At 41.1% G+C, this 57,671-nt stretch carries 49 protein-coding genes, 1 other RNA gene and 1 pseudogene (1 of these 51 running past the window's edge); 45 read left to right on the top strand and 6 right to left on the bottom strand.

What is annotated here, in order from left to right; all coding sequences use genetic code 11:
- The 11 genes and pseudogenes from infB to HMPREF2704_RS02325 all read left to right on the top strand — a co-directional run.
- Window positions 1-1,213, top strand: a pseudogene (gene infB, locus HMPREF2704_RS02375) (translation initiation factor IF-2); its annotated part reaches 1,283 nt to the left of the window's first position; the annotation flags it as partial.
- Window positions 1,214-1,286: 73 nt separating this feature from the next.
- Entirely contained in the window at window positions 1,287-1,637 is a 351-nt protein-coding gene (gene rbfA, locus HMPREF2704_RS02370; RefSeq protein ID WP_003003976.1) for a 30S ribosome-binding factor RbfA, read from the top strand.
- A gap of 449 nt (window positions 1,638-2,086) precedes the next feature.
- Entirely contained in the window at window positions 2,087-3,718 is a 1,632-nt protein-coding gene (locus tag HMPREF2704_RS02365) for a Na/Pi cotransporter family protein (protein WP_037608308.1), read from the top strand.
- A 153-nt stretch (window positions 3,719-3,871) separates the two neighbouring features.
- Complete coding sequence (nagA, locus tag HMPREF2704_RS02360) at window positions 3,872-5,029, top strand: N-acetylglucosamine-6-phosphate deacetylase (protein WP_042760248.1); 1,158 nt, start codon at window positions 3,872-3,874, stop codon at window positions 5,027-5,029.
- A 131-nt stretch (window positions 5,030-5,160) separates the two neighbouring features.
- Window positions 5,161-5,379: a hypothetical protein gene (locus HMPREF2704_RS02355; protein ID WP_003018530.1), complete on the top strand. Its 219-nt coding sequence runs from the start codon at window positions 5,161-5,163 to the stop codon at window positions 5,377-5,379.
- On the top strand, window positions 5,376-6,218 hold the full coding sequence (locus tag HMPREF2704_RS02350; protein WP_070464903.1) for an aldo/keto reductase: 843 nt from the start codon (window positions 5,376-5,378) through the stop codon (window positions 6,216-6,218). The genes HMPREF2704_RS02355 and HMPREF2704_RS02350 overlap by 4 nt, the downstream gene beginning before the upstream one ends.
- Window positions 6,219-6,487: 269 nt before the next feature.
- Window positions 6,488-10,906, top strand: coding sequence for a S8 family serine peptidase (locus HMPREF2704_RS02345; protein ID WP_070845545.1), 4,419 nt, complete (start codon window positions 6,488-6,490; stop codon window positions 10,904-10,906).
- Window positions 10,907-11,415: 509 nt separating this feature from the next.
- On the top strand, window positions 11,416-12,333 hold the full coding sequence (glyQ, locus tag HMPREF2704_RS02340; RefSeq protein WP_002886077.1) for a glycine--tRNA ligase subunit alpha: 918 nt from the start codon (window positions 11,416-11,418) through the stop codon (window positions 12,331-12,333).
- 282 nt (window positions 12,334-12,615) lie between these two features.
- A complete protein-coding gene (gene glyS, locus HMPREF2704_RS02335; protein WP_070845543.1) occupies window positions 12,616-14,652 on the top strand; it encodes a glycine--tRNA ligase subunit beta in 2,037 nt (678 codons plus the stop codon).
- Between the two features lie 33 nt (window positions 14,653-14,685).
- Entirely contained in the window at window positions 14,686-14,943 is a 258-nt protein-coding gene (locus HMPREF2704_RS02330) for a DUF896 family protein (protein WP_003010384.1), read from the top strand.
- 163 nt (window positions 14,944-15,106) lie between these two features.
- The gene (locus HMPREF2704_RS02325) at window positions 15,107-16,489 is read left to right on the top strand and encodes an amino acid permease (protein WP_070845540.1); all 1,383 of its coding nucleotides are present in this window, start codon (window positions 15,107-15,109) and stop codon (window positions 16,487-16,489) included.
- A 258-nt stretch (window positions 16,490-16,747) separates the two neighbouring features.
- Here HMPREF2704_RS02325 and HMPREF2704_RS02320 read toward each other — a convergent pair whose 3' ends face one another.
- Complete coding sequence (locus HMPREF2704_RS02320; protein WP_042759811.1) at window positions 16,748-16,927, bottom strand: hypothetical protein; 180 nt, start codon at window positions 16,925-16,927, stop codon at window positions 16,748-16,750.
- A 150-nt stretch (window positions 16,928-17,077) separates the two neighbouring features.
- Between HMPREF2704_RS02320 and rsmH the strand changes: the two genes are divergently transcribed.
- The 13 genes from rsmH (at window position 17,078) to pepC (ending at window position 30,726) form a co-directional block, all read left to right on the top strand.
- A complete protein-coding gene (gene rsmH, locus HMPREF2704_RS02315; RefSeq protein WP_024054758.1) occupies window positions 17,078-18,028 on the top strand; it encodes a 16S rRNA (cytosine(1402)-N(4))-methyltransferase RsmH in 951 nt (316 codons plus the stop codon).
- Window positions 18,029-18,039: 11 nt separating this feature from the next.
- On the top strand, window positions 18,040-18,375 hold the full coding sequence (gene ftsL, locus HMPREF2704_RS02310) for a cell division protein FtsL (protein WP_003003929.1): 336 nt from the start codon (window positions 18,040-18,042) through the stop codon (window positions 18,373-18,375).
- Window positions 18,368-20,650, top strand: coding sequence for a penicillin-binding protein PBP2X (gene pbp2X, locus HMPREF2704_RS02305; protein WP_070674543.1), 2,283 nt, complete (start codon window positions 18,368-18,370; stop codon window positions 20,648-20,650). Before ftsL ends, pbp2X begins: the two co-directional genes overlap by 8 nt.
- Before the next feature lies 1 nt (window position 20,651).
- Window positions 20,652-21,644 carry a phospho-N-acetylmuramoyl-pentapeptide-transferase gene (gene mraY, locus HMPREF2704_RS02300; protein WP_070674540.1) on the top strand — a complete coding sequence of 331 codons (993 nt, stop codon included), beginning with the start codon at window positions 20,652-20,654 and terminating at the stop codon, window positions 21,642-21,644.
- A gap of 134 nt (window positions 21,645-21,778) precedes the next feature.
- On the top strand, window positions 21,779-23,122 hold the full coding sequence (locus HMPREF2704_RS02295; protein WP_070674537.1) for a DEAD/DEAH box helicase: 1,344 nt from the start codon (window positions 21,779-21,781) through the stop codon (window positions 23,120-23,122).
- Between the two features lie 196 nt (window positions 23,123-23,318).
- Window positions 23,319-24,119, top strand: a complete 801-nt coding sequence (locus HMPREF2704_RS02290; RefSeq protein ID WP_024054761.1) for an amino acid ABC transporter permease — start codon at window positions 23,319-23,321, stop codon at window positions 24,117-24,119.
- Window positions 24,119-24,862 (top strand): amino acid ABC transporter ATP-binding protein, encoded by a 744-nt coding sequence (locus tag HMPREF2704_RS02285; RefSeq protein ID WP_003003991.1) that lies wholly within the window; start codon window positions 24,119-24,121, stop codon window positions 24,860-24,862. Before HMPREF2704_RS02290 ends, HMPREF2704_RS02285 begins: the two co-directional genes overlap by 1 nt.
- A gap of 81 nt (window positions 24,863-24,943) precedes the next feature.
- Complete coding sequence (locus tag HMPREF2704_RS02280; RefSeq protein WP_003003995.1) at window positions 24,944-25,171, top strand: DUF4059 family protein; 228 nt, start codon at window positions 24,944-24,946, stop codon at window positions 25,169-25,171.
- Window positions 25,172-25,230: 59 nt separating this feature from the next.
- Window positions 25,231-26,142, top strand: a complete 912-nt coding sequence (gene trxB / locus HMPREF2704_RS02275; protein WP_070845538.1) for a thioredoxin-disulfide reductase — start codon at window positions 25,231-25,233, stop codon at window positions 26,140-26,142.
- A gap of 139 nt (window positions 26,143-26,281) precedes the next feature.
- Window positions 26,282-27,742 carry a nicotinate phosphoribosyltransferase gene (locus tag HMPREF2704_RS02270; protein ID WP_070845536.1) on the top strand — a complete coding sequence of 487 codons (1,461 nt, stop codon included), beginning with the start codon at window positions 26,282-26,284 and terminating at the stop codon, window positions 27,740-27,742.
- On the top strand, window positions 27,739-28,563 hold the full coding sequence (gene nadE, locus HMPREF2704_RS02265) for an ammonia-dependent NAD(+) synthetase (protein WP_031575281.1): 825 nt from the start codon (window positions 27,739-27,741) through the stop codon (window positions 28,561-28,563). The genes HMPREF2704_RS02270 and nadE overlap by 4 nt, the downstream gene beginning before the upstream one ends.
- Window positions 28,564-28,772: 209 nt before the next feature.
- Window positions 28,773-29,324, top strand: a complete 552-nt coding sequence (locus HMPREF2704_RS02260; protein ID WP_031575284.1) for a GNAT family N-acetyltransferase — start codon at window positions 28,773-28,775, stop codon at window positions 29,322-29,324.
- A gap of 67 nt (window positions 29,325-29,391) precedes the next feature.
- Complete coding sequence (gene pepC, locus HMPREF2704_RS02255; RefSeq protein WP_009732326.1) at window positions 29,392-30,726, top strand: aminopeptidase C; 1,335 nt, start codon at window positions 29,392-29,394, stop codon at window positions 30,724-30,726.
- Between the two features lie 432 nt (window positions 30,727-31,158).
- Here pepC and pbp1a read toward each other — a convergent pair whose 3' ends face one another.
- Window positions 31,159-33,276, bottom strand: coding sequence for a penicillin-binding protein PBP1A (gene pbp1a, locus HMPREF2704_RS02250; RefSeq protein ID WP_070674522.1), 2,118 nt, complete (start codon window positions 33,274-33,276; stop codon window positions 31,159-31,161).
- Window positions 33,277-33,870, bottom strand: a complete 594-nt coding sequence (gene recU, locus HMPREF2704_RS02245) for a Holliday junction resolvase RecU (protein ID WP_070674519.1) — start codon at window positions 33,868-33,870, stop codon at window positions 33,277-33,279.
- 64 nt (window positions 33,871-33,934) lie between these two features.
- On the opposite strand from recU, the gene HMPREF2704_RS02240 reads away from it, so the two are divergent.
- The 5 genes from HMPREF2704_RS02240 to HMPREF2704_RS02220 all read left to right on the top strand — a co-directional run bounded on the left by HMPREF2704_RS02240 (window position 33,935) and on the right by HMPREF2704_RS02220 (window position 37,915).
- Window positions 33,935-34,462, top strand: a complete 528-nt coding sequence (locus HMPREF2704_RS02240; RefSeq protein WP_023920293.1) for an SLOG family protein — start codon at window positions 33,935-33,937, stop codon at window positions 34,460-34,462.
- Window positions 34,463-34,531: 69 nt separating this feature from the next.
- Window positions 34,532-34,873: a cell division regulator GpsB gene (gpsB, locus tag HMPREF2704_RS02235; RefSeq protein WP_003010351.1), complete on the top strand. Its 342-nt coding sequence runs from the start codon at window positions 34,532-34,534 to the stop codon at window positions 34,871-34,873.
- 16 nt (window positions 34,874-34,889) lie between these two features.
- Window positions 34,890-35,255: RNase P RNA component class B (rnpB, locus tag HMPREF2704_RS02230), an RNA gene on the top strand.
- 66 nt (window positions 35,256-35,321) lie between these two features.
- Window positions 35,322-36,479: a THUMP domain-containing class I SAM-dependent RNA methyltransferase gene (locus HMPREF2704_RS02225; protein WP_070674515.1), complete on the top strand. Its 1,158-nt coding sequence runs from the start codon at window positions 35,322-35,324 to the stop codon at window positions 36,477-36,479.
- Window positions 36,480-36,490: 11 nt separating this feature from the next.
- Entirely contained in the window at window positions 36,491-37,915 is a 1,425-nt protein-coding gene (locus tag HMPREF2704_RS02220; RefSeq protein ID WP_024055087.1) for a cell division site-positioning protein MapZ family protein, read from the top strand.
- A gap of 228 nt (window positions 37,916-38,143) precedes the next feature.
- Here the strand turns inward: HMPREF2704_RS02220 and HMPREF2704_RS02215 are convergent, their stop codons facing one another.
- Window positions 38,144-38,626, bottom strand: a complete 483-nt coding sequence (locus tag HMPREF2704_RS02215; RefSeq protein WP_024054576.1) for an S-ribosylhomocysteine lyase — start codon at window positions 38,624-38,626, stop codon at window positions 38,144-38,146.
- Between the two features lie 234 nt (window positions 38,627-38,860).
- Here HMPREF2704_RS02215 and HMPREF2704_RS02210 point away from each other — a divergent pair, with 234 nt between their 5' ends.
- The 13 genes from HMPREF2704_RS02210 to HMPREF2704_RS02150 all read left to right on the top strand — a co-directional run bounded on the left by HMPREF2704_RS02210 (window position 38,861) and on the right by HMPREF2704_RS02150 (window position 53,165).
- Window positions 38,861-40,468 (top strand): ribonuclease Y, encoded by a 1,608-nt coding sequence (locus HMPREF2704_RS02210; RefSeq protein WP_049492366.1) that lies wholly within the window; start codon window positions 38,861-38,863, stop codon window positions 40,466-40,468.
- 106 nt (window positions 40,469-40,574) lie between these two features.
- A complete protein-coding gene (gene gmk, locus HMPREF2704_RS02205; RefSeq protein WP_061591373.1) occupies window positions 40,575-41,207 on the top strand; it encodes a guanylate kinase in 633 nt (210 codons plus the stop codon).
- Window positions 41,208-41,232: 25 nt separating this feature from the next.
- Window positions 41,233-41,547 (top strand): DNA-directed RNA polymerase subunit omega, encoded by a 315-nt coding sequence (rpoZ, locus tag HMPREF2704_RS02200; RefSeq protein ID WP_003010339.1) that lies wholly within the window; start codon window positions 41,233-41,235, stop codon window positions 41,545-41,547.
- A gap of 63 nt (window positions 41,548-41,610) precedes the next feature.
- Complete coding sequence (locus tag HMPREF2704_RS02195) at window positions 41,611-44,019, top strand: primosomal protein N' (protein WP_070845534.1); 2,409 nt, start codon at window positions 41,611-41,613, stop codon at window positions 44,017-44,019.
- Between the two features lie 11 nt (window positions 44,020-44,030).
- Window positions 44,031-44,966: a methionyl-tRNA formyltransferase gene (gene fmt, locus HMPREF2704_RS02190; RefSeq protein ID WP_070845532.1), complete on the top strand. Its 936-nt coding sequence runs from the start codon at window positions 44,031-44,033 to the stop codon at window positions 44,964-44,966.
- Window positions 44,956-46,269, top strand: a complete 1,314-nt coding sequence (gene rsmB / locus HMPREF2704_RS02185; RefSeq protein ID WP_070845530.1) for a 16S rRNA (cytosine(967)-C(5))-methyltransferase RsmB — start codon at window positions 44,956-44,958, stop codon at window positions 46,267-46,269. Before fmt ends, rsmB begins: the two co-directional genes overlap by 11 nt.
- Window positions 46,270-46,290: 21 nt before the next feature.
- A complete protein-coding gene (locus HMPREF2704_RS02180) occupies window positions 46,291-47,031 on the top strand; it encodes a Stp1/IreP family PP2C-type Ser/Thr phosphatase (protein ID WP_049474471.1) in 741 nt (246 codons plus the stop codon).
- The gene (gene pknB, locus HMPREF2704_RS02175) at window positions 47,028-48,896 is read left to right on the top strand and encodes a Stk1 family PASTA domain-containing Ser/Thr kinase (protein ID WP_045760274.1); all 1,869 of its coding nucleotides are present in this window, start codon (window positions 47,028-47,030) and stop codon (window positions 48,894-48,896) included. Before HMPREF2704_RS02180 ends, pknB begins: the two co-directional genes overlap by 4 nt.
- Window positions 48,897-49,015: 119 nt before the next feature.
- Window positions 49,016-49,711, top strand: coding sequence for a cell wall-active antibiotics response protein LiaF (liaF, locus tag HMPREF2704_RS02170; protein ID WP_003003865.1), 696 nt, complete (start codon window positions 49,016-49,018; stop codon window positions 49,709-49,711).
- Window positions 49,708-50,724 carry an envelope stress sensor histidine kinase LiaS gene (locus HMPREF2704_RS02165; protein ID WP_024054571.1) on the top strand — a complete coding sequence of 339 codons (1,017 nt, stop codon included), beginning with the start codon at window positions 49,708-49,710 and terminating at the stop codon, window positions 50,722-50,724. Before liaF ends, HMPREF2704_RS02165 begins: the two co-directional genes overlap by 4 nt.
- Window positions 50,721-51,353, top strand: coding sequence for a response regulator transcription factor (locus HMPREF2704_RS02160; protein ID WP_049507122.1), 633 nt, complete (start codon window positions 50,721-50,723; stop codon window positions 51,351-51,353). Before HMPREF2704_RS02165 ends, HMPREF2704_RS02160 begins: the two co-directional genes overlap by 4 nt.
- Window positions 51,354-51,397: 44 nt before the next feature.
- Complete coding sequence (locus HMPREF2704_RS02155) at window positions 51,398-52,798, top strand: bifunctional Cof-type HAD-IIB family hydrolase/peptidylprolyl isomerase (protein ID WP_070664864.1); 1,401 nt, start codon at window positions 51,398-51,400, stop codon at window positions 52,796-52,798.
- Between the two features lies 1 nt (window position 52,799).
- Window positions 52,800-53,165 (top strand): S1 RNA-binding domain-containing protein, encoded by a 366-nt coding sequence (locus HMPREF2704_RS02150; protein ID WP_023920312.1) that lies wholly within the window; start codon window positions 52,800-52,802, stop codon window positions 53,163-53,165.
- Between the two features lie 50 nt (window positions 53,166-53,215).
- Here the strand turns inward: HMPREF2704_RS02150 and cysK are convergent, their stop codons facing one another.
- Window positions 53,216-54,139 carry a cysteine synthase A gene (gene cysK / locus HMPREF2704_RS02145; RefSeq protein WP_003004014.1) on the bottom strand — a complete coding sequence of 308 codons (924 nt, stop codon included), beginning with the start codon at window positions 54,137-54,139 and terminating at the stop codon, window positions 53,216-53,218.
- A gap of 122 nt (window positions 54,140-54,261) precedes the next feature.
- On the bottom strand, window positions 54,262-54,903 hold the full coding sequence (locus HMPREF2704_RS02140) for a YigZ family protein (protein WP_070845528.1): 642 nt from the start codon (window positions 54,901-54,903) through the stop codon (window positions 54,262-54,264).
- Window positions 54,904-54,958: 55 nt separating this feature from the next.
- On the opposite strand from HMPREF2704_RS02140, the gene HMPREF2704_RS02135 reads away from it, so the two are divergent.
- From HMPREF2704_RS02135 to hpf, 3 genes are all read left to right on the top strand, one after another.
- On the top strand, window positions 54,959-56,257 hold the full coding sequence (locus HMPREF2704_RS02135) for an ATP-dependent helicase ComFA (protein ID WP_024054566.1): 1,299 nt from the start codon (window positions 54,959-54,961) through the stop codon (window positions 56,255-56,257).
- The gene (locus HMPREF2704_RS02130) at window positions 56,254-56,919 is read left to right on the top strand and encodes a ComF family protein (RefSeq protein ID WP_024054565.1); all 666 of its coding nucleotides are present in this window, start codon (window positions 56,254-56,256) and stop codon (window positions 56,917-56,919) included. Before HMPREF2704_RS02135 ends, HMPREF2704_RS02130 begins: the two co-directional genes overlap by 4 nt.
- A gap of 81 nt (window positions 56,920-57,000) precedes the next feature.
- A complete protein-coding gene (gene hpf / locus HMPREF2704_RS02125) occupies window positions 57,001-57,543 on the top strand; it encodes a ribosome hibernation-promoting factor, HPF/YfiA family (protein ID WP_003010301.1) in 543 nt (180 codons plus the stop codon).
- Window positions 57,544-57,671 lie beyond the last annotated feature (128 nt).

The following is a 57,671-nucleotide window of genomic DNA, read 5'->3' as shown; positions in this document are numbered from 1 at the left end:
CCACTCAAAAGCGGCGAATGTCCCAATCATTGTGGCTATTAACAAGATTGATAAACCAGGTGCCAACCCAGAACGTGTCATCGGTGAATTGGCGGAACATGGGGTTATGTCAACTGCCTGGGGTGGCGATTCTGAGTTTGTAGAAATCTCAGCTAAGTTCAACCAAAATATCGATGAACTCTTGGAAACGGTCCTTCTTGTGGCTGAAATCCAAGAACTCAAGGCAGATCCAACTGTTCGTGCCATCGGTACCGTTATCGAAGCGCGTTTGGATAAAGGAAAAGGTGCAGTGGCAACCCTCCTTGTTCAACAAGGTACCTTGAATGTTCAAGACCCAATCGTTGTCGGAAATACCTTTGGACGTGTCCGTGCCATGACCAATGACCTTGGACGTCGTGTGAAGGTTGCAGGACCATCTACTCCGGTTTCTATCACTGGTTTGAACGAAGCGCCAATGGCGGGTGACCACTTTGCGGTTTATGAAGATGAAAAATCAGCGCGTGCAGCGGGTGAAGAACGTGCCAAACGTGCTCTGATGAAACAACGTCAAGCAACCAACCGCGTCAGCCTTGAAAATCTCTTTGATACCTTGAAGGCTGGGGAAGTGAAATCCGTTAATGTCATCATTAAAGCCGATGTACAAGGTTCGGTTGAAGCTCTTGCTGCTTCCCTTCAAAAGATTGAAGTAGAAGGTGTGAAAGTGACCATCGTTCACTCAGCAGTTGGTGCGATCAACGAATCAGACGTGACCCTTGCAGAAGCTTCAAATGCCTTCATCATCGGATTTAACGTCCGTCCTACTCCACAAGCACGTCAACAAGCTGAAGCTGACGAGGTGGAAATCCGTCTTCACTCAATCATCTACAAAGTGATTGAAGAAATGGAAGATGCCATGAAGGGTATGTTGGATCCTGAGTTCGAAGAGAAAGTGATCGGGGAAGCAGTTATTCGTGAAACCTTTAAAGTCTCAAAAGTGGGTACCATTGGTGGATTTATGGTCCTTAGTGGTAAGGTTACACGTGATTCCAAAGTCCGTGTCATTCGTGACGGTGTCGTGATCTATGACGGAGCTCTTGCAAGCTTGAAACACTTCAAAGATGATGTCAAAGAGATCACAAATGGTCGTGAAGGTGGATTGATGATTGAAGGCTACAATGATATCAAGACAGACGATACCATTGAAGCCTACATCATGGAAGAAATTAAAAAATAAGAGGCTGACTAGGAAAAAAGAGGAATTTTCTCTGATTTCCTAGTTTTTAAACACAAAGCAGAAAGGAGTTCCTATGGCAAGTCATTTTCGGACAGATCGAGTAGGGATGGAAATCAAGCGTGAAGTCAATGAGATTTTACAAAAGAAAGTCCGTGACCCGCGTGTTCAAGGCGTTACTATTACGGATGTTCAAATGCTAGGTGATTTGTCTATGGCCAAAGTGTATTATTCAATTATGAGTGATTTGGCTTCAGACAATCAAAAGGCTCAGACAGGCCTTGAAAAAGCAACAGGAACCATCAAGCGTGAATTAGGTCGGAATCTGAAATTGTACAAGATTCCAGATCTTACTTTTGTGAAAGACGAATCCATCGAATACGGGAATAAGATCGATGAGATGTTGCGCAATTTGAACAAAGACTAGAGAGGTTGGAAATTTTCCACGCCCAGATTGAAAGACAAAGTCTTCTTAGAAACTTTCCTTAGGTGAGTACGGACGTCAGCGAACTTCTTTGAAGTTCCATGACTAATTATTGAGCCTAAGGTCTCAATAATTCCGAGTACCTGAAACTATTAAGTTTCAGGTACTTTTCTCACGACGAAAAGTTTCAGTAGATGATTGAATCACTCTAACGAGTAACATTTCTTTTTATAGAATTTATTAGATTTATAAAAAAGAATAGTTTGTCTACAGTCTCGGGTTGGAAATTTTCCACCCTCTTTTTTTGGCTCTTAAAACGAGGAAAATAAAACAGAAGGAAAAACGGTTTCAAAAAATAATAGAAATTTACAGAAATCTCTTGTGTGATTGGAAATTATCCTTTACAATAGGAGAGGAGTTTTATTTCTGATCTCAAATTTGGAGGAATGAACATGTCGATTAACTGGCAGGAAATTGTATTTAACTTTTTGGGAGGCCTGGGGCTCTTTCTCTATAGTATTAAAACCATGGGAGAAGGCTTGCAACAGGCTGCAGGAGATCGACTTCGATACTATATTGATAAATATACGAGTAATCCCTTTCTAGGGGTTCTAGTAGGGATTGGGATGACTGCCTTGATTCAGTCGAGTTCAGGGGTTACAGTGATTACGGTCGGTCTGGTGAGTGCAGGACTTCTAACCCTCCGTCAAGCTATTGGTATTGTTATGGGGGCCAATATTGGAACGACTATTACCTCCTTTATCATTGGTTTTAAATTAGGAGACTACGCTCTTCCCATGCTCTTTATCGGAGCGGTTTGTCTCTTCTTTACCAAAAATCGTTTGGTTAATAATGTTGGACGAATCGTTTTTGGTGTCGGTGGTATCTTCTTTGCCCTCAACTTGATGAGTGGGGCTATGGAACCTCTTAAAGATTTGCAAGTCTTTCGTGACTATATGGTGCAGTTAAGTAAAAGTCCTATCTTGGGTGTCTTTGTTGGATCAGGCTTAACACTTTTGATTCAGGCCTCTTCTGCAACCATTGGTATCTTGCAAAATCTCTATGCTAGTCATTTGATTGACCTGAAAGGAGCCCTCCCAGTTCTCTTTGGTGATAATATCGGAACGACCATTACAGCTATCATTGCTTCCTTGGGAGCTAATATTGCGGCCAAACGTGTGGCAGGTGCCCATGTAGCCTTTAATGTTATCGGAACCATTATCTGTCTTGTCTTCCTTGTTCCGTTTACCTCTTTGATTCAATGGTTTGAAACGACTCTTCATTTATCCCCAGAAATGACCATAGCCTTTGCTCACGGAACCTTTAATATAACCAATACCATCATCCAGTTCCCATTCATTGGAGCTTTGGCATACTTTGTGACCAAGCTGATTCCTGGTGAGGATGAGGTTGTCAAATATGAACCGCTCTACTTGGATGAAAACTTGATCACCCAAGCGCCTTCGATTGCTCTTGGAAATGCGAAAAAAGAGTTGCTTCATTTAGGTGGATATGCAGACAAAGCTTTTAATCTTTCTTATGATTATATTGTTCATCAAAATGAGAAAACAGCTGAAAAGGGTCATAAGACAGAAGAAGCCATCAATACCATTGATGATGATTTGACTCGCTACCTGATTCGTTTGTCAAGTGAAGCCTTGAGTCCGAGAGAAAGTGAAGTTCTCACCAATATCTTGGATTCTTCACGGGATTTGGAGCGGATTGGAGATCACGCGGAAGCCTTGATCAATCTGACCGATTATTTAATTCGTAAGAAAGTGGTCTTTTCAGAAGCGGCCTTGGCTGAATTGGAAGATATTTACAACCAAACCCATCAATTTGTAGAGGATGCCTTAAAAGCTGTTGAGAACAATGATGTGAGTCTTGCAAACCAATTGGTAGCACGTCACGAGGCAATTGAAAAGTTGGAGAAAAGACTTCGGAAAACCCATATTCGTCGTTTGAACCAAGGCGAATGTACACCTCAAGCCGGAGTAAACTTTATTGATATCATTTCTCACTATACACGTGTTGCAGACCATGCCATGAATCTCGCTGAAAAAGTACAAATCGAGCAAATTTAAGGAACGTCAAACAGAGTAAGTAGGAAGCTTACTCTGTTTTTTGTTGGATTCTATTCAAAAATAGGTCTAGACCATTTACAAATGGAAGTGAAAGCGTTATAATATGTATGAATATAAATGGAACACAGTTCCTACAATGGAAAGGACGATTTTATGTCTACATATATTAAAGCAGATCAATTTTATTATCCACATGGGGTTCGCCGCGGAGGCTATTTGGAGCTTGTTGATGGCAAGTTTGGAAAACATGTGGAAAGCTTACCAGAAGGTGCGGATGTGCTGGATTATTCTGGTTACAGCATTGCGCCTGGCCTCGTAGATACCCATATTCACGGATTTGGTGGGGTAGATGTGATGGATAACAATATCGAAGGCACTCTCCATACCATGAGTGAAGGGCTCTTGAGTACAGGGGTTACGAGCTTTTTGCCTACGACCTTGACTTCCTCTTACGAACAACTTTTGGCAGTAACTGAAAATATCGGTGCACGATACAAAGAAGCAACAGGAGCTAAGATTCGCGGGATTTATTTTGAAGGCCCTTATTTTACAGAAAAATACAAGGGAGCTCAAAACCCATCTTATATGAAGGATCCAAGTATGGAAGAATTCCGGGCTTGGCAAAAAGCTGCCAATGGTCTGTTGAATAAGATTGCCCTTGCTCCCGAGCGTGAAGGGGTGGAAGAATTTGTTCGGACCATTACAGGAGAAGGAGTGACTGTCGCTCTGGGACACTCCAATGCTACTTTTGAAGAAGCTAAAAAAGCGGTTGATGCAGGTGCGAGTGTCTGGGTACATGCCTACAATGGTATGCGTGGTTTGACGCACCGTGAACTCGGTATGGTTGGTGCCATGTATGAGTTGCCTCATACTACAGCAGAGTTGATCTGTGATGGCCATCACGTGGATCCACTAGCGTGTGATATCCTGATGAAACAAAAAGGCAAAGAAAATGTTGCCTTGATTACGGACTGTATGACAGCTGGGGGCTTAGAAGACGGGGACTACATGCTTGGGGAATTCCCAGTCGTGGTTGCTGAAGGGACTGCTCGCTTGAAATCAACTGGTAATCTAGCTGGCTCAATCTTGAAATTGAAAGATGGATTAAAAAATGTTGTAGAGTGGGGGATTGCTAACCCTCACGAAGCAGTGATGATGGCCAGCCTCAATCCGGCAAAATCAGTCCATATTGATGATGTTTGTGGTCAAATTCGAGAAGGATATGACGCGGACTTCATCGTGCTTGATCAAAATTTGGATCTGGTTGCGACCTATCTCGATGGGGTCAAACGTTACCAAGCTACCAATTAGATTCAAGAATCGAAGATAGAATACTTCCTCTCTAAGTCATACCTAGAGAGGTTTTTGTTTACCGATGGTAGTGCAATTTTGTGAATGCTGTCTTTTCATGCTATAATGGGAATTGAAATGTGAGGTAGCTTATGAAGGCAATTGATATACGTTTTTTATTGATGGGAATTTTTTTCTTGCTCTATGGGATTGTAAGAAAAAATATCTTTATTGTGATTGTTGGTGGGGCATTTTTACTCTATAGTTTTTATAGCAAGAAGATGGAGCCAACCAAGAAAAATATTTTTAAGCCAGAGCTCAAGCTTCGAGGGCCTAAGAAACCGAAATCGAAGAAAGGAAAGAAAAAATGAATCATTATCGTTTAAATAATGGGGTGGAGATTCCTGTATTGGGATTTGGAACTTGGAAAGCAGCGGATGGAGAAGAAGCCTATCAAGCTGTGTTAGCTGCTTTAAAAGCAGGTTATCGCCATATCGATACAGCTGCGATTTATCAAAATGAAGAGAGTGTGGGTCGTGCGATCAAGGATAGTGGTCTTAAGCGCGAAGACTTGTTTATTACTACCAAACTTTGGAATACGAATCATACTTATGAAGAGGCCCAAGCTGCTTTGGAAGTGTCTCTTGAAAAACTGGGCTTAGATTATGTCGATCTATATTTGATTCATTGGCCAAATCCAAAGCCCCTTCGAGAAAATGATGCTTGGAAAAAACGAAATGCTGAGGTTTGGCGAGCCATGGAAGATATGCTAGCTGTTGGTAAGGTTCGGGCTATTGGCATTAGCAATTTTCTTCCTCATCATTTGGAAGCGCTCCTTGAAACAGCTCGGGTCATCCCGTCTGTGAACCAAATTCGTCTAGCACCTGGGGTTTACCAAAGCGAAGCCATCGCAGCGAGTCGCAAGCATGGCATTTTACTAGAGGCTTGGGGACCTTTTGGCCAAGGAGAATTGTTCCAAAATGAACAAGTAAAAGAAATGGCTACTAAATATGGAAAGACCGTCGCCCAACTAGCCCTGGCTTGGAGTTTACAAGAAGGTTTCCTTCCATTGCCCAAATCGGTTACGCCTGAGCGGATTGCGAGTAATTTAAATTGCTTTGATTTTGAATTGACGGCAGATGATATGGAACTCCTTCGCCATCTTCCGGTTGAAGCAGGTGCACCAGATCCGGACACCAAAGATTTTTAAGAGAGAATTTCTATTTATTAATGAAAACCGAGGACAGTTTCGTTCTCGGTTTTTAAGATCCTTTCAATGATTAAATAATTTTAAAAATCCAATAAAAACAGATGTTCTATAATACTTTCCCATACTAATTTACATTTTTCCGAACGAAAATAAATTAATAGTTAGTAATATTCGTAAATGTTACATTTGTGTTACATTTTGTTTTTTGAATGAATTTTCAGATAATTTTGCGTTATAATAGTTACTATTAAAATAAAAGGGGAGTTTCTATGAATAGACAAGAACGTTTTTCATTAAGAAAATACAAATTTGGTGTAGCCTCAGTTTTATTAGGGGCTGTTTTGGTATTTGGATCTGCACAAGCGAGTGCTGAAGAACAAGCGGCCAGCCAAACGAGTGCTGGAACACAGCTTGTAGCCACTACTCAACAGGCACCTGCTGAAGAAGAGCATTCACAAGCAACAGAAGCAAGTAAAGCAGTTGCTAGTGAGAAAGTAGAAGTTGCAAAAGAAGCAACAGTTGCTGATAAGACAACGAATACAACAGAAGCAGCTCTTGTTGAAAAAACAGAAGCTCCTAAAGAGGCAGCTACTGTTCCAGAAACAAAACCGGAAGTAGCGGAAAAACCTGTAGAAAAAGCAACAGCAGTGGCTACTGCGACAAGTTCGGAAACAACGAATCGTCATGAGGCAGCTGAAAAACCTCAAAGCATCGAAAGTGACGAAATTATTACTGTTCCCCAAACCTGGAAGCAAGGCTATAAAGGGGAAGGGATGGTTGTCGCCGTCATCGACTCTGGCTTGGATGTGAACCATGAGGTTCTTCGGATTACCGATCCTTCAAAAGCTAAGTTTAAAAACCAAGAAGAAATCGAAGCTGCTAAGAAAGCGGCAGGAATCGATTATGGTAAATGGTACAACGACAAGGTTGTCTACGCTTATGACTACTTTGATGGGACCGACAATATCAAAGAGGCTGAAAGAGATTCCCATGGGATGCACGTTACAGGGATTGCAACAGGGAATCCTGATAAAGCAGCAGGAAACGGAGAAAAGATCTATGGTGTAGCACCAGAAGCGCAAGTTATGTTTATGCGTGTCTTCTCAGATCGCCAAAAAACAACGGGATCTGCTCTTTATGTAAAAGCAATTGATGATGCTGTAGCTCTTGGTGCAGATACTATCAACATGAGTCTTGGTTCTACGACTGGTTCTACGGTCAATGCGGATTCAGATATTGTGGATGCCATTAAACGGGCGCGCGCTAAAGGCGTATCTGTCTTAATTTCTGCAGGAAATAGCAATAGCTTTGGAAATGGTTACTCAAGACCTTCTGCTGAAAATCCAGATTATGGTTTGGTCGGAAATCCTTCAACAGTAGAGGACTCCATCTCTGTTGCTTCTATCAATAATAATGTTATTACGACAGAAGTGTTTGAAGTCAAAGGCCTTGAAGGCAATGCGGAAGCGGATAACGGTAAGTTTGATTACAGTAAATCTGCTGCAGACGCTGATTTTGAAAAAGGCAAAGAGTACGAATATGTGTCAGTTGGTCTTGGAAAAGAAGATGATTTCAAAGATCTGGATCTTACCGGTAAATTAGCCTTAATCCAACGCGGGGAAATTCCATTCTCAGAAAAGATTGCGAATGCCTTCCATCATGGTGCAGCAGGAGCTTTGGTCTACAATAATGTGGAAGGATCGAACCTTGGAATGGCAATTGAAGGAGATGCGAAAAAGATCCCATCTGTCTTTATTTCAAAACGTTATGGGGAAGCTCTTAAGGCAGGTTCCTACAAAATTGTCTTTAACAATACTATGGCCAACCGTCCATCTCCAGAAGCAGACCAATTGTCTGATTTCTCAAGCTGGGGAGTGACAACCGATGGTCAGTTGAAACCAGATGTCACAGCACCTGGTGGGAATATCTTCTCTTCTTTAAATGACAATACCTACGGGGATATGAGTGGTACTAGTATGGCTTCACCTCACGTGGCAGGTGTCGCCGCCTTGGTCAAAGAATACCTTGTGAAGAACCATCCAGAATTGACTCCTGAACAAGTTTCTGCAACTGTGAAAGCCTTGATTATGTCTACGGCTAAACCACATGTTAACAAAGAAACCGGTGTCTATACGTCTCCACGCCAACAAGGAGCAGGGGTTGTAGACACAGCCGCAGCCGTTTCAACAGACTTGTATGTGACTGGTGAAAACAACTATCCAAGCGTTACTCTTGGTAATGTTGGAGATAGCTTTACCTTTGATGTCACAGTCCACAATATTTCAGATACCGATCGTACCTTGAAAATGTTGGTGAATACTGACACAGATGAAGTGAAGGATGGTAAATTTACCCTACGTCCACGTAAATTAACAGAAACTGCTTGGCCTGAAGTAACCGTGAAAGCACATAGTTCTGAAACAGTTACAGTGAAAGTCGACACAAGTAAATTCACAGAAGAATTAAGCAAAGAAATGCCAAATGGCTATTTCCTTGAAGGATTTGTTCGTTTTGTCGATCCAGCAGATGATGGGGATGTAGTTAGCTTGCCGTTTATGGGATTCAAGGGAGAATTCCAAAACCTTCCAGCTGTTGAAAAACCAATCTATGATTTGGTTCGCGAAGGAAAAGATGGCTTCTACTATCATGTTCCAAAAGATTTGAATATCTCCTCTAGTGCCAATGTTTCTGCGCTTGTTACCCTGCAAAATGACCTTCTCCTCACACAAGGAAAACGAGATGGTCGTCGGATTACAGTTCTTGGTATTGAAGAAAATGCGGAAGGTACACATTCTCTTCAATTAGATGAGAATGGGAATGTTCGCATTGCCATTTCGCCAAATGAAGATGGAAATAAAGACCTCGTTGAATACAAGACAGTCGCTCTTCGAAATATTGAAAACCTTCGTGCAACTGTTTATGCAGCAAGTGATACGGAACATAAAAATCCATTGTGGGAAGGAACTCCATCTGACCATCGTAAGAACTTCTTCAACGGTGACCAAAAGAACCCACGCAGCTACACATTAGCTAATACTACTTGGAATGGTATTGATGCGAATGGGAATGCAGTAGCAGATGGTCTATATGATTATGTCATTCGTTACACACCGATGGTTCCTGGTGCTGAAGAGCAATCAACGACCTTTAAGGTTCAAGTTGATACTCAAAAACCAGTGATCACATCTGGATATATTCGCTTTAAAGATGGGGCACAACAGTTTGTAGCTCGTAAAGCCAAAGATGTTGGAGACGGCGGAATCTTATCTGAAAAACTCGTTTACGTCACACCATTTGATGATAAGGGAACAATGGTCCAAACTAGTGATGATAAGAATGGTACTCGTGCGCTTGAAAATTATCATGTGATCAAGGCCAATGCAGATGGTAGCTTCGATCTTCCTGAAAACATCGATAAGAAGAATATCTACTACTATGTAGAAGACTTTGCGGGGAACGTAGACTATGTTTCACTAGCTGATTTAGTTCGGGATCAAAATAGTGGTCGTATTCAAATTGCAGTGCGTGATGCTAAGACAAACAAAGATATAGATACCATGTATGTGTATCGTATCAAGGACAGCAATGGTCAATATGTAACGGTTGATAAAACAAAAGATATTAACTTCTTGAACTTTGGTCATTATACTGCAGAAATCTTTACGTATGATCGTACAGAAGTGAAATTTGTCAGCAGCTTGACCCAAGAATTTGATTTGACAGAGGATAATAGTTTCCAAACGATTGCTTTTCTTGCCAATACTTTAGAATATGCACCAGTTAGCATCAGCTTTGATCAACCGGTTTCAAAAGCAGCTACGATCGTATTAAAAGGGGCAGATGGTGAAAACTTTGTCTTGCCTGCTGAAAAATATGGTAAAAATGGCTTTGGTAAATCTGTAGCAACTGGTCAATATACCTTGGTTGCAACTCTTCCTACAGGCTATGAACTAGCTGAGGAAGCACCAGTGATTTCAGTTGTCGCAGGGCGCAACAACAATTACCGTATTGGAGTGATCTCAAAAGTGGATCTCTTAGCTGCTTTGAACAACCAAGCAGATGTTACAAAGACAGCGCAATACTTCAATGCCAGTGCGGATAAGAAGGAAGCCTATGATCAAGCCTTGCAAGCGGCCCAAGCAGCCTTGACCAACAAGGTTAGTCAAGAGCAAGTCAACCAAGCTCTAGCTAGTCTTGAAGCTGCCAGCCAAGCTTTGGATGGGAAAGATTCAAACGTTGCGGCCTTGAAAGAAGCGATGCAGGCTTACGATGCTACGACAAAAACTGGTCGTTATGCCAATGCCAAAGAAAAAGTACGTCGCGACTACGATCGTGCTTTCCAAACAGTAGCCTTGCTTGCAGTTGATCCAACTGTGAAACAAGAACAAATCAATCAAGCACTTGCTGAGCTTAGCCGTGCAGAAGGAAAATTAAACGGGAAAGCAACTGATTTTTCAAGTCTTGAAAAATACATCAAGGAAGAATTGAAGTTCCAAGAAAAGAATGCGAAATTCATCTATGCTGGAAATGAAGAAAAAGAAGCTTACCTAGTAGCCTTCAAGGATGCACAAACCATCCTTTCAAATCCAGGAGCAAGCCAACAAGATGTGAAAGATGCTTTGACAGCCTTGAAGAATGCCAAGAAAAAACTTCATGGTAAAAAACCAAAAGCTGCAAGACGTCCATAAGAAAAACAACATTGTTTGTTAGCCTAAAATCCGTATGAAACGATTGTTTCATGCGGATTTTAATTTACAAGTCACTAAAAATCTGCTATAATACTAGTCAAGAAAGAAGGGCTTACGGCGTTTTTCTAGCGAGCTTGGGATAGTGAGAGCCAAGTAGAGCAAGGTAAGCAAGTGGCGCTTTCTCTCAGTAAAAAGCTGAGTAAAGTAAAATAAAATGAAGTAATAAATTAGGGTGGAACCGCGTTTCTAACGCCCCTAGGTCATAGACTTAGGAGCAGAGACACGGTTCTTTTTGTATCCTAAGTCACAAGAAACTTTATGAATAAGGAGTATTCAATGTCAAAAAAACTAACCTTTCACTGCGTTAGTGGCAGATACCTCCTTACAGTCGGACTGCCCAACGCTCAGCATTAAGGTGCCTGAGCTAGACGCAGTACTAACTCGTCTTGCCTCGTATGATCAACGAGACAGACTCGTGTCGCAAGAAATTATAGAAAAAGGAGTAAATAATGTCTAAAAAATTGACTTTCCAGGAAATCATCCTTACTTTGCAACAATACTGGAATGACCAGGGTTGTATGCTCATGCAGGCTTATGATAATGAAAAAGGTGCGGGAACCATGAGTCCTTACACTTTCCTTCGTGCCATTGGTCCTGAGCCATGGAATGCGGCTTATGTAGAGCCATCTCGTCGTCCAGCGGACGGTCGTTACGGGGAAAACCCAAACCGTCTTTACCAACACCACCAATTCCAAGTGGTGATGAAACCATCACCATCAAACATCCAAGAGCTCTACCTTGAGTCATTGGAAAAATTGGGGATCAATCCTTTGGAGCACGATATCCGTTTCGTTGAAGATAACTGGGAAAATCCATCAACTGGTTCAGCTGGTCTTGGTTGGGAAGTTTGGTTGGACGGTATGGAAATCACTCAGTTCACCTACTTCCAACAAGTTGGTGGTTTGGCAACTGGCCCAGTAACTTCTGAGGTCACTTACGGATTGGAACGTTTGGCTTCTTACATCCAAGAAGTAGACTCAGTTTATGATATTGAGTGGGCTCCAGGCGTTAAATACGGAGAAATCTTCCTTCAACCAGAATATGAACACTCAAAATATAGCTTTGAAGTTTCTGACCAAGATATGCTTCTTGAAAACTTCGAAAAATTTGAAAAAGAAGCAGGGCGTGCTTTGGAATTAGGCCTTGTTCACCCTGCCTATGACTACGTTTTGAAATGTTCACACACCTTCAACTTGCTTGATGCACGTGGAGCAGTATCCGTTACAGAACGTGCCGGTTACATTGCCCGCATCCGTAACTTGGCCCGTGTCGTAGCCAAGACCTTCGTTGCAGAACGTAAGAAACTCGGTTACCCACTTCTTGACGAAGCCACACGCGCCAAACTCCTAGCAGAAGAGGAAGAATAAAGAGAGTTACAAGAATGGAAAATGGGCAAACAAAGTGAGCCCGTACGGCTACCCAGAGGCAAGTCGGAGACTTGCTAAAGGGATAGGCACCGCCGTACTGCTTGATGGGGATTTTTGAAACGTTAGGTTCAAAAATCAGTTGGCTAAATCCACTTTGATGAGACTGTTGGAAATCGATGTCAAAGAGACAGAAGATTTCCCTACAGCCTCACAAAGTTAGTTAGCGACGTCCCCGGTACCTAAGGTGCCTATCAAAAAGAAGAATTTTGTAAAGGAAAAAACATGACAAAAAACTTATTAGTAGAACTTGGACTTGAAGAGTTGCCAGCCTACGTTGTCACACCAAGTGAAAAACAACTCGGTGAGAAAATGGCAGCCTTCTTGGATGACAACCGACTTTCATACGAAAGCATTCAAACCTTCTCAACACCACGCCGTTTGGCTGTCCGTGTCATTGGTTTGGCGGATCAACAAACAGATTTGACCGAAGTTTTTAAAGGACCTTCTAAGAAAATCGCCTTGGATGCAGATGGAAACTTCTCAAAAGCGGCCCAAGGATTCGTCCGTGGGAAAGGTTTGACGGTTGACGATATTGAATTCCGCGAAGTCAAAGGGGAAGAGTACGTTTATGTTACAAAACATGAAGCTGGAAAACCAGCTAAAGAAGTTTTGGCTGGCGTTCCAGAAGTGCTTGCTTCATTGATCTTCCCTGTCAGCATGCACTGGGCTAACAACACCTTTGAATACATTCGCCCAGTTCACACCTTGATCGTTCTTTTGGGCGACGAAGCGCTTGACCTTGATTTCTTGGATATCCAATCAGGTCGTGTCAGTCGTGGACACCGTTTCCTTGGACATGAAGTGGAAATTACCAATGCGGATTCTTATGAAGAAGACCTTCGCACGGTTTACGTGATTGCGGATAGCAAAGAACGTGAAACCATGATTCGTGAGCAAATCAAGGCTATCGAGGCAGATCAAGGTGTTCAAGTTCAAATCGAAGAAGGCCTTTTGAATGAAGTCTTGAACTTGGTCGAATACCCAACTGCCTTTATGGGAAGTTTTGATACTAAGTATTTGGATGTTCCAGAAGAAGTTTTGGTGACCTCAATGGAAACGCACCAACGGTACTTTGTTGTACGTGACCTTGATGGTCAGCTCAAACCAAACTTCATCTCCGTCCGTAATGGTAACGCTGAGCACTTGGAAAATGTTATCCGAGGAAATGAAAAAGTCTTGGTGGCACGTCTTGAAGACGGTGAATTCTTCTGGCGTGAAGACCAAAAACTTAAGATTGAAGACCTCGTTGCTAAATTGGCGAACGTGACCTTCCATGAAAAAATTGGTTCTCTTTCAGAACACATGGCGCGTGCGGGTGTTATTGCAGCGTCACTAGCTGAGCAAGCTGGTTTGACTGCTAAAGAAACGACAGCCGTTGCTCGTGCAGCTGAAATCTACAAATTTGACCTCTTGACGGGTATGGTCGGAGAGTTCGATGAATTGCAAGGAATCATGGGTGAAAAATACGCCCTCCTCGCTGGTGAAGATGCTGCGGTTGCGACAGCTATCCGTGAGCACTACCTTCCTGATTCAGCAGACGGAGCTCTTCCAGAGACTAAGGTTGGTGCCATTCTTGCGCTTGCAGATAAATTGGATACCCTCCTTTCCTTCTTCTCAGTTGGCTTGATTCCATCAGGTTCCAATGACCCTTATGCGCTTCGTCGTGCAACACAAGGGATTGTTCGAATTTTGGATGCCTTTGGTTGGCATATCCCTATGGATGAGTTGATTGATAGCCTTTACGGACTTTCATTTGATAGCCTTTCCTATGACAATCAAGCAGAAGTGCTCAACTTCATCAAGGCGCGTGTGGACAAGATGATGGGACGCACACCAAAAGATATCAAAGACGCTGTTCTTGCTGGTTCAAACTTTGTCGTGGCTGATATGCTGGAAGCAGCTGAAGCTCTTTCAGAAGCTGCGAAGACGGATGGTTACAAGGCGGCTGTTGAGTCCCTCTCTCGTGCTTTCAACTTGGCAGAAAAAGCAGATGCTTCAGTAGAAGTCGACGCTAGTCTCTTTGAAAATGATCAAGAAAAAGCCCTTTCTAAAGCGATTGAAGAGCTTGAATTGACTGGTTCAGCAAGTGACAAATTGGCTCAACTCTTTGCTCTTAGCCCAGTCATTGATGCTTTCTTTGACAATACTATGGTAATGGCAGAAGATGAGGCTGTTAAAAACAACCGTTTGGCCCTTCTTGCAGGTCTTGTGTCTAAAGCCAATGCTGTTGCAGCCTTTAACCAATTGAACACAAAATAAGTACCTGATGGCAGGTAGAAAGTAGGTCTTATTATGACACCTGAAAAAATTGCTCGGATCAATGAGCTTGCTAAAAAGAAAAAAACAGAAGGTTTGACGCCAGAAGAAACAGTGGAGCAAGCAAAACTTCGTGAAGAATATATTGAAGGTTATCGTCGTTCGGTTCGTCACCACATTGAAGGGATCAAAATTGTGGATGAAGAAGGTAACGATGTAACACCTGAGAAACTACGCCAAGTGCAACGGGAAAAAGGTTTGCATGGCCGTAGCCTCGATGACCCTAATTCATAAGCAAAAGAGTGCTGGAAGAGACTCCAGCACTCTTTTTAATCTATAAAATTCAGAATATTCTGGACTAGATTGACCAATTTTTAAAAACATGGTATAGTAGATTGTGTGAAAATTTAAAGTATACTTTTCTGAAAATGTACAGAAAAAGAATTGGAGTAATCATATGTCAAAAAAACATCATCCTGGTGAAGAAACCGAAAATGGGATGGTTCGTGGTCTGCAAAATCGGCATGTTCAGCTGATCGCTATTGCAGGAACCATCGGGACAGGGCTCTTTCTTGGAGCTGGTCGTTCCCTTTCTTTGACAGGTCCCTCTATTATTTTAGTCTATATGCTGACTGGCGCCTTCATGTACTTGATGATGCGGGCGATCGGAGAAATGCTCTATATGGACCCTGATCAACACACCTTTATCAACTTTATCACCAAGTATCTAGGAAAAGGTTGGGGTTATTTTTCAGGATGGTCCTATTGGGTCTCCTTGGTATTTTTGGGAATGGCAGAGATCACCGCTGTTTCCAACTATGTCCAGCTTTGGTTTCCAAATTGGCCAGCCTGGCAGATTCAAATCATCTTTTTAGCACTTTTAAGTTGTGTAAACTTGATCGCTGTGAAGGTTTTTGGAGAGGTTGAATTCTGGTTTGGAATGATCAAGATTGTCACGATTTTAGCCCTGATCGCAACAGGGATCTTTATGGTGACGACGAACTTTGAAACACCAGCTGGACACGCTAGTTTAACCAATATTACTAGTGGTTTTCAAATGTTTCCAAATGGTTGGGTCAAGTTCGTCATGGCCTTCCAAATGGTCTTCTTTGCTTACCAAGCGATCGAGTTTGTTGGAATTACTACTTCTGAAACCGCTAATCCCCGCCAAGTATTGCCAAAAGCCATTAAAGAAATTCCAATCCGAATTGTAATTTTTTATGTAGGGGCTTTGTTAGCGATTATGGCTATTTTCCCTTGGCAACAGCTTCCTGTCAATAAGTCACCGTTTGTAACGGTCTTTCAGATGGTAGGCATCAAGTGGGCAGCAGGATTGATTAATTTTGTTGTACTGACAGCTGCTGCATCTTCCTTGAATTCCACCCTCTATTCAACAGGGCGTCACTTGTACCAGATTGCAAAAGAAACACCAAACAGTAAAGTGATGAATCGTTTGAAACTGAATAGCTTATCTCGTATGGGGATTCCAAGTCGCGCGATTATTTTTTCTGCGATTGTGGTTGCTGTTTCAGCCTTTATCAATGTGTTGCCAGGTGTCTCAGATGCCTTTGCCTTGATTACGGCATCTTCTTCTGGTGTCTACATTGCTATCTACATTTTGACCATGCTCGCCCATCTTAAGTACCGTAAATCGAAAGAATTTATGCCAGATGGTTTTGTCATGCCAGCCTATAAAGTGTTGAATCCATTGACCATTGTTTTCTTCCTCTTTGTATTTGTTTGTCTCTTCTTGCAAGAATCAACATACATTGGAGCGATTGGAGCAACCATCTGGATCATTCTTTTTGGGATTTACAGCAATTGGAAACATAATCAATAAACCGCAAGAGAGTGGGACAAAAATCCTAGCCTCTCAATTTTCTTTGGATTGTCGAGCAAGACGCAGTGGTTGAGTGGGCTCTACTACGCTGATTTCATCAGCTTTTACAGCCCTACTCAACTGTGCGGAGGTGGGACGACGAAATCGAATTCTAACGAATTACCGATTTCTGTCCCACTCTCTTTATGATTTCAGAGCTAGTTTGCTTTTTTAAGAAATTTCTTGGAGTGATTAAAAGAAAAACAGAGATGGAAGAAATTATTTTTCTTCCATCTCTGTTTTTTGTCCTTGAATGGCTTTTTTGAACCACCAAAGTGAGCCGACTAGGATCAGGGCAGCAAGCCAAAAAATCCAAGCCTCAATAGTGGTTAGAAAAAAGTAGAGAGCGATAGCATCGACCAATAAAAGTGGGATGAGAATCTGTTTTCTTATTTTCATAAGAATATTGTATCATAAATCCTAGAGGAAACAAGTGAAATCAAGCCTTTCTAGGTATTTTGTAGGATCCGAAAAGGGCAGATAGGATTAGTTAGTGAATTTTCTTTCAGGAGTGCATCTTGGTTCCATTTGTGGTAAAATAGTAAAGATATGAGTAAAGAATTTCATCATGTAACGGTTTTGCTTCATGAAACGATCGATATGCTGGATGTTAAGCCAGATGGGATCTATGTAGACGCCACATTGGGTGGGGCAGGCCACAGCGAATATTTGTTAACAAAATTAAATGAATCGGGCCATCTTTATGCCTTTGACCAAGATCAGCATGCGATTGAGAATGCTAAGATTCGTTTGGCACCTTTCATCGAGAAAGGCATGGTGACCTTCATTAAGGATAACTTTCGTCATTTGAAGGAACGTCTAAACGAATTGGGTGTGACTGAAATTGATGGAATCTGTTATGACCTAGGTGTGTCTAGTCCTCAGTTAGATGAACGGGAACGCGGATTTTCTTACAAGAAAGATGCGCCACTGGACATGCGGATGAATCAAGAAGCTTCCTTGACAGCCTATGAGGTCGTAAATAGCTACGATTACCATGATCTAGTCCGTATTTTTTTCAAATATGGAGAGGACAAATTTTCCAAGCAAATTGCGCGGAAAATTGAGCAAGCACGAGCAATTAAACCGATTGAAACGACGACTGAATTAGCAGAGATTATTAAATCTGCTAAACCAGCTAAGGAGCTCAAGAAAAAGGGCCATCCTGCTAAACAGATTTTCCAAGCCATTCGTATCGAAGTCAATGATGAACTGGGAGCTGCAGATGAATCAATTCAGCAAGCCATGGATTTGTTGGCCCTCGATGGTCGTATTTCTGTGATTACCTTTCATTCGTTAGAGGATCGATTGACCAAACAATTGTTTAAAGAAGCTTCGACAGTTGAGGTTCCAAAGGGGCTTCCCTTTATTCCAGATGATTTGAAACCAAAGATGGAGTTAGTCAACCGGAAACCTATTTTGCCAAGTGATGAAGAGCTTGAGGATAATAATCGATCCCATTCAGCAAAACTACGGGTTGCTCGAAAAATACACAAGTAAGAGGAATTGATATGGCAGCAAGAGATGAGAGAACAAGAACACAGGTACTGCAAGATCGCTTTCGCCGTTTCTCTAGAGTAGAAAAGGCTTTTTATGGGTCGATTGTCCTAACAGCTGTGATTTTAGCCATTAGTATCGTCTTTATGCAGACACGAATTTTACAAGTACAGAGTGAGTTGACTGATTTGAATACGGAACTAGAAGCCAAAAAGACGGAATTGGCAGATGTTCGTCAAGAGGTCAATGAATTAACACGTTATGACCGCTTATCACAGTTGGCTAGCTCCCAAGGAATGAAGCTGCAAAAAGAAAATCGAAAAACAGTGAGTGCAAGTAGTGATGAATAAATTTAAAAAATTTTTAATCAGGTATTCGATAAAGAAACGTCGCTTGCCGGATCAGAATCGAAAACAAGTTGGGAAAAATCTCAGTGTACTGGCGATTTTCCTCTTTTTTCTCTTTCTGATTAATTTTGCAATGATTATTGGGACTGACAAAAAATTCGGTGTGACCTTATCGGATCAAGCAAAAAAAGTCCATGAGGAGACGGTTATTGTTCCTGCAAAACGTGGAACGATCTATGACCGAAATGGAGCAGTAATTGCTGAAGATGCGACGACCTATAACGTTTATGCTGTTATTGATAAAAAGTACAAATCAGCAACCGGAAAAATCCTCTATGTAGAAGAGAGCCAATTTAAAAAAGTAGCAGAAATCTTTAAGCAGTACTTAGGGATGGATGAGGATTACGTCATTCAACAGTTGTCGCAAAAGAAATTGAAACAAGTTTCTTTTGGATCGAACGGAAACGGCATTACTTATAGTAATATGACAGCTATCCGTGAGGCCATGGAAGCAGCGAAGATTGAAGGGGTTGCCTTTACAACTAGTCCAAATCGAAGCTATAAAAATGGAGTTTTTGCCTCTCAATTTATAGGGCAGGCCTCTCTTCAAGAAGATAAAGAGGGGAATAAAACCTTGAAGGGGCAATCAGGAATGGAGAAATCCCTCGATCGTATTCTCGCTGGTCAAAATGGGGTTATCACCTATGACAAAGACCGAAACGGGAATATCGTTCCTGGTTCAGATAAGGTTTCTGTCAAAACAGAAGATGGGAAGGATGTATACACAACCCTTTCTGCGGAACTTCAAACCTATCTCGAAACCCGAATGGATGTTTTCCAAGAAAAAGTAAAAGGAAAGTATGTTAGTGCGACTCTTGTGAGTGCAAAAACTGGAGAAATCCTGGCGACAACGCAACGTCCATCCTATAATGCGGATACCAAACAAGGGTTGGATCTGAAAAACTTGAAAACCTGGAATACCATCCTTTATCAAGGTCAATATGAACCGGGTTCAACGATGAAGGTCATGTTATTAGCTTCGGCGATTGATCATGGAACCTTCCCAGCCTATAATGAAGTATACTACAGTAACGAACTACAAGTAAAAGATGCGACGATTCGTGACTGGGATGTCAATATGGGCTTGATGGATGGACGCTATATGAACATTGCTCAGGGCTTTGCCTATTCTAGTAATATTGGGATGACCAAGCTAGAGCAGAAGATGGGAAATAACGTCTGGATGAATTACCTCCACCGCTTCAAATTTGGTCTCTCTACCCGTTTTGGCATGGGCGATGAGAGTTTTGGAAGCCTTCCGGGTGATAACTATGTTACTCAAGCTATGTCTGCCTTTGGACAAGGGATATCTGTCACCCAAACGCAGATGTTGCGGGCCTTTAGTGCCATCGCTAATGATGGGCAAATGTTGGAGCCGAAGTTTATTAGTGCTATTTACGATAAAAAATCAGACACAGCCCGCAAATCAAAAAAAGAAGTTGTTGGAAAACCAGTTTCAGGATCAGCTGCGCAACAGACACGGAACTATATGATCACCGTCGGAACAGATCCAGAGTATGGAACCTTGTACAGCGATGGACCCATCATTCAGGTACCCGGTCAAAACGTTGCGGTGAAATCAGGGACTGCCCAAATGGCGACAGATCAAGGATACTTACAAGGAGAAAATGATTATATCAACTCGGTTGTAGCCATGACACCTGCAGAAGATCCTGAATTCATCATGTATGTGACGGTCCAACAACCAGAAGTGAAATTCTCAGCGACCAGCTGGGAAGAGCTGGTCAATCCTATTTTGGAAGATGCAGTTGCTTTAAAAGACGAATTGCATCTAACATCAGAAGCACCAACGTTGGATGGTGTGACCAAAGAAACGACCTACAAAATCCCTTCAGTAGAAACTCTCTCTAAGGAGTTGAATCTGAAACAAAATTTGAGCCCAGGTGCTTATTCAGAAGAATTGCGTCGCAATTTGGTGCAACCAATTGTCCTAGGAACCGGGAAAAATATCCGCAAAATGTCTGTGGATGTAGGCTCTAAAGTCAAAGCCAATCAGCAAGTATTGTTATTGACAGAAGACTTTGATGCGGTTCCAGATATGTATGGTTGGACTAAGAAAAATGCGGACATCTTTGGAGAATGGACTGGAATTGAGATTACCTATAAAGGTAGTGGAAAGAAAGTAACTAAACAAAGTGTCAAAATGAACACCTCACTCAATAAAACTAAAAAGATTACGTTAACATTAGGAGACTAAGATGTATATTGCTACGATCCTTGTATCGTTTCTATTAACAGTGGCTGCTATTCCAGCCTTTATTCGATTTTACCATCGTGCTCATATTTCTGGGCAACAAATGCACGAAGATGTGAAACAACACAAAGCGAAAGCTGGCACTCCGACAATGGGTGGAGTTGTATTTCTCATTACAGCCGTTCTAGTTAGTTTTGTCGTTACCGTATTGACTGGAAATTTCACGCGCCCTGTTCAACTGATTCTATTTATCTTGATTCTTTATGGAATTGTTGGATTTTTGGATGACTTTTTAAAAGTTTTTCGTAAGATTAATGAAGGTCTTAACCCAAAACAAAAATTGGCCCTTCAACTTGTTGGTGGAATCATCTTCTATATTTTTTCTGAACGCCACGGTGCAGGAAGCCTTTTGAATGTTTTCGGATATGAACTTTACTTGGGCCATTTCTACATTCTCTTTGCTTTATTTTGGTTGGTTGGTTTCTCAAATGCTGTCAATTTGACAGATGGGATCGATGGATTAGCCAGCATCTCCGTTGCTATTAGCCTGAGTGCCTATTCCTTTATTGCCTATATGCAAGGAAAATGGGACATTCTCTTTGTAACCTTGAGTATGATTGGGGCTTTGCTCGGATTCTTTGTCTTCAACCACAAGCCGGCTAAAATCTTTATGGGAGATGTCGGTAGTCTAGCTCTTGGAGGGATGCTTGCAGCCTTGTCAATGGCTTTGCATGTGGAGTGGACGCTGCTCTTAATTGGTCTGGTCTATGTTATTGAAACAGGTTCAGTGATGCTACAAGTGACCTATTTCAAATGGAGCAAGAAACGGTACGGGGAAGGACGTCGGATTTTCCGAATGACTCCTTTCCACCATCATTTAGAATTGGGTGGCCTTTCTGGCAATGGCCGAAACTGGTCAGAATGGAAAGTGGATGCCTTTATGTGGAGCATTGCCTTGGTGACAAGTGTCGTGACTCTAGTTCTTCTCTACCTATAAAACGACGGTGGGCTTGCCCATCGTTTTTTTACTGACTCAGAGAGAATTCGCTGGTTAGGAAAAATGACTCATAAGAGAGGCAAGAAGACAGCTTTTCTGATATAATAATAGAGATCATGAAAGGAACTGAGAAAATGAAATTTACAGAGTTTAATTTTAAGCCTTATATTCAAGAGGCACTGAAAGAAATCAATTTTAGAGAAGCAACCGAAGTACAGGAAAAACTAATTCCGATTGTCCTAGCTGGAAATGATTTGGTAGGAGAGTCAAAGACAGGTTCTGGGAAAACCCATACTTTCCTCTTGCCGATTTTTCAAACCTTAAATGAAGACAGCCAACAAGTAGAAGCGGTCATCACGGCTCCTAGTCGGGAGTTGGCGACGCAAATTTACCAAGCTGCTCGTCAAATCGCTAGTCATTCTGAAAAAGAGATTCGGATTGTAAATTATGTTGGAGGAACGGATAAAAGCCGTCAGATTGAAAAACTGCAGGTCAAACAACCACATATCGTGATTGGAACTCCAGGCCGGATTTATGATCTGGTTGCATCGGGTGATCTGGCTATTCATAAGGCCCATACTTTTGTGGTAGATGAGGCAGATATGACACTGGACATGGGATTCTTGTCTACTGTGGATAAGATTGCTTCAAGGCTTCCGCAACAACTGCAATTTTTAGTTTTTTCAGCCACCATTCCGCAAAAATTGCAGCCTTTCTTGAAAAAATATCTCTCAAACCCAGTCATGGAGCAAATTAAGACTAAGACGGTGATTTCAGATACCATCGATAATTGGCTGGTTTCCACCAAGGGTCGGGATAAAAATGAGCAAATTTACCAATTGACCAAGACCTTGCAACCTTATTTGGCCATGATTTTCGTTAATACCAAAACGAGAGCAGATGATCTCCTTGCCTATTTGGTGGCTCAGGGATTGAAAGTGGCAAAGATTCACGGAGATATCCCACCACGTGAACGGAAACGGATCATGAATCAGGTTAAAAATCTTGATTTTGAGTATATTGTGGCCACCGATTTGGCGGCTCGTGGAATTGATATCGAAGGGGTGAGTCATGTCATCAACGATGCTATTCCACAAGATCTTTCCTTCTTTGTTCACCGTGTTGGCCGGACAGGGCGCAATGGTCTACCAGGTGTCGCTATTACTCTTTATCAACCGAGTGATGATTCAGATATCCGTGAACTAGAAAAAATGGGAATTCGTTTCGTACCGAAAGTGTTGAAAAATGGGGTTATTGAAGATACTTATGATCGGGACAGACGAGCGAATCGTGAGAAAAAGCAAGAGAAACTCGACATTGAAATGATTGGTCTGGTGAAGAAGAAAAAGAAAAAAATCAAACCAGGCTACAAGAAAAAAATCAAATGGGCAGTTGATGAAAAGCGGAGAAAAGCTAAGCGAGCTGAAAACCGTGCGCGTGGCCGGGCGGAACGAAAGGCCAAACGCCAAACTTTCTAACCCCTTCTTTCAAATGTTCAGAAGAAAACATAGATTTTCTTTATGAACTCCATAAAGAAAAACTATTAGGAACTTGTCTAAAATTATGATAGACTAAATTTGAGTAGTCTATCATTTTTCTATTTCTGTAGCAATTTTTGGAATTCCGATAGTGAATGTGATAGAATGTTTATGTTCGAGAAAGGAAGTAACAAAAATGTTTACAACTAATCTTTTAGCTGCCAACTGGTATGCTGACTTTTTAAAACACGTTCCAGATAGCAAGCTGTTTAGTTTGAGAGCCGTATTGGATGCATTTCCGGCAGTCATTGGGAAATTGCCTGTGACGATTTTATTAGCCCTAGGAGGCGCATTTTTTGGGATTATTTTTGCCATGATTTTTGCTCTGGTCAAAATTAATCGTGTACGAATTCTTTACCCGATTCAAGCTGTTTTTGTCAGTTTTTTGCGGGGGACTCCTTTGTTGGTTCAGTTGATGTTGACCTATTATGGGATTCCTCTTATTTTAAAAGCGATCAATCAGTCTTATGGAACAGCTTTTAATATTAATGCCATTCCAGCTGAGTTATTTGCAATTGTGGCTCTTGCCTTTAATGAGGCGGCTTATGCGAGTGAGACCATCCGGGCAGCCATTTTATCAGTGGATCCTGGTGAAATTGAGGCAGCGCGTAGTCTTGGAATGACCAACCGTCAAGTTTATCGCCGGATTATTATTCCCAATGCAGCAGTCGTTGCAACTCCTACTTTAATCAACTCTCTCATTGGCTTGACCAAGGGGACCTCGCTAGCCTTTAGTGCCAGTGTAGTTGAAATTTTTGCCCAAGCACGGATTATTGGGGGGAGCGATTTGAAGTACTTTGAACGCTTTATCACGGTATCGATTGTTTACTGGATTGTGAACATTCTCATTGAAATACTAGGCCGTCACATTGAACGTCGACTGGATATTGAGACTCCCGTAGCAATTGATTTACCAGATCAGGAGGTCCGGATCTAATGATTTATATTTCAGAATTATCAAAGACATTTTCAGGTCAAAAGGTTTTAAATAATCTAAGTTTGGAAATTCAAAAAGGGGAAGTCGTGGCCTTAATCGGGTCTTCGGGAGCTGGTAAATCAACCTTCTTACGCAGTTTAAACTATTTGGAAGCTCCAGACAGTGGTAGAATTAAGATTGATGATTTCGAGGTTGATTTTGAGCACATTACCCAAGATCAAATCTTGACCTTAAGAAGAAAATTGGCCATGGTGTTCCAACAGTTTAATTTGTTTGGTAGAAAAACAGCTCTTGAAAATGTGAAAGAAGGGCTCATTGTTGTGAAGGGCTTATCCGACCAAGAAGCAACGAAAATTGCTCGAGAAGAACTGGCAAAAGTCGGCTTATCGGATCGTGAAAATCACTATCCTCGTCACCTCTCAGGTGGACAAAAACAACGGGTGGCTTTGGCCCGTGCCTTGGCCATGAAACCAGAGGTTCTTTTGCTGGATGAACCGACTTCGGCCTTGGATCCAGAATTGGTTGGAGAAGTTGAAAAATCCATTGCCAATGCAGCAAAATCAGGACAAACCATGGTACTGGTCAGCCATGATATGTCTTTTGTAGCGCAAGTAGCAGATAAGGTCCTATTTTTGGATAAAGGACGGATTATTGAATCTGGAACACCAGAGGAAATCATGCAACATCCAAAAGAAGAACGGACAAAAGAATTCTTTGCTAGTTACAAACGGACCTATGTTTGATATAATAGAGGAGAGGTAAGACTCAGCTGGCGATGCTAGCTGGGTTTGTTTTCTGAAAATGTAAAAATATTTGGAGTCGTGATGTTAAATAAATTATTGTCCTTATATTTACAAAGTTTAGTGACGACAACGATTTTAGTTGGGATCGCTTCTTGTATTTGGATTGGCTACCGTGCCCTTAAGAAGAAAGATAAAACAGCCAAGCAAAGACAAGCGCATTTGTATGATATCCTCTTAATTGATATCATGACGATTCCTATTTTAACCTTTGCGGTCATAGGGATCTTGTTTATCTTTCAAGCACGATAATTGCAAAAATACCGTGTTAGAATTATAATGATTACAACGAAACGGAAAAGAGGTTGAGTATGTTTGATACAGTGATTATTGGAGCAGGTCCTGCAGGGATGACTGCGGCCCTTTATGCAGCACGAAGTAATTTAAAAGTCGCATTGATTGAGAGAGGGATTCCAGGCGGCCAAATGAACAATACGTCTGACATTGAAAACTATCCTGGCTATGCCAATATTAGTGGCCCGGAGTTGGCTGAAAAAATGTTTGAACCCTTAGAAAATCTTGGTGTGGAACATTTGTTTGGTCAGGTAGAGCGCATCGAAGACCACGGAGCAACCAAAAAGATTGTCACAGATGACGGGGAATTTGAAGCTAAAACTCTTGTGATTGCAACAGGGTCTAACCACCGTTCATTGAATGTCCCTGGTGAAGAGGAGCTGAATAGTAGAGGGGTTTCCTACTGTGCTGTTTGTGATGGAGCTTTCTTTAGAGACGAGGATCTCTTGGTCGTTGGTGGTGGCGATTCTGCGGTAGAAGAAGCTGTTTTTTTGACTCAGTTTGCAAAAACAGTGACCATTGCCCATCGTCGTGATCAGTTGCGTGCCCAAAAAGTTCTTCAAGACCGTGCCTTTGCCAATGATAAAATTCACTTTGCTTGGAATACGGTTGTTGAAGAAATTAAGGGTGAACAAAAAGTAACGTCTGTCCTTTTAAAAGATGTGAAGACAGGAGTGGTTAGAGAGCAGGCCTTCGGTGGTGTCTTTATCTATGTCGGTTTAGATCCTGTCAGTGATTTTGCGACGGAACTTGGTATTTTAGATGAAAATGGCTGGGTGGTGACGGATGATCATATGAGAACCAAAGTCCCAGGTATTTTTGCGGTTGGTGATGTTCGTCAAAAAGACCTACGTCAAGTGACGACAGCAGTCGGAGACGGTGCGATTGCTGGCCAAGAAGTTTATAAATATATCACAGAAAACTTTTAATGCTTAAAAAATCTGAGGTTTGTGCCTCAGATTTTTTTCGTGCTTTCCTTTCAGTATTCAATAGGGCTGAAATGTGCTATAATGGTACTAATTTTATGGTAGGAATTCATAGAACAAATCTAAAAAAAGAGGTATTCATATGTATCCAGATGACAGTTTAACCTTGCATACTGATTTATACCAAATCAACATGATGCAGGTCTATTTTGATCAAGGTATCCACAATAAACATGCTGTATTTGAAGTGTATTTTCGTCAACAGCCTTTTAAAAACGGCTATGCTGTATTTGCTGGCTTAGAGCGAATTGTGAAATATTTGGAAAACTTGCGTTTTTCTGAGAGCGATATTGCCTATTTAGAGTCACTTGGTTATCATGGAGCCTTCTTGGAATATCTCCGTGATCTTAAGTTGGAACTGACAGTACGCTCGGCTCAAGAAGGTGACTTAGTTTTTGCCAATGAACCAATTGTCCAGGTCGAAGGCCCTCTGGCTCAGTGTCAATTGGTGGAAACAGCCCTCTTAAATATCGTCAACTTTCAAACCTTAATAGCCACAAAGGCTGCACGCATTCGTTCGGTCATTGAAGATGAGCCCTTAATGGAATTTGGGACACGCCGCGCGCAAGAAATGGATGCTGCGATTTGGGGAACTCGTGCGGCAGTCATCGGAGGTGCTAATGGGACTAGTAATGTTCGGGCAGGAAAACTCTTTGGAATCCCTGTTTTAGGAACCCATGCCCATTCTCTTGTACAGGTATATGGAAATGACTACCAAGCCTTTAAGGCCTACGCGGAAACCCATAAAGATTGTGTCTTCCTCGTAGATACCTATGATACCCTTCGTATTGGGGTGCCAGCAGCTATTCAGGTAGCGCGTGAAATGGGAGAGAAGATCAATTTCTTAGGCGTTCGGATTGATTCAGGAGATATTGCCTATATTTCTAAAAAAGTTCGCCAGCAATTAGATGAGGCTGGGTTTACAAATGCTAAAATCTACGCTTCTAACGACTTGGATGAAAATACCATCCTCAACTTAAAAATGCAAAAAGCCAAAATTGATGTTTGGGGTGTGGGAACCAAGCTCATTACAGCTTATGATCAACCAGCACTTGGGGCGGTATACAAAATTGTTTCTGTTGAAAACGAAGCAGGAGAGATGATCAATACCATCAAGCTTTCTAATAATGCAGAGAAAGTTTCTACTCCAGGTAAAAAGCAAGTCTGGCGGATTACGAGTCGTGAAAAAGGTAAGTCAGAAGGGGACTACATTACTTATGATGGAGTAGATGTTTCTCAACTGACAGAACTTAAAATGTTCCATCCGACTTATACCTACATCAATAAAACGGTCCGAAACTTTGAGGCTATTCCTCTTTTAGTGGATATTTTTAAAGAGGGGCAATTGGTTTATCAACTACCACCATTATCAGAAATTCAAGAATATGCTCGTAAAAATTACGATCAATTGTGGGATGAATACAAGCGTGTCCTTAATCCACAGCATTACCCAGTTGACTTGGCAAAAGATATTTGGCAGGATAAGATGGATCTAATCGAGGAAATGCGTAACAAGGCCAATGGAGAAGGAGAAGCAAAATGAGTTTGCAAGAAGAGATTATCCAACAATTGGGTGTCAAGCCTAGCATTGATCCTCAGGAAGAGATTCGCCGCTCGGTTGATTTCTTAAAAAGATATCTAAAAAAACATCCCTTCTTGAAAACATTTGTATTAGGGATCTCAGGAGGACAAGATTCGACTCTTGCTGGGCGATTAGCTCAATTAGCCATGGAAGAAATGCGCTCAGAGACAGGAGATGCCTCCTATCAATTTATTGCTGTTCGCCTTCCTTATGGGGTACAGACAGATGAAGAAGATGCTCAAAAAGCTTTGACCTTTATCCAGCCAGATGTCAGCCTAGTCGTTAACATCAAGGAATCAGTTGATGCCATGGAACGCGCTGTCGAAGCAACAGGAACGGATATCTCCGACTTCAACAAGGGCAATATCAAGGCTCGCAGTCGCATGATTGCTCAGTATGCTTTAGCAGGTGCGCGGAGTGGAGCCGTTATTGGGACGGACCATGCAGCGGAAAATATTACAGGTTTCTTCACAAAATTTGGAGATGGTGGTGCAGATATTTTACCCCTTTTCCGTTTGAACAAGCGCCAAGGAAAACAATTGCTTAAAGCCTTGGGAGCTGATCCTGCTCTCTATGAGAAAATCCCAACTGCAGATTTGGAAGAAGAAAAACCAGGAATAGCAGACGAAGTAGCGCTGGGTGTCACCTATAATGAAATCGATGATTACCTAGAAGGCAAACAAGTGAGCCCAGAAGCTCAAGCCACTATTGAAAAATGGTGGTACAAAGGCCAACACAAACGCCACCTGCCAATCACAGTATTTGATCATTTCTGGGAGTAAAAAGGTCCACTGGACCTTTTTAGCCCGAGTCTTAAAATAGGAAAACGAGACAGAAATCGGTAACTCGCAGAGTTCGATTTCGTAGTCTCACCATACAATATTGTGAAAAGCATCAAAAAGAAGGGCGATTTCATCCGTCCTTTTCTTCTAGATTAAAGTAACCAACTTGCAACGTTCAAGTTGCATGAAAAAATGAAGGGAGACAATCTATGAATCATCTTGGAAGTCTTGTCATAGAGACAGAGCATTTATACTTGAGGCCTTTCGTTTTGGAAGATGCACCAGCGATGTTTGAAAATTGGGCTTCGGATCCTGAAACCCTGAAATATGTCACTTGGGATGCCCATGCATCTACTGAGAGAACCAGAGAATCGATCAAAAGATGGATCGAACAGTATCGTAAACCAGATACTTATAAATGGGCGCTTTGTTTGAAAACATCACTGGATCAGGTAATTGGAGATATTAGTGTGGTTTCTCAAGACCAGGAAAGTCAATCATGCGAGCTAGGTTATATCCTTGGCAAGAAATTCTGGGGGCGGGGATTCATGACAGAAGCCGTCATAGCTGTTTTGGATTTCTTATTGAACAAAGTCGGATTTAAAGAAATCAAAGCCACTTATGTCAGTTTAAATCCTGCTTCAGGGAAAGTCATGGAAAAGGCAGGAATGCAGTATGTAGAAACCATCCCTCATGCCATTCAACGCAAAGGATATTGCGGGGATAAAATCATCTATTCTAAACAGAATCCCTCTCTATAGGGTGATTTTTACTTGAAGATTCTGCTCAAAGGATTATAATAGTAAATAATGAAAAAAGGAGATTGCTATGTCAGAATTAACGAAAGAATTTACAGACCAGCTCTATGCTAATTATGAAGCAAATGTGAAATATGCGGCTCTTGAAAATGCTGTTACCCACAATGGGATCCATGCATCGCTTGAAACGCGCAAGAGTGCAGTAGAAAATACACCAGTTTTTTCACTTGATTTGACCAAGGATAAGGTGACAAACCAAAAAGCATCTGGACGTTGTTGGATGTTTGCGGCTTTAAATACCTTCCGTCACAAGATGATTTCAAGCTTCCAATTGGAGGATTTTGAATTGTCTCAAGCACATACTTTCTTTTGGGATAAGTATGAAAAATCAAACTGGTTTTTGGAGCAAGTGATTGCTACAGCAGATCAAGAATTGACCAGCCGTAAGGTGGCTTTTCTCCTACAAACCCCACAACAAGATGGTGGTCAATGGGATATGGTGGTATCCCTCTTTGAGAAATACGGAGTGGTTCCAAAATCAGTTTATCCGGAATCGATTTCTTCAAGTAATAGCCGGGAATTGAACACCTACCTCAATAAACTCTTGCGTCAAGATGCGCAAATCTTGCGTGACTTGATTCACTCAGGCGCAGATAGTGAGGCAGTTGCGAGCAAGAAACAAGCGTTGTTGCAAGAAATCTTTAACTTCTTGGCTATGTCTTTAGGATTGCCTCCGCGTGAATTTGACTTTTCATACCGTGATAAGGACAACCAATTCCATACCGAAAGTGGCTTAACTCCACAAAGCTTCTACAAAAAATATGTAGACCTTCAATTAGACGATTACGTCTCCATTATCAATGCCCCAACTACAGATAAGCCATATGGAAAATCTTACACCGTAGATATGCTGGGCAATGTGGTTGGTAGCCGTCCAGTCCGCTACCTAAATGTTCCAATGGATCGATTGAAAGAATTAGCCATTGCTCAAATGAAAGCAGGAGAAACTGTCTGGTTTGGTTCAGATGTAGGCCAAGTCAGCAACCGTAAAGCCGGAATCCTGGCAACAGATGTCTACGATTTTGAAGCAGGCATGGACATTCATTTGACACAAGACAAGGCGGGTCGCTTGGACTATGCAGAAAGTCTCATGACACACGCTATGGTCTTGACAGGGGTTGATTTAGACGAAGCAGGTCAGCCTCGTAAATGGAAGGTTGAAAATTCATGGGGAGACAAGGTCGGTACAGATGGTTACTTTGTGGCTTCTGATGCTTGGATGGATGAATATACCTATCAAATCGTGGTTCGTAAAGAATTCCTAACAGCAGACGAATTAGCAGCCTATGAAGCAGAACCAATTGTCCTAGCACCGTGGGATCCAATGGGAGCTTTAGCAAAATAATGATATAGAAAAGAGCCGAAAGGCTCTTTTCAGATTGAAGACAAAATATCTTAAAAACTTTCCTTAGGTGAGTACGGACGTCAGCGAACTTCTTTAAAGTTCCATGACTAATTATTGAGTCTAAGGTCTCAATAATTCCGAGTGCCTGAAATAATAACGTTTCAAGCACTTTTCTCACAGCGGAAAGTTTCAGTATTTTCTTAAATCGATTTAAATATTGGAACTCAATTTTGTTTTTTGCAGAATCACTTAACTTATTTTGCTTTAAAATAGTTTGTCTACATTCTAATAAGAGCCGAAAGGCTCTTTTTTTTATATACTCAAAAATAAAAAAGCTGGGAAGTCTAACTAAATAAATCAGATTTTATTCGTTCTGGTTTTTTAACCATTGTTTTAAAAAAAGCCGGGCAAAAGCCCGACTTCTCTGTTATATTATTCGTTATGATTGTTAGATTCTTGTGAAGAAGGCTCAGATGGTTTAGATTGATTTTCTTCGTTCGAAGAGCTAGACGATGGTTCTTCATACGAATACTGATCAGTGGAATAACTTGGCTCATAGTAGTAGTTATTGTAGTTGTTCTTACCATTGTTTAAGTAGAGATAAGAACCACTTCGATACAGTCCACTTGGTTGCGTCCAATCCGTATGACCAGAGTTATTATTATTAGCAAGATAGAGCATCATTTGACGGTAGACATCCGTTGCGACCTGTATTCCATTATCCAATACTGGTGTAAAGCGATTGGAATAACCCGTCCAGACGGCCATAGCATATTCAGGTGTGTATCCTACGAATAATTCATCTGGTGTCACAATACTTGAATAACCTGTATTTTTTGTTAACTTATTGACCTCGTTATCATCATAGTTTGATGTACCAGTCTTACCAGCTTGGTAGATTCCCGAAATGGCAGCATTTGTACCGGTACCAGACAAGAGAACTGTCTTCATCATATCTGTCATCATGTAGGCAGTTGTTGCTTTCATTGCACGAGTTCCTTCGGACTCAAATTCCTTGGTTGTGCCATCACTAAAGACAACCCGACTAACATAGGATGGTTTGTAATAGGTACCGCCATTGGCAAAAGCAGCATAGGCAGCTGCCATTTTCTCACTGCTGGCTCCGTATTTGTTGCTAGAATCGCTAGTGTTACTCGAGATAGCGTTGGCGTAAACCATTTCTGGGTAATCGATCCCTAATCCATTGAGGAATTTCTTAGCTTGTTTAAGACCAACTTTTTCCAGGGCCTTCACCGCAGGCACGTTACGAGATTGTTGAATTGCGTAGGTAATGGACATGCTACCATAGTATGAACGGTCCCAGTTGTAGACAGGCGTTGATGAATGAGGGAAGTTGTATGGCGCATCTGTTGTAGTAGCTGCTGTAGAGGTATATTCCTCATGTTCAAGAGCTGGTGCGTAATCTGTGATTGGTTTCATTGATGAACCCCAGTCACGGTTCGTTTCAACCGCTTGGTTGGTACCGAAGGAAACGTTGCTAGATTGGTGACGAGAGCCAAGTTGTGCAATGACTTTACCAGTATTAACATCGATAACTGTTGAAGCTACTTGCAATTCATCATCTGGATAGTTGACATATTCATCTGTATTGTAGATATCCCATAGTTTCTTTTGAGCTTCTGTATCCACGTTTGTATAGACATCCATTCCGGTTGTCAACAAATTGTAGCCCGTTTCTTCTTCGACTTGCTCGATCACTTCTTTTAGGTAATTATCCATATAAGCTGGATAACTGCTTGAAGAGCTAAGACTTTGAAGACCATCTGTAACAGGTGTATTCACTGCCGCTTCGTATTGTTTATTGGAAATGGACTTCATATCGAGCATTTCTTTTAAAACTAAGTTTCGGCGTTGAAGTGCCGCTTCGGGATGAGAATAAGGATCGTATTGGTTCGGCGCTTGAGGCATCCCTGCTAGAAGCGCTACTTGAGGGAGCGATAGATCTTTTAGGTCTTTTCCATAATAGCTTTTTGCAGCTGTCTGCATTCCATAGTTCCCATTCGCCATAAATACTTTATTAACGTAATAGGTCAAGATTTCTTGTTTGGTTGCTTTCTTTTCCAACTGAGTTGCTAACCAAGCTTCTTGGATCTTACGAGAGAGGGTACGGTCAGAGGCTGAAGTGGAGAAATAGGTTAACTTGATCAATTGTTGCGTCAAGGTTGACCCACCTTGACTTCCTCCTCGCAAGTTGTGAAGGAAGGAACCGCCGATCCGAATAATATCGACCCCACGGTGATTGAAGAAACGGTGGTCTTCAATCGCTACGATAGCATTGACCAAATCAGTAGGGATTTCATTGGCTGTGACATTGATTCGTTTCTCAGCCCCCAAATCTGCGATCAAGTTATTTTGGTTGTCATAGATCTTACTAGATGTTGTTGCAACCAAATCTTTTTCAGACAAGGTTGGTGCTTTCATAGCATAGTAACCAAATATCAGTCCACCGAGGACAAATAAAAGTAAGAAAAATGAAATGGCTGCGATGGCAACATATTTCAACCATTGAATGACTGTTTGTTTATTCATTTAAATACCACCTAGAAGTTTCTGTTCGATAATATCAAGATAAGGAACGCTTGGAAGACGATTCTTATCTACTAGAAAGCCGTGCTCCTGAATATAGGAGAGGGGCATGGATTTACTACCATGATCGATGTTGTAATAGTGAATTAATGCAGGAGCAGGAAGTAAGTAGGTTTCACTCAACTTTGCAAAATGCAAGAGAACGAAACAGATACCGCCTTGCTGGACAACCGCCTCCATATGATCGATCTGATGTTGATGAAAATTTTTCATCGGCATGGATTGCTTTTGCTGTGTTTCCTTAGCTTCAAAATCGATATAGTGTCCCTTGTATACTCCAGAATAGTCCGTCGTTGAGGCTTGCCTGAAATAGGCTTCAACAATTTTTGCCCGACTGCGACGTGGATAATCCACTTTCACGATTTGAATCGGTGTTGGTTTTTTATGGATGACAGCTAGACCTCGAGAAAGATAGTATTGATTACTTTCATTGATCATTTTTTCAAATGTCATCCCACGATTCGCAAAGTCGATCGGATGTTTCTTTTGTGTAGAGACCAAGGTTTTTTTGGCTACTTTATGTGGATAGTTGACCATAGTTCTCCTTATTGGTACAATTACATCACTCTATTATATCATAAATTAGAATAATGAGGAAAAAATGAATACCATACTTGTTGCAGGTTATAAGAGTTTTGATGTGGGCGTCTTTTCCAATAAAGACCCTCGACTGACCATTATCAAAAAAGCCATTGAAAGAGATCTTCGTCGTTTATTTGAAGAAGGAGTGAAATGGCTGGTCTTTTCTGGTAATTTGGGATTTGAGGCTTGGGTACTAGAGGTCGCCTTTGCATTAAAAAAAGATTACGATTTTCAAATGGCGACGATCTTCCTATTTGAGAATGTTGGCGAAAATTGGAATGAAAGCAATCAGGAATTATTAGCACGCTTCAAACAGGTGGATTTTGTGAAATATGCCTATCCCCACTATAGCAATCCGGGTCAACTAAAAGAATACAATCAGTTTTTGATAGATAACGCGGATGGAGCTTATGTTTTTTATGATCCAGAAAATGAAACCAATTTAAAATATCTTTACAAAATGATGGTAGAAAAAGAACCATTTTATGTCAAACAATTAAGTTTTGATGACTTAAATGAACTTGCTGAAAATTTTTACGAAAACTAAGTGTTATACCTTGATTTTTCTTACCATTTTTTTATATAATTGAGATGATGAACTAGATTGGAGAGAGTAATGGCGAGTATTATTTTTACTGCGAAAGATATTTTTGATCAAGATTTCAAACGAGAAGTTCGTGGTTATAATAAAGATGAAGTAAATGAATTTTTGGATGATGTCATAAAAGACTATGAAACCTATGCTGCTTTGGTGAAAGAATTGCGTGAAGAAAACGCCCGCCTTCGTGAAGAACTTGCCCAAAAAGCACAGGAAACACCACAAACATCTCCGATTGCTAGCACTGCTACGCAAGAATTCCCGCAAGTGACAACAGCGACGAACTTTGATATTCTCAAACGTCTCAATCGTTTGGAAAAAGAAGTTTTTGGGAAACAGATCGTAGATCGCGATTATTAATCCCATAGATTGTGCAATTTTTGGATAATCGCGTGAGAGAATCCTCTCATGAGGAAAGTCCATGCTAGCACAGGCTGTGATGCCTGTAGTGTTTGTGCTAGGTGAATCCATAAGCCTAGGGACTTGGTATTCAAGTTACGGCGAGTGAAGGAGCTAAGTCTAAGGATAAGCTCTAGTAACTCTGAAAGTGCCACAGTGACGTAGTTTTTAGGGAAACCTAAAAAGTGGAACGAGGTAAACCCCTCAAGCTAGCAACCCAAACTTTGGTCGGGGCATGGAATGCGTGGAAACGAACATAGCATTCTGACTGGAAACAGTAGACAGATGATTATCGAAGGAAATGGTACCTAGTCATTTCTGGAACAAAACATGGCTTATAGAAAATTGCATATAGGTTGATGAGGTGGAGAGAGATCTCAACCTCCTTTTTTAAAGTGATAGGAATAAGATGAAAAAACAATTTGAATTGATTGCAACGGTCGCTGCTGGCTTAGAGGCTGTTGTTGGTCGAGAACTACGCGATCTCGGTTACGATTGCCAGGTTGAAAATGGACGGGTTCGATTTCAAGGAGACCGTCGAGCAATCATAGAAACCAACCTCTGGTTGCGCGCGGCTGATCGAGTGAAAATTGTGGTTGGGACTTTTCCAGCCAAAACCTTCGAAGAACTCTTTCAAGGTGTTTTTGCTTTGGATTGGGAAAATTATTTGCCTTTAGGAGCACGTTTTCCTATTTCTAAGGCTAAATGTGTCAAATCAAAGCTGCATAATGAACCTAGCGTTCAGGCCATTTCGAAAAAAGCAGTGGTTAAAAAGTTACAAAAACACTATGCCCGACCAGAAGGTGTTCCTCTCATGGAAAATGGGGCAGAGTTCAAGATCGAAGTATCGATCCTTAAAGATCAAGCCACTGTCTTGATTGATACCACTGGTAGTAGCCTCTTCAAACGTGGTTATCGGACTGAAAAAGGGGGAGCCCCTATTAAGGAAAATATGGCAGCAGCAATTCTTCTGTTGTCAAACTGGTATCCAGATAAACCCTTGATTGACCCGACATGTGGTTCTGGAACGTTTTGTATTGAGGCGGCAATGATTGCGAGAAATATGGCACCTGGTTTACGTCGGACCTTTTCTTTTGAAGAATGGAACTGGATGGATGATCGCTTGATTCATGAAGTCCGTCAAGAAGCAAGCAGAAAAATCAATCGCGAGATCGAATTGGATATTATGGGAACCGATATCGATGCACGGATGGTTGAGATTGCCAAAGAAAATGCCCAGAAAGCGAGCGTTAGCAGTGATATTACTTTCAAACAAATGCGAGTCCAAGATCTTCACTCAGATAAGATCAACGGGGTGATTATCTCCAATCCTCCATATGGAGAACGCTTATCCGATGATGAGGGTGTGACGAAATTGTATACTGAAATGGGGCACGTATTTGCACCTCTCAAAACCTGGAGTAAATTTATCTTAACCAGTGATGAAGGTTTTGAATCTAAATTCGGTAGTAAAGCAGATAAAAAACGAAAACTTTATAACGGAACCCTAAAAGTTGATCTCTACCAATATTTTGGGGAACGAGTAAAACGGCAGATTAAGGCATAGAAAGGATTTTTATGACAGAGAAGGATAAAAAGCCATTAGAGCAAGAAACAGAATCAATTTTAGAGTTTGAAGATGCTAAAGAGATGACGATTGGGCAGGCCAATCGAAAGGCAGAAGAAATCGAAGCAGGTGTCACTGAAGGTGATAATGTCTTAGACAAATACATCAAACAACACCGAGCAGAAATTGAAGCTGAAAAATACGATACAAAAATTTTGGCCAAAGAAGAATTGGCTAAAGCTGAAGAGTTGGCAGCTACAGAAACAGTTGCAGAAGTAGCTGAAGCAGTGGCGGCACCGGAAGTGACGGAAACGGTCTTGGAACAAAGGCCTGAAATGGATGCTATCTCAACAGAATTACCTGCTAAGATTAAATTTGGACCCACACCAACTGAACCAATTGTAGAAGCAGAGGAGCTTCCTGAGGAAACACCAAGCAATGCGGGTAAACGAATCAAAGCAGTTCTATACTCTGCATTAGGTCTAGCGATTGTCGGGTCAGCCATTTTTGTGACCTATAACTGGATGCACAGTCGTGGGAAATCTGGTGGTACAACTGTTGTATCGTCTTCATCTAGCAAGTCATCTTCTACTTCTAAATCAAGTAGCAGTGAAACACAAGCTCAAAAATTGGAAGAGTTTACCAAAGCCTACGATGCCTTTTTTGTAGATGAATCAAAAAGTTCTCTTAAAAATGATAAATTTGGAGACTTGGAAAATCTTAAAAAACTGCTGGACAAATTAGAAGGAAGCAGTGATTATAATGCGGCTAAAACAAAATATGAAGACCTTGTGAAGAAAGTTTCTGCTATTCAAAAAGTGAATTCTCAATTCAGTTCTCCAGTCATCAAAGATGGAGTTCTTGATGCAACTGCCAAAGCGAAAAGTGATGCGACCTTTGCAGAAACAAAGACAGGCAATGAAAAATTAGATAGCTTATTGAATGAAGCAGTTGCGCAAGGACGTTCACAACAAGTTGCGACACCGGCACCAGTGACTGGAACAGGAGGTACAGATACTTCTAATGCAACTCCAGTCCCAGCTCAAGCAGCAACGCCTACGGCCCCAGCTGTCAATGCTGCTACAGGTAGTGCAGGAACGGCAAACCCAGGCTATTCAGGGTACGGTCTTCCAAGCGATGGTGTCCCACTTCAGCGGAACTTGAGCCGTGTGCCGTATAATCAAGCGGCTATCAATGATGTGAATAACCCAGCTTGGATATTTGGTGATGGGATCCTTGAAAAAGTATTGAACATTGCTCGTAAACGTGGACATATCACTGGCAATCAATACATTTTAGAGCGTGTCAATATCATTAACGGTAATGGCTATTACAACCTCTTCAAACCAGATGGAACCTATCTCTTTAGTATCAATGCCAAAACTGGTTATTTCGTAGGAAACGGAAAAGGTCATTCAGATGCTCTGGATTATTAATGCTTGATCAGACATCCCCTTTTTGGGAAAAATGACAAAAAAAAGAGAGTGGGACAGAAATCGGTAATTCGTTAGAATTCGATTTCGTCGTCCCACCTCCGCACAGTTGAGTAGGGCTGTAAAAACTGATGAAATCAGCGTAGTAGAGTCCACTCAACCACTGCGTCTTGCTCGACAATCCAAAAATAATTGAGAGGCTAGGACTTTTGTCCCAGCCTCTTTTTCGTATTAAACAAGATGACGTTCAAATGGATCATCTGAGATTCCTTGATCTAGAATCAGGCGACACCATTCTTTGGCTGAGAAGAGGCTGTGGTCCTTGTAATTTCCACAAGACTCAATGGTTGTGCCTGGCACATCCTCCCAAGTGCTGACAGATGCAATTTCTTCTAAAGATTCTTTGATTACTTTAGCAATTTCCGTACTCGAATGCTGTCCCCACATGATCATATGAAAACCGGTGCGACATCCAAATGGGGAACAATCAATCATACCATCGATGCGTTTGCGAATAAGCATTGCAAGAAGGTGCTCGATCGTGTGGAGCCCTGCCGTTGGAATCGCATTTTCATTGGGTTGCACTAAACGAATATCAAAGTTGGAGATGATGTCTCCTTTGGGTCCAGTTTCTTCCCCAATCAAGCGTACATAGGGAGCCTTCACAGCCGTGTGGTCCAATTCAAAACTTTCAACAATTACTTCTTTTGTCATACTCAAATCCTTCTTTGTTTTTCTTGATTATAGCATAAAAAAGCAGATTCAACAAAGTGGAAATAAATGAATTCCTAACAGATGTTCCATGAAAGAAACGTGGATAAAAGAACAAGCGTTAAACAAAAATATAAAAGGTTTTTCCTGTTTTTTTAGATTGTTAATTTTAGTAATTTATGGTAAAATGAAAAAGAATTTTTAATTCAACTAATTAAATAGATTTGGGGTAAAAGCATGAATTTTGTTATTACAGGTGTTTTTGCCGCGGTCATTGGTTTAGTCATTGGATATGTGGGAACTGCTCTTAAAATGAAAGCTTCAAAAGAAGCTGCGGAACTCACCCTTTTGAATGCTGAACAAGAAGCAACGAATTTACGTGGACAGGCTGAACGTGAAGCCGATTTGATTTTAAAAGAGGCGAAGCATGAGTCAAGTTCACTTAAAAAAGAAGCACTTTTGGAGGCAAAGGAAGAAGCCAGAAAATATCGTGAAGAGGTCGATGCTGAGTTTAAGTCAGAACGACAAGAATTGAAGCAATTAGAAAGCCGTTTGGCAGAACGTGCTAGCAATCTTGATCGCAAAGACGACATTTTAACAAGCAAAGAACAGTCTCTTGAACACAAAGAGCAAAGTCTTACAGATAGAACTAAACACATTGATGCGCGTGAACAACAGCTGGAAGAGCTTGAACACAAGAAAGTAGAAGAACTGGAACGTGTCGCTGCTCTAAGTCAAGGAGAAGCGCGTGACATTATTTTGAGTCAGACGGAAGAGCAACTTTCAAAAGAAATTGCCTCACGGATTCGTGATGCTGAATTGGAAGTGAAAGAACGTTCTGATAAAATCGCAAAAGACATTCTCGTGCAAGCTATGCAGCGAATGGCAGGTGATTTTGTTGCTGAGCAAACAAACTCAACGGTTCATTTGCCAGATGATAGCATGAAGGGCCGTATTATCGGTCGTGAAGGACGCAATATTCGTACCTTTGAGAGCTTGACAGGTGTCGATGTGATTATCGATGATACGCCTGAGGTGGTGACCTTGTCAGGATTTGATCCGATTCGTCGTGAAATTGCCCGTATGACAATGGAGAGCCTTCTCAAAGATGGTCGGATCCATCCAGCCCGCATCGAAGAGCTGGTTGAGAAGAACCGTCAGGAAATTGACAATCGTATTCGTGAATACGGTGAGGCCGCTGCCTATGAAATCGGTGCGCCAAACCTCCATCCAGATTTGATGAAAATCATGGGACGGTTGCAATTCCGTACTTCTTATGGTCAAAATGTTTTGCGTCACTCCATTGAAGTTGCCAAACTTTCTGGTATTATTGCTAGCGAGTTGGGTGAAAATGCTACCTTGGCACGACGTGCAGGATTCTTACATGATATCGGAAAAGCGATTGACCGTGAAGTGGAAGGAAGTCACGTTGAAATTGGGACAGAATTGGCACGGAAGTACAAGGAACACCCAGTGGTGGTCAATACCATTGCCAGTCACCATGGTGACGTGGAACCCGAAAGTGTCATCGCAGTCATTGTCGCTGCAGCGGATGCCTTGAGTGCAGCTCGACCTGGAGCACGAAGTGAGTCACTTGAAAGCTACATCAAACGCTTGCAAGATCTTGAAGAAATTGCAAATAGTTTTGAAGGAGTTAAGACAAGTTTCGCCCTTCAAGCAGGTCGTGAAATCCGTATTATGGTTAGCCCTGAGGCAATCAAGGATGATAAAGTGACGATCTTAGCTCATGATATTCGTGAGAAGATCGAATCTAATCTTGAATATCCTGGAAACATTAAGGTTACCGTTATTCGAGAATTGCGTGCAGTCGATTACGCAAAATAAACAAAAAGCTTGAGATCTAGCATCTCAAGCTTTTTGAATGAAAAAATCAGTTGAAAATTAGGCCGTTTTTTGTTACACTAGTTAGAAAGACATTGAAGGAGAAATCATGGCGGATCGTGGCTTATTAATCGTATTTTCTGGCCCTTCGGGGGTTGGAAAAGGAACGGTCAGACGAGAAATTTTTGAAAACTCGGACAATCAGTTTCAGTATTCTGTATCGATGACGACGCGTGCACAACGTCCAGGTGAAGTGGATGGTGTCGACTATTTTTTCCGTACACGTGAAGAATTTGAAGATTTGATCCGTCAAGGGCAAATGTTGGAGTATGCTGAGTACGTTGGAAATTACTATGGGACTCCTTTAACCTATGTGAATGAAACCTTGGACGAGGGAATCGATGTATTCCTTGAAATTGAAGTTCAGGGTGCACTTCAAGTAAAGAAGAAAGTTCCAGATGCAGTTTTTATTTTCTTAACTCCGCCTGATTTGGATGAATTGCAAGATCGATTAGTTGGTCGCGGGACAGATAGTGCAGAAGTCATTGCGCAACGGATTGAAAAAGCAAAAGAAGAAATCGCCATGATGCGTGAATATGACTACGCCATTGTGAACGACGAGGTTCCTCTTGCTGCTGAGCGTGTCAAACGTGTGATCGAAGCAGAGCATTTCCGTGTAGACCGTGTCATTGGCCATTATCTGGATATGTTACCAAAAACACAAACTATTGTGAAGAGATAAATAATTAGAAATTAGGTATAGGAATATGATGTTAAAACCTTCTATTGATACATTGCTTGACAAAGTACCATCAAAATATTCATTGGTCATTCTTGAGGCAAAACGGGCCCACGAATTGGAAAGTGGTGCAGTACCCACTCAAGAATTCCAATCAGTTAAATCAACATTACAAGCGCTTGAAGAAATTGAGTCCGGAAACGTAGTTGTTCACCCGGATCCAGAAGCAAAACGTGAAGCGCTTCGTCGTCGGATTGAAGCAGAGCGGATTCGCAAAGAAGAAGAAGAGCGCAAAATTAAGGAACAAATTGCCAAAGAAAAAGAAGATGGTGAAAAAATTTAAGGTTGGGGCTTCTCAATCTTATTTTTTGCTATTTAAAGGGTTCCGTGATAAAGTAAAGCTCATATGATAGAGGCTGGAGGTGAAAAAGTGATAGCAAAAGTCATCGTAGACGTCCCATTGATGCAGACAGATAAACCCTATTCGTATCAGATTCCATCAGAATTTGAAGATATGGTTGAGGCGGGAATGCGAGTTCATGTTCCCTTTGGTAAAGGGAATCGCCTCATTCAAGGGATTGTGGTAGACGTTGTAGAAGAGGCAGATACAAGCGAGGAATTGAAGGCGATTGGAGAGGTATTAGACTACACTCCAGTCTTAAATCAAGAGCAGTTCTGGTTGGCAGATCAATTGCGAAAAAGTGTCTTTTCCTACAAAATAACAATTTTAAAAGCCATGCTTCCCTCACTTCTTAATTCCAGTTATGACAAGATTTTGTATCCTCAACCATCTTTGGATCCAACTCTCAAAGAGAAACTTTTTTGTGAAAAAAATGAAGTTTCTTTTTCTTCTCTAGATGTGGCCGATCAAGCCCAAGTGATGCGGTTGGTCAGAAAAGGTGATTTGGTACTTGAATACAAGGCCAAGGATAAGAAACAAATTAAAACAGAAAAATGGTATCGCGTTAACCAGGAACGATTAAAAGAACTGCAACCGACTGCGAGAGCTAAAAAAAGACTAGTATTGAAAGAACGCCTGTTGCTAGAGCAAGAGGAGCAACCTTTAGCAGGATTGTATCAGGATTTTTCACGAGAAGTAGTGGCCTATTTTATTGATCAGGATATATTAGAAATTACCGAACGAGAAGTGAATCGGGCAGCATCTTACTATGAAGGAAAAAAACAAACCCGAGCTTTAGTCTTAAATCCAGAACAATCAAAGGCTGTAAAAACAGTTGTTTCTAAACTTGGGAAAGAATCAAAGCCCTTCTTATTAGAAGGTGTGACTGGAAGTGGGAAAACAGAAGTTTATCTGCAGATTATTCAGGAAGTTCTAAATAAGGGGAAAACGGCTATTATGTTGGTTCCTGAGATTTCCCTGACGCCACAGATGACGGATCGTTTTATTTCCCGTTTTGGTCAGGAAGTAGCCATTCTACACTCGGGCTTATCAAATGGTGAGAAGTATGATCAATGGCGAAAAGTTGAACGTGGGGAGGCCAAGGTAGTCGTTGGAGCACGCTCAGCCATCTTTGCTCCTTTAAAAAACATCGGAGCGATCATTATTGATGAGGAGCACGAGGCTTCCTACAAACAAGATAGTAATCCACGCTACCACGCAAGGGATGTCGCAGTCCTAAGGGCTCAGTACAATCAAGCAGTCTTGCTTCTTGGATCTGCTACACCAAGTTTAGAATCACGGGCTCGTGCAACAAAAGGGGTTTATGAATTAATTCGTCTAACCCAGCGGGCCAATCCGGCAGCCAAAATTCCAGAAGTTAAAGTCGTTGATTTTCGTGATTATATTGGCCAAAATGAAGCTGGTAACTTCACTCCGGTTCTAGTGGAAGCTATTGCTGATCGCTTGCAGAAAAAAGAGCAGGTTGTCTTGATGTTGAACCGCCGTGGTTATTCCAGTTTTGTCATGTGTCGCGAGTGTGGAACTGTAGATACTTGTCCCAATTGTGACATCTCACTGACCCTCCATATGGATACTAAAACCATGAACTGTCATTATTGTGGCTATAGTAAAGCGATTCCTCGACACTGTCCAAATTGCCAAAGTCCTTCTATTCGTTATTACGGGACAGGAACGCAAAAAGCCTATGATGAATTACAAGAGATCTTTCCTGAAGCTAAAATTCTGCGCATGGATGTGGATACCACTCGAAAAAAAGGGAGCCACGCAGCGATATTAGATGCTTTCGGGAATGGAGAAGCGGATATTTTGTTAGGGACGCAAATGATTGCGAAGGGCTTGGATTTTCCAAATGTGACGTTAGTGGGTGTCTTGAATGCGGATACTTCTTTAAATTTACCGGATTATCGATCCTCTGAGAGAACCTTTCAACTCTTGACTCAGGTGGCAGGAAGGGCCGGACGAGCAGAGAAAGAAGGAGAGGTTATCATTCAAAGCTACAACCCCAATCATTATGCGATTCGATTTGCCAAAGACCAAGATTATGAAGGTTTTTTTGCCTATGAAATGCAGATTCGCCGGCAGTTAGGCTATACGCCTTATTACTTCACAGTTGGACTAACCCTATCTCATAAGAGTGAGGAAATGGTGATGGAGAAGTCACATCAGGTCATGGAAATTCTCCGATCTGGCTTATCTGATCAGGTCCAAATCTTAGGACCAACACCTAAACCAATTGCACGCACACATAATTTGTATCATTATCAAATCATTGTGAAATATCGTTTTGAAGAAGGGATGACACAGGTCTTGAATCAAATCTTAGAATTTACTCAAGAAAGAGGCAACCAAGATCTCCGTGTCAGTATTGATAATGAACCTCAAAGTTTTATGTAAGGAAGAAAGAAATGACAAAATTAATTTTTATGGGAACGCCTGATTTTTCAGCGACGGTTTTAAAGGGATTGTTAGCAGATTCGCGCTATGAAATTTTGGCAGTTGTGACGCAACCAGACCGCAAAGTAGGTCGCAAAAAAGAGATTCGAATGACCCCAGTGAAGCAGGTAGCTTTGGAACATCAACTACCGGTTTTTCAGCCGGAGAAATTATCGGGTAGTCCGGAAATGGAAACTCTCTTATCCCTAGATGCAGATGGAATTGTGACCGCTGCTTTTGGACAATTTTTACCGACAAAATTGTTGGAGAACTTCCAATTTGCGGTGAATGTCCACGCGTCTTTATTGCCTAAATATAGAGGTGGAGCTCCCATTCACTATGCCCTGATCAATGGTGATGAAGAAGCTGGAGTTACAATTATGGAAATGGTCAAGGAAATGGATGCCGGAGACATGATTGCAGCTCGTTCTCTCCCAATTTTAGATGAGGACAATGTGGGAACTTTGTTTGAAAAATTGGCTGTCCTTGGACGTGACTTACTCCTAGATACTTTGCCAGCTTACCTGGCAGGGGAGATCAAGCCAAGTCCACAAGATCCAAGTTTGGTCACATTTTCACCGAATATTTTACCGGAAGAAGAGGTTTTGAACTGGACCAAAACCAATCGCCAAGTCTTTAATCAGATCCGAGGGATGAATCCTTGGCCGGTCGCTCATACGTTATTAAATGGGCAACGCTTTAAAGTTTATGAAGCAGAGCTATGCGAAGGAAATGGAAATCCAGGAGAAATGATTGCTTTGACCAAAAAAGAGTTGGTGGTCGCTGCAGGAGAAGGCGCATTGTCCCTCAAAGTTGTGCAGCCGGCAGGAAAACCAAAAATGTCCATCACAGACTTTTTGAATGGCGCTGGCCGTCAATTGAAAGTAGGAGATCACTTTGGAAGTTAAACAAATGAATGCGCGTGAACAGATCGTTCGAGTGTTAGAAGAGGTTTTTGAACAGGGAGCTTATTCTAATATTGCACTAAATCAAGCGCTAGAACACTCTCAACTTTCAGATAAAGATAGAAGCTTTGTTACGGAAGTTGTATACGGTACTGTAGCACGAAAGATAACACTCGAGTGGTATCTCGCCCACGTAATTGAAGACCGGACGAAATTAGATCCTTGGCTCTATTATCTTTTGATGATGAGTTTGTATCAACTTGTCTATTTAGACCGAATTCCCGATCATGCCATCGTCAATGAAGCTGTCCAGATAGCAAAACGTCGTAAAGAAGGCAGTGAGAAGTTTGTCAATGCTATTCTTAGAAAGCTCCTCCGCGAGGGGCTACCAGCTGTTGATACGATCAAGCGAAAGAACAAACGTTATTCGGTAGAGTATTCCCTACCTGTATGGTTGGTCAAAGCATTGATCGAAGAATACGGTGAAGAACGCGCTTGCGCTATTTTTAAGAGTCTCTATCAGCGTAATAAATCCAGTATTCGTGTGATTGATCTGGACGAAAAAGAAGAGTTGGCTCAGCTGCTCGAAGCAACCTCCTCTCTACTTGCTTCGTCCGCTCTCGTGAAAGAGCAGGGACATTTTGCAGGACACTCCTTGTTTAAAGAAGGGCGCATTACTATTCAAGATGAGTCCAGTCAGTTGGTGGCACCAGCTTTGGATTTGCAAGGAGATGAGTGGGTTTTAGATGCCTGTGCGGCGCCAGGTGGAAAGACGACTCACCTGGCTTCTTATCTTACAACTGGAAAAGTCACAGCCTTGGATCTCTATGACCATAAGCTCAAATTGATTCAAGAAAATGCTAATCGGCTCCATGTTGCGGACAAAATTTTGACAAAGAAGTTAGATGCGACAAAAGTCTTTGAAACATTTGGACCTGATGCTTTCGATAAAATTTTGGTGGATGCGCCTTGTTCAGGGATTGGTTTGATACGGAGAAAGCCTGATATCAAGTACAATAAAGAGAGTGCAGATTTTGTATCTTTACAAGCTATTCAATTGGCCATTCTGGATAGTGTTTGTCAAAGTGTGCGTAAAGGTGGTATAATAGTGTACAGTACGTGTACAATTATGGGCAAAGAGAATTTTGAAGTGGTGGACCAATTTTTGAAAAACCATCCAAATTTCGAACAAGTCCCATTGGATCACGAAAGAAAAGATATTCTTAAAAATGATTGTATCCTTATTACACCCGAATTATATGGAAGTGACGGCTTCTTTATCAGTCGTTTTAAGAGAATCTCATAATATCAGGAGGAAACTGACAGTATGGATATGACGATCTTAACCGATGTAGGTCAAAGACGGACAAATAACCAAGACTATGCAAATCAATATAAAAACAAGGCAGGAAAATCTATGGTTTTACTTGCTGATGGTATGGGAGGACACCGTGCCGGAAATATTGCTAGTGAAATGGCAGTCACAGACTTAGGTGCGGCTTGGGTTTCTTCTGAGATCGAGACGGTTAATCAAGTACGGGAATGGTTTGCAGAACATTTAGAAGCTGTGAACCGTCGGATCCATTTAGCTGGGCAAGATGATGAGCACAAAGGAATGGGAACGACATTGGAAGCCTTGGCTTTTGTAGAAGGGCAAGTGATTTATGCCCATGTTGGAGATTCGCGGATTGGCCTCATTCGTCAGGGCGAATATCAGCAGTTGACCAGTGATCATTCTCTTGTAAATGCTCTTTTGCGAGCAGGTCAAATCACAGAGGAAGAAGCAGCCCATCATCCTCAACGTAACATCATCACTCAGTCCATTGGCCAAAAAGATGAGTTGGAGCCGGATTATGGTTTGGTGACGGTTGAAGCAGATGATTATATTTTGATCAATAGTGACGGTTTAACTAATATGATTGGTCCGGATGAAATCAGAGATATTGTCTTGAGTGATGTTTCACTGGAAGAAAAAGCTCAAACCTTGATTCGTTTTGCCAATAATGCTGGAGGCTTGGATAATATCACTGTTGTACTGCTCCACTTTACTGAGGAGGACGCAGCATGATTCAAATCGGCAAAATTTTTGCCGGGCGATATAAAATCATCCAACAAATTGGACGCGGCGGGATGGCAGATGTTTATCTTGCGCGTGATTTGATTTTAGATGGGGAAGAAGTTGCAGTCAAGGTACTGCGTACGAATTACCAGACGGATCCCATTGCAGTTGCGCGTTTTCAGCGTGAAGCAAAGGCGATGGCAGAGCTGGACCATCCAAATATCGTTCGGATTACAGATATTGGCGAAGAAGAAGGACAACAATACCTTGCAATGGAATATGTTGCAGGTTTAGACTTGAAACGCTATATCAAAGAAAATGCTCCTTTATCAAATGAAGAAGCTGTTCGTTTGATGGGGCAGATCCTTCTAGCTATGCGTCTTGCCCATACGCGTGGCATTATCCATAGAGATTTAAAACCACAGAATGTCCTCTTGACACCAGATGGAACAGCAAAAGTTTCAGACTTTGGGATTGCAGTGGCCTTTGCAGAGACTAGCTTGACCCAGACCAACTCGATGTTGGGGTCGGTTCATTATTTGTCCCCTGAGCAGGCGCGTGGTTCAAAAGCTACAGTGCAAAGTGACATCTACGCTATGGGGATCATTTTCTATGAGATGTTGACAGGACACATTCCTTATGATGGAGATAGTGCAGTCACAATTGCTTTGCAGCATTTTCAAAAGCCACTCCCATCTATTCGTGAAGAAAATAAGAATGTTCCACAAGCTTTAGAAAATGTGGTGATCAAAGCGACAGCTAAAAAACTGACGGATCGCTATAAATCAGTGGCAGAGATGTATGTGGACCTTTCAAGTTGCTTGTCCTACGAGAGAAGAAATGAGAAAAAACTGATTTTTGAAGACCAAGCGAAAGCTGATACAAAGACTCTTCCAAAAGTGAGTCCAACTCCAAAGACGGCTCCTGTTCCAATCTCTGAGGTACGCAGTGAAATCAGTTCGGTAGATCCTAATCGACCATTATCTGACCAGCAGACCATGGCACCAAGTAAAAAGCCAAGAAGACGCTTGCGGGCGCGCTACAAGGTCTTGTTTGTTGCTATTGCCCTAGTTCTTGCTGCCTTTACTTTCTTGTTGTATATGAGCCCAGCCAATAAAACCGTTCCAGATGTTTCCGGCAAAACCATTGCCGAAGCTAGAGCGGTTATTGAGGGACAAGACCTTCAAGTCGGTGAAGAGAAAGAAGAGTACAGTGATTCGGTTGCAGAAGGCTATGTCATTCGAACCAATCCAAATGCAGGGGCCCAAAAGAAAGAACAAAGTCGAATTGATTTGATTGTTTCAAAAGGACCAAACAGCTTTGAAATGCCAAATTACGTGGGTGAAACACGGGCAAAAGCAGAAGAAGATTTGAAAAATACTTATAAAGTATCAAGCAAAATGATCACGATTGAAGAAGTTGAGACCTTCGATTATGCTGCAGGGACAGTTCTTGAACAAACTCCAGCTCCAGGAGAGCAATATTCTCTGAATTCAAAAACTAAGATTGTTTTGAAAGTAGCGAAAGAAACGACTTCAATTGAAATGCCAAACTATGTTGGATCAACTTATGATTTTGCTAGAAGTAATTTGATTGAGATCTATGGTATTAAAGAAGCCAATATCGAATTAAGAAAAACAGAACATCTCCCTGATGGGGTATCTGTTTCTGCAGGTCAAATTGTCAGTCAAACTCCAGAAGTTTCGAGTACGGTGGATATTAACCGAACACGAATTGTTTTGACTGTATATGAGCCTAAAGTGACAGCTTCTTCAAGTACGAAAGCCTCATCAAGTTCTGATACATCTAGTTCATCCTCTGGTGAACGATCAGATACAGAAAGTTCAAGCAGTAGTGCAACTAGTGGAGATTAATAAATCAGTCTAAGACTCAGATGGATTTCTGGGTCTTTTTGATTGTCTGCTATTATCCAACCACAGACGGAAGTCAAATGAGGAAAAATTTGATAAAATAGGAAAAGATGAGGTAGACTATGTGGAAAATACAAATTTTTATTTTCGTTGAAGCCGTTTTGTTAACATTAGCAGCGATCACCATTTTATCAATCGATTTTTCCAGATTTGTTGTCTTGATGGTTCTCTTTTTGCTCCTTTTGTATTACTATTTTGGCAAACAAAAAGCGAATTTTCTATTAATCGCGCTGAGTGTGCTATTGTTTTTTATCGTGATGCTGAATCCTTTTGTGATTGCAGCCATTTTATTTGCGGTGGTTTATGGTTTATTGATTGCCTACCCTTATATGTATAAGGAAAATGAAGCCGTTGTGTTTGATGTTGAAGAGGATACGAAAATTCGTCAGGAAAAAACTCGATGGATTGGTGATTTACAACATTTTTCAAAGCAAAGTCGAGGGTATCGAGATCTGAATGTGATCCGAGTTTTTGGGAATGACACCCTCCATTTAGAGGAGGTAGCCATTTGCAATTGGGACAATGTAGTGATCATTCGGAAAGGGTTTGGAAATACAAAAATTATCTTACCGATTGATTTGGAATTGCATTTACAAATTAACACCCTGTATGGAGATCTGAAGTTTTTGGATCTTCCTGTCCGTAAAATGAGGAATGAAACCATAGACATTGAAACGGCACACTATCGGAGATCGCACCGTTCTATAAAAATTGTGTTAGTTGGTATTGTTGGGGATGTTGAGGTGATTCGCGCATGAAGAAATTAGACTATCTCCTATTGTATTTCTATTCCCTAATGGTGGTTGCGGTCATTTGTCATACCATTTTCCATTTTGTTGGTTTTCAGTGGGGCAAACTTCTCTCAGATCTTTCCTTGCTTCAGTCATTCCTATTTTTGGTTTTTAGTCTGACGCTTGCATTGACGGCTTTGGTTGTCTTAATTATTAAGATCACGCAATTTGTAACAGTTCATGCAGTACAACAAAAGGTAGAATCTATCCTGACTGCTTCACAGCGAAAAGAAATTGCCCCCAAAGAATTGAATCAACAGTTAGATTTATTGGACAGCAAATTGCTTCGACTAGAAGAAAATTTACAAAAGAGTGAAAATCGTGTGATGCGAAATGAAGAAGAAATTGTGGAAATCGAGCGTAAGAGAATTGCGCGTGATCTACATGATACGGTTAGTCAAGAATTGTTTGCAGCCAATATGATTTTATCTGGAGTGGCAGCACAGGCCCTTGAGTTAGAGAAAAGTCAGATCCAGCAGCAACTAAATGGTGTGTCAGATATTCTAGGTACAGCCCAAAATGATTTACGCGTCTTGCTCCTACATCTTCGTCCTACAGAATTGGAAGGAAAAAGTTTGGTAGAAGGTATGGAGATGATTTTTAGAGAATTGAAGGAAAAGAGTAACCTAACAGTTGTCTTCCATCATAATGACGTGAGCATTCCAAAAGAAATGGAAGAACATCTATTTCGGATCGTCCAAGAAATTGTCAGCAATACCTTGAAACACGCTAGAGCTCAACAAATGGATGTCTTTTTGCATCAGGAAGGAAAACAACTTCATTTACGGATGGTAGATGATGGAATCGGCTTTGAGCAGGAAAAATTGGAACGATTGAGTTATGGGTTGAAAAATATTCAAGAACGTGTAGAGGACATGGCGGGAACCATTAAAATAAGAACGAGTCCTCAAAAGGGAGTGGCTGTGGATATTCGCGTTCCCCTCCTTGTAAAAGAGAAAAATGAAAAGGAAACTGTATGAAAGTATTATTAGTAGACGACCATGAAATGGTTCGATTGGGATTGAAAAGCTTTTTGTCCATGCAAACCGATATTGAGCAAGTCTTAGAGGCGAAAAATGGGCATGAAGGGGTGGACTTGGCGCTGAAAGAAAGACCAGACGTCATCATCATGGATATTGTGATGCCAGAGCTAAATGGAATCGATGCGACTCTAGCCATCCTAAAAGAGTGGCCGGAAGCTAAAATTGTCATTTTGACGTCTTATTTAGATAACGAAAAGATTTACCCTGTCTTAGATGCCGGTGCAAAAGGATATATTTTAAAGACCTCGTCAGCAACTGAGATCTTACAGGCTGTCAGAAAGGTTGCAAAGGGAGAATTTGCAATTGAGACAGAAGTTAGTCAAAAAGTTGAGTCACGAAAGAACCATGCTGAATTGCATGATGATTTGACAGCTAGAGAACGAGATATTCTGGCTTTATTGACGAAAGGATATGAAAATCAACGAATAGCAGATGAACTCTTCATTTCTTTAAAAACAGTGAAGACCCATGTCTCCAACATCTTATCCAAATTAGAAGTCAGTGATCGGACGCAAGCAGTCGTCTATGCCTTCCGACACCATCTGGTGAATCAAGAAGATTTTTAAAGGGAAACATGCTATAATAGAGCATGATCATAAGGGGGAGACAAGTGGACGCAAAATTACGTTATAAAGCCAAAAAAGTTAAAATCGTCTTTTTTGATATTGATGATACATTACGTGCAAAAGAAACTGGATTGATCCCAGAATCTGTCAAAGAAGTCTTTCATCAGTTGAAAGAAAAAGGAATCCGAACAGGGATTGCAACCGGCAGAGGGATTTTTGGGGTTGTTCCTGAAATCATGGACTTAAAGCCGGATTTTCTGGTAACCTTAAACGGTGCCTATATAGAAGATACAAAAGGAACTGTGATCTACCAATCACCAATCAATGAAGCAATCGTTTCTTCTTTTGTAGATTGGGCCAAAAAATCCGAGATTGATTATGGGTTAGTGGCTAGTCATCAAGCTGCCCTGTCTAATCGGACACCCTTGATCAGTGATGCTATTGACATCATTTATCCCAACTTACCTGTAGATCCAGATCTGCATCTGAAAGAACCTATTTTCCAAATGTGGACCTTTGATGAACAGGATAGTGAGCTAGAGTTGCCCCCTTCTTTGCAAGAGGATTTGCGCCTAGTTTCGTGGCATCCCCATTCGTCAGATGTTGTTCGCTTTGAAGCTTCAAAAGCTTCAGGAGTTTCTCATCTTGTAAATCATTTGGGCTTGAAGCCAGAGAATGTTTTAGTATTTGGGGATGGATTAAATGATCTAGAACTGTTTGATTATGCTGGAATTAGTATCGCAATGGGAAAATCTGCTCCAGAGTTACAAGAAAAAGCTGATTATATCACTAAGAATTTAGAAGAAGATGGCATATTCTATGCCTTAGAGGAGTTAAATATGGTTGAAAAAGAATTGATATTACCACAGTTAGAACTTGCTACGGTTGACGGTCCTGTCGCTGTGATCAAAACCAATCACGGTGAGATGAACATTCAATTGTTCCCGGATCAAGCACCAAAAACAGTTGCAAACTTTGTAGCTCTTGCTAAGTCCGGCTATTATGATGGTGTCATTTTCCATCGGATTATTAAAGATTTTATGATCCAAGGGGGAGATCCAACAGGTACAGGTATGGGTGGCGAATCCATCTATGGGGAGAGCTTCGAAGACGAATTTTCAAAAGAATTGTACAATATTCGCGGAGCCCTTTCAATGGCAAATGCTGGACCAAACACAAATGGCAGCCAATTCTTTATTGTACAAAATCAACATCTTCCATATTCGAAAAAGGAATTGGTCCGCGGTGGCTGGCCTGAAAAAATTGCTGAAATCTATACGACAGAAGGGGGAACTCCTCACCTAGATCAACGCCATACCGTATTTGGACAATTGATGGATGAAGCTTCTTTTGCTGTGTTGGATGAGATCGCGGCTGTTGAGACCGGGATGATGGATAAGCCAGTAGAAGATGTCGTGATTGAAACCATCGAGATTGAGGACTAATATGAAAATTGGAGATAAGTTAGAAGGGACCATTACAGGCATTCAACCTTATGGTGCCTTTGTCGAACTAGAGTCGGGTGTCACAGGCTTGATTCATATCTCAGAGATTAGAAGTGGTTATGTAAGTAATATTCATGATATTCTTTCAATTGGAGAAAAAGTCTTTGTCCAAGTCATCGATGTTGATGAATATTCTAAGAAAGCTAGCCTCTCTCTGAGAACACTAGAAGAAACACCACAACGAAGTATTCGACACCATCGTTTTTCAAATGACCGCCACAAGAGTGGTTTTGCACCCTTAGCTCAACAGATGCCGACCTGGGTCAAAGAAGGAAAGGTATTCTTTAGCAAACAAGAAAAAAAATAAAAACTTCGATAGGTTGATGAAACCTACCGAAGTTTTTTTAATATAGAGAATTATTCAAATTCGTAAAGGGTAGTAGAAAGGTAACGTTCTCCATTATCTGGTGCAAGAGCAAGAACTTTTTTACCGCTACCCAATTCTTTTGCGACTTCAATAGCAGCATAGATAGCAGCTGCGCTTGAGATTCCGACTAAGAATCCTTCAGCTCCACCGATAGCGCGTGCAAGTTCGAAAGCTTCTTCTGAAGATACGCGACGAACACCATCATATGCATTAGTGTCTAAAGTATTTGGGATAAAGCCTGCTGAAATCCCTTGGATTTTATGTGGTCCAGGTTTTTCACCAGAAAGGACTGCAGATTCATTGGCCTCAACGGCATAGACTTTGACAGCAGGATTATTCTTTTTCAAAGTATGAGAAATACCAGAAACAGTACCACCAGTACCAACACCTGCGACAAAAGCATCTAAACCATCTTTTCCAAAGGCATCAACGATTTCTTGTCCTGTTGTTCTTTCATGTACCTCTGGGTTAGCAGGGTTTTCAAATTGAAGAGGAAGGAAGCCATTTCTTTCTGCAGCGATTGCTTCAGCTTTAGCGATAGCGCCTTTCATTCCTTCACTTCCAGGAGTCAAAACGAGTTCAGCTCCATAGGCTTGGATGATTTTACGACGTTCCACACTCATGGTTTCAGGCATGACAATCACAACTTTGTAGCCTTTAGCTGCGCCAACCCATGACAAACCAATCCCTGTGTTCCCACTAGTTGCTTCGACAATGGTATCACCTGGTTTGATCAAGCCATCCGCTTCAGCTTTTTCAATCATGCTCAAAGCAATCCGGTCTTTGACAGATGATCCAGGATTGAAGGCTTCGAGTTTGACATAGACATCTGCAGCTCCTTCAGGAACAAGACGGTTCAATTTGACAATCGGAGTGTTCCCAATCAGTTCTGTAATATTTTCATAAATAGCCATAATATACCTCAGTTCTAGGTTTTCTTGATACTAACAAGTATAGTCTCTTGCGAGAAGAATGTAAAATATAGAAATTTTATGGGTGTGATAAAAAAAAACTATCGTTGCCGATAGTATTTTAATTATTTTTCTACAGAAAATAGGGGTACTTCAACCTCACGAATTCCTTGGTCCTCAATAATGACTTTACCATTATAAAATTCGACTAAAGCTGCTGTGATAGAACTTGTGTTTCCTTTATCCACAAAAATAGTTGTCATCACCTGATCTGTGAACATCGGATCTTGTTCCGCCAATTGATGGTCTTTTAAGAAATTAGCAAATTCTTGGTATTGGGAATAAGAAAGTGTGATCCCAAGTACCACTTGCTCTTTGATTTCTACCAGTCCAATCTCTCGAACTGCTTGTGCAACACTTCCAGCATAAGCACGAATCAGACCGCCAGCACCTAATTTAATACCTCCAAAATAGCGGGTAACCACGACACAACTATTAGTGATGCGATGATTCTCCAAAACTCCTAACATCGGTACCCCAGCGGTTCCACTAGGCTCTCCATCGTCACTGGTCCGTTTGATGTCACTTTGTTCCCCAATGATGAAAGCAGAGCAGTTATGTGTAGCCTTATAGTGTTCCTTTTTGATGGCATTGATAAAATCTCTAGCTTCCTCTTCAGAGGAGACTCGCTTGACATGACAAATGAATTTTGATTTTTTGATTTCTTCTTGAACAGTGCCGTTCTCTTTAAATGTAACATATTCCATATTCTTATTTTACAAAAAAAGAATGATTTTCTCCAACTTTTGCGAATTAATAAGTATGAAGATAGAAGATTCTTATGGAAGACTCTTAACGAAGAGTCAAATGACAAATGATCTAAAAGAAATTGCCCAAGAACTTCCAGCTATAGAAAAAGAGAATGGAAGGTACCAATGCTTTCGATGTGGCAGTTTGATTGATCAAAAACTGTGGAAGTTGAGTGAAGAGGTACTGTATTGTAGAGCCTGTATCCAATTGGGGAGGATCCGGAGTGATCAAAAACTTTATGCTATTGCACAGAAAGACTTTGAAGGACAGGAGGTGTTAAACTGGAAGGGAACCTTGACTTCCTATCAACAAGAGGTATCTGAAGGACTTATCCAAGCAGTTAAAGCAGGAAAACATGCCTTGGTACATGCTGTGACAGGAGCAGGAAAAACGGAAATGATGTATCAGGTTGTAGCAACAGCGATCAAGGCAGGAAAAGCAGTCTGTATTGCTACCCCAAGAATCGATGTCTGTATAGAATTGTACGGAAGGATGAAGGAAGATTTTTCCTGCCCCATCTCTTTGCTTCATGGAGAATCGGAGCCCTATTTTAGAACGCCTTTAGTGATCGCTACAACCCACCAATTGCTAAAGTTCTATCAGGCCTTTGATCTCCTTATTATAGATGAAGTAGATGCTTTTCCCTATGTAGACAATCCAATCTTATATAAAGCAGCTCAGAATGCAATAAAAAAAGAGGGGAATACCCTATATTTAACAGCAACCTCTACAGATGAGTTAGATAAAAAGGTCAAGAAAAAAGAAATCATTCGTTATAGTCTTCCAAGAAGATTTCATGGGAACCCACTAGTGGTCCCTGAAATAAAATGGGTGCCGAAAATGAGAGAAAAAATAGAAAAAGGAAGAATCCCTTACCAACTATTGCAACTGATCAAGAAACAAATACAAACTCACTACCCATTGTTAATCTTTGTATCTGAAATAGAATTAGGACAACAATTTACCGAGAACTTAAAAAAATACTTTCCCAAAGAAACAGTAGGTTTTGTATCCTCACAGACAACAGACCGTCTACGAATGGTAGAAGAGTTTAGAAACAGAGCCATAACCATGCTAGTCTCTACAACAATTTTAGAAAGAGGAGTGACTTTTCCGTTTGTAGATGTCTTTGTTTTAGAAAGTAATCACAAATTATTTACTAAAAGTGCTCTCGTACAAATTTCAGGAAGGGTCGGTCGAAGTAAAGAAAGACCAACAGGTAAACTACTTTTTCTATCAGATGGCATAACAAGAGAAATGAAGAAAGCGATCAAAGAAATAAAGGAAATGAATCAGGAGGCTGGATTTTGAAAGAATGCTTGCTTTGTACTAAAGAGTTAAAAACTGGTGAACATTTCACAGACCTTATTTTTATGAATCAACAAGAAGAATGGATTTGTAAAGAATGCAAAGAAGACTTCGAACAAATTGGCGAAATCCATTGTCCTAGATGTTATAAAGATAAGGAGGAGAAAGTATGTAAAGATTGCGAATACTGGATACAAAAGGGGAATATGGTCGAACATGAAGCATTATATAGATATAATACAGCAATGAAGGACTATTTCAAGCGATATAAATTTGAAGGCGATCGTTTATTAGGAATGGTATTTGCATGTGACATCAAAAAAGCCTTGAAAAAGTATAAAAGCTATACGATAATACCGACTCCAATCAGCCATGAAAAAAGGCAGGAAAGAGGATTCAATCAAGTATCGACTATACTAGATTTTGCAGAGATAAAGTACAGCAGTGTCTTCCAAAAAGAAGACACTTTAGCCCAATCAAAAAAAACAAGAGAAGAAAGATTAAAAACCTCTCAGCACTTTCAATTAAAAGGAGAAATTTCAGGAAAGCAGAAATATCTAATCTTCGATGATATCTACACAACGGGCAAAACAATCGAATTAATGAAGCGCCTACTAATTGAAAAAGGTGTGAAAGAAATAAAGACATTTTCAATCGCAAGGTAAAAAAAGATTTGCAAAAACTTTATGAAAGCGTTATAATATACATATAAATAAAAACATAATGTTTAGAAAGTAGGTACTAATATGATTAAATATAGTATCCGTGGTGAAAACCTAGAAGTAACAGAAGCCATTCGCGACTATGTCGTTTCTAAACTCGAAAAGATTGAAAAATATTTTCAGGCAGATCAAGAGCTAGACGCTCGAGTAAACTTAAAAGTTTACCGTGAAAAGACCGCAAAAGTAGAAGTGACCATTCCGCTTGGATCTATCACACTTCGTGCAGAAGATGTCTCTCAAGATATGTACGGTTCAATTGATCTGGTTGTGGATAAAATTGAACGTCAAATTCGTAAGAATAAAACAAAAATCGAAAAGAAAAATCGTATTAAATCTGGTGCAGGTAAATTGTTTACCGATGCAGTTGTAGAAGAAGCAGCAACCACAGAAAAAGTTGTTCGCTCAAAAACAATTGATCTAGAACCAATGGATTTAGATGAAGCGATCCTTCAAATGGATCTATTAGCACACGATTTCTTCATTTATCGTGATGCAGAGGATAACACAACAAATGTGATCTACCGTAGAGAAGATGGAGACATCGGTCTATTGGAAGTAAAAGAATAAAGATCAAAAAGAGATTGAAAACATCAATTAAATTATAGAGGAATCAGGAGCATCTATGCTCCTGATTTTTTTATATAAACCAAAAAAGTAAAAAAACTTTCAAAAAAATAAAATTTTTTGGAAAAAAG

This window comes from Streptococcus sp. HMSC076C09 (assembly GCF_001837905.1).
Taxonomy (GTDB): Bacteria; Bacillota; Bacilli; order Lactobacillales; family Streptococcaceae; genus Streptococcus; species Streptococcus parasanguinis_I.
This window is presented reverse-complemented; position numbering and strand designations above follow the sequence as displayed.

Coding starts and splice junctions, on each gene's coding strand:
- rbfA (WP_003003976.1), top strand. CDS start 1,287: ATGGCAAGTCATTTTCGGACAGATCGAGTAGGGATGGAAATCAAGCGT.
- HMPREF2704_RS02365 (WP_037608308.1), top strand. CDS start 2,087: ATGTCGATTAACTGGCAGGAAATTGTATTTAACTTTTTGGGAGGCCTG.
- nagA (WP_042760248.1), top strand. CDS start 3,872: ATGTCTACATATATTAAAGCAGATCAATTTTATTATCCACATGGGGTT.
- HMPREF2704_RS02355 (WP_003018530.1), top strand. CDS start 5,161: ATGAAGGCAATTGATATACGTTTTTTATTGATGGGAATTTTTTTCTTG.
- HMPREF2704_RS02350 (WP_070464903.1), top strand. CDS start 5,376: ATGAATCATTATCGTTTAAATAATGGGGTGGAGATTCCTGTATTGGGA.
- HMPREF2704_RS02345 (WP_070845545.1), top strand. CDS start 6,488: ATGAATAGACAAGAACGTTTTTCATTAAGAAAATACAAATTTGGTGTA.
- glyQ (WP_002886077.1), top strand. CDS start 11,416: ATGTCTAAAAAATTGACTTTCCAGGAAATCATCCTTACTTTGCAACAA.
- glyS (WP_070845543.1), top strand. CDS start 12,616: ATGACAAAAAACTTATTAGTAGAACTTGGACTTGAAGAGTTGCCAGCC.
- HMPREF2704_RS02330 (WP_003010384.1), top strand. CDS start 14,686: ATGACACCTGAAAAAATTGCTCGGATCAATGAGCTTGCTAAAAAGAAA.
- HMPREF2704_RS02325 (WP_070845540.1), top strand. CDS start 15,107: ATGTCAAAAAAACATCATCCTGGTGAAGAAACCGAAAATGGGATGGTT.
- HMPREF2704_RS02320 (WP_042759811.1), bottom strand. CDS start 16,927: ATGAAAATAAGAAAACAGATTCTCATCCCACTTTTATTGGTCGATGCT.
- rsmH (WP_024054758.1), top strand. CDS start 17,078: ATGAGTAAAGAATTTCATCATGTAACGGTTTTGCTTCATGAAACGATC.
- ftsL (WP_003003929.1), top strand. CDS start 18,040: ATGGCAGCAAGAGATGAGAGAACAAGAACACAGGTACTGCAAGATCGC.
- pbp2X (WP_070674543.1), top strand. CDS start 18,368: ATGAATAAATTTAAAAAATTTTTAATCAGGTATTCGATAAAGAAACGT.
- mraY (WP_070674540.1), top strand. CDS start 20,652: ATGTATATTGCTACGATCCTTGTATCGTTTCTATTAACAGTGGCTGCT.
- HMPREF2704_RS02295 (WP_070674537.1), top strand. CDS start 21,779: ATGAAATTTACAGAGTTTAATTTTAAGCCTTATATTCAAGAGGCACTG.
- HMPREF2704_RS02290 (WP_024054761.1), top strand. CDS start 23,319: ATGTTTACAACTAATCTTTTAGCTGCCAACTGGTATGCTGACTTTTTA.
- HMPREF2704_RS02285 (WP_003003991.1), top strand. CDS start 24,119: ATGATTTATATTTCAGAATTATCAAAGACATTTTCAGGTCAAAAGGTT.
- HMPREF2704_RS02280 (WP_003003995.1), top strand. CDS start 24,944: ATGTTAAATAAATTATTGTCCTTATATTTACAAAGTTTAGTGACGACA.
- trxB (WP_070845538.1), top strand. CDS start 25,231: ATGTTTGATACAGTGATTATTGGAGCAGGTCCTGCAGGGATGACTGCG.
- HMPREF2704_RS02270 (WP_070845536.1), top strand. CDS start 26,282: ATGTATCCAGATGACAGTTTAACCTTGCATACTGATTTATACCAAATC.
- nadE (WP_031575281.1), top strand. CDS start 27,739: ATGAGTTTGCAAGAAGAGATTATCCAACAATTGGGTGTCAAGCCTAGC.
- HMPREF2704_RS02260 (WP_031575284.1), top strand. CDS start 28,773: ATGAATCATCTTGGAAGTCTTGTCATAGAGACAGAGCATTTATACTTG.
- pepC (WP_009732326.1), top strand. CDS start 29,392: ATGTCAGAATTAACGAAAGAATTTACAGACCAGCTCTATGCTAATTAT.
- pbp1a (WP_070674522.1), bottom strand. CDS start 33,276: ATGAATAAACAAACAGTCATTCAATGGTTGAAATATGTTGCCATCGCA.
- recU (WP_070674519.1), bottom strand. CDS start 33,870: ATGGTCAACTATCCACATAAAGTAGCCAAAAAAACCTTGGTCTCTACA.
- HMPREF2704_RS02240 (WP_023920293.1), top strand. CDS start 33,935: ATGAATACCATACTTGTTGCAGGTTATAAGAGTTTTGATGTGGGCGTC.
- gpsB (WP_003010351.1), top strand. CDS start 34,532: ATGGCGAGTATTATTTTTACTGCGAAAGATATTTTTGATCAAGATTTC.
- HMPREF2704_RS02225 (WP_070674515.1), top strand. CDS start 35,322: ATGAAAAAACAATTTGAATTGATTGCAACGGTCGCTGCTGGCTTAGAG.
- HMPREF2704_RS02220 (WP_024055087.1), top strand. CDS start 36,491: ATGACAGAGAAGGATAAAAAGCCATTAGAGCAAGAAACAGAATCAATT.
- HMPREF2704_RS02215 (WP_024054576.1), bottom strand. CDS start 38,626: ATGACAAAAGAAGTAATTGTTGAAAGTTTTGAATTGGACCACACGGCT.
- HMPREF2704_RS02210 (WP_049492366.1), top strand. CDS start 38,861: ATGAATTTTGTTATTACAGGTGTTTTTGCCGCGGTCATTGGTTTAGTC.
- gmk (WP_061591373.1), top strand. CDS start 40,575: ATGGCGGATCGTGGCTTATTAATCGTATTTTCTGGCCCTTCGGGGGTT.
- rpoZ (WP_003010339.1), top strand. CDS start 41,233: ATGATGTTAAAACCTTCTATTGATACATTGCTTGACAAAGTACCATCA.
- HMPREF2704_RS02195 (WP_070845534.1), top strand. CDS start 41,611: ATGATAGAGGCTGGAGGTGAAAAAGTGATAGCAAAAGTCATCGTAGAC.
- fmt (WP_070845532.1), top strand. CDS start 44,031: ATGACAAAATTAATTTTTATGGGAACGCCTGATTTTTCAGCGACGGTT.
- HMPREF2704_RS02180 (WP_049474471.1), top strand. CDS start 46,291: ATGGATATGACGATCTTAACCGATGTAGGTCAAAGACGGACAAATAAC.
- pknB (WP_045760274.1), top strand. CDS start 47,028: ATGATTCAAATCGGCAAAATTTTTGCCGGGCGATATAAAATCATCCAA.
- liaF (WP_003003865.1), top strand. CDS start 49,016: ATGTGGAAAATACAAATTTTTATTTTCGTTGAAGCCGTTTTGTTAACA.
- HMPREF2704_RS02165 (WP_024054571.1), top strand. CDS start 49,708: ATGAAGAAATTAGACTATCTCCTATTGTATTTCTATTCCCTAATGGTG.
- HMPREF2704_RS02160 (WP_049507122.1), top strand. CDS start 50,721: ATGAAAGTATTATTAGTAGACGACCATGAAATGGTTCGATTGGGATTG.
- HMPREF2704_RS02150 (WP_023920312.1), top strand. CDS start 52,800: ATGAAAATTGGAGATAAGTTAGAAGGGACCATTACAGGCATTCAACCT.
- cysK (WP_003004014.1), bottom strand. CDS start 54,139: ATGGCTATTTATGAAAATATTACAGAACTGATTGGGAACACTCCGATT.
- HMPREF2704_RS02140 (WP_070845528.1), bottom strand. CDS start 54,903: ATGGAATATGTTACATTTAAAGAGAACGGCACTGTTCAAGAAGAAATC.
- HMPREF2704_RS02135 (WP_024054566.1), top strand. CDS start 54,959: ATGAAGATAGAAGATTCTTATGGAAGACTCTTAACGAAGAGTCAAATG.
- hpf (WP_003010301.1), top strand. CDS start 57,001: ATGATTAAATATAGTATCCGTGGTGAAAACCTAGAAGTAACAGAAGCC.